At 32.0% G+C, this 57,671-nt stretch carries 52 protein-coding genes and 4 tRNA genes; 51 read left to right on the top strand and 5 right to left on the bottom strand.

Going from position 1 to position 57,671, the window contains the following annotated elements:
* The first annotated feature begins 457 nt into the window (after positions 1-457).
* The 3 genes from JOC47_RS06455 (at position 458) to JOC47_RS06445 (ending at position 3,905) form a co-directional block, all read left to right on the top strand.
* On the top strand, positions 458-1,120 hold the full coding sequence (locus JOC47_RS06455) for a transglycosylase SLT domain-containing protein (protein ID WP_204701236.1): 663 nt from the start codon (positions 458-460) through the stop codon (positions 1,118-1,120).
* A 153-nt stretch (positions 1,121-1,273) separates the two neighbouring features.
* The gene (locus JOC47_RS06450) at positions 1,274-2,602 is read left to right on the top strand and encodes a glutamate-cysteine ligase family protein (RefSeq protein ID WP_204701235.1); all 1,329 of its coding nucleotides are present in this window, start codon (positions 1,274-1,276) and stop codon (positions 2,600-2,602) included.
* A complete protein-coding gene (locus JOC47_RS06445) occupies positions 2,574-3,905 on the top strand; it encodes a circularly permuted type 2 ATP-grasp protein (protein ID WP_239550953.1) in 1,332 nt (443 codons plus the stop codon). Before JOC47_RS06450 ends, JOC47_RS06445 begins: the two co-directional genes overlap by 29 nt.
* A gap of 76 nt (positions 3,906-3,981) precedes the next feature.
* On the opposite strand, the gene JOC47_RS06440 is transcribed toward JOC47_RS06445, so the two are convergent.
* Positions 3,982-5,025 carry an HD-GYP domain-containing protein gene (locus JOC47_RS06440; protein ID WP_204701234.1) on the bottom strand — a complete coding sequence of 348 codons (1,044 nt, stop codon included), beginning with the start codon at positions 5,023-5,025 and terminating at the stop codon, positions 3,982-3,984.
* 139 nt (positions 5,026-5,164) lie between these two features.
* Here JOC47_RS06440 and JOC47_RS06435 point away from each other — a divergent pair, with 139 nt between their 5' ends.
* The 5 genes from JOC47_RS06435 (at position 5,165) to JOC47_RS06415 (ending at position 10,792) form a co-directional block, all read left to right on the top strand.
* Positions 5,165-7,207, top strand: a complete 2,043-nt coding sequence (locus JOC47_RS06435) for a thioredoxin domain-containing protein (RefSeq protein WP_204701233.1) — start codon at positions 5,165-5,167, stop codon at positions 7,205-7,207.
* Positions 7,208-7,295: 88 nt separating this feature from the next.
* Positions 7,296-8,276, top strand: a complete 981-nt coding sequence (locus tag JOC47_RS06430) for a glucosaminidase domain-containing protein (RefSeq protein ID WP_204701232.1) — start codon at positions 7,296-7,298, stop codon at positions 8,274-8,276.
* 97 nt (positions 8,277-8,373) lie between these two features.
* A complete protein-coding gene (locus JOC47_RS06425; protein ID WP_204701231.1) occupies positions 8,374-8,967 on the top strand; it encodes a DNA-3-methyladenine glycosylase in 594 nt (197 codons plus the stop codon).
* Positions 8,968-9,146: 179 nt separating this feature from the next.
* Positions 9,147-9,632 (top strand): Lrp/AsnC family transcriptional regulator, encoded by a 486-nt coding sequence (locus JOC47_RS06420; RefSeq protein ID WP_204701230.1) that lies wholly within the window; start codon positions 9,147-9,149, stop codon positions 9,630-9,632.
* Complete coding sequence (locus JOC47_RS06415) at positions 9,629-10,792, top strand: aminotransferase class I/II-fold pyridoxal phosphate-dependent enzyme (protein WP_204701229.1); 1,164 nt, start codon at positions 9,629-9,631, stop codon at positions 10,790-10,792. Before JOC47_RS06420 ends, JOC47_RS06415 begins: the two co-directional genes overlap by 4 nt.
* 112 nt (positions 10,793-10,904) lie before the next feature.
* On the opposite strand, the gene JOC47_RS06410 is transcribed toward JOC47_RS06415, so the two are convergent.
* Entirely contained in the window at positions 10,905-11,750 is an 846-nt protein-coding gene (locus tag JOC47_RS06410) for a DegV family protein (RefSeq protein ID WP_204701228.1), read from the bottom strand.
* Between the two features lie 198 nt (positions 11,751-11,948).
* Between JOC47_RS06410 and JOC47_RS06405 the strand changes: the two genes are divergently transcribed.
* From JOC47_RS06405 to JOC47_RS06310, 19 genes are all read left to right on the top strand, one after another.
* The gene (locus JOC47_RS06405) at positions 11,949-12,494 is read left to right on the top strand and encodes a manganese efflux pump (RefSeq protein ID WP_204701227.1); all 546 of its coding nucleotides are present in this window, start codon (positions 11,949-11,951) and stop codon (positions 12,492-12,494) included.
* A gap of 184 nt (positions 12,495-12,678) precedes the next feature.
* Positions 12,679-13,173 carry a helix-hairpin-helix domain-containing protein gene (locus JOC47_RS06400; protein ID WP_204701226.1) on the top strand — a complete coding sequence of 165 codons (495 nt, stop codon included), beginning with the start codon at positions 12,679-12,681 and terminating at the stop codon, positions 13,171-13,173.
* A 59-nt stretch (positions 13,174-13,232) separates the two neighbouring features.
* Positions 13,233-13,454 (top strand): NifU family protein, encoded by a 222-nt coding sequence (locus tag JOC47_RS06395; RefSeq protein ID WP_204701225.1) that lies wholly within the window; start codon positions 13,233-13,235, stop codon positions 13,452-13,454.
* A 129-nt stretch (positions 13,455-13,583) separates the two neighbouring features.
* The gene (locus tag JOC47_RS15410) at positions 13,584-14,219 is read left to right on the top strand and encodes a PilZ domain-containing protein (protein ID WP_204701224.1); all 636 of its coding nucleotides are present in this window, start codon (positions 13,584-13,586) and stop codon (positions 14,217-14,219) included.
* A gap of 76 nt (positions 14,220-14,295) precedes the next feature.
* Positions 14,296-14,577, top strand: a complete 282-nt coding sequence (locus tag JOC47_RS06385; RefSeq protein WP_204701223.1) for an acylphosphatase — start codon at positions 14,296-14,298, stop codon at positions 14,575-14,577.
* Positions 14,578-14,703: 126 nt separating this feature from the next.
* Positions 14,704-15,714, top strand: coding sequence for a magnesium/cobalt transporter CorA (gene corA, locus JOC47_RS06380; RefSeq protein ID WP_204701222.1), 1,011 nt, complete (start codon positions 14,704-14,706; stop codon positions 15,712-15,714).
* 12 nt (positions 15,715-15,726) lie between these two features.
* Positions 15,727-16,644: a rubredoxin gene (rd, locus tag JOC47_RS15960; RefSeq protein ID WP_369127962.1), complete on the top strand. Its 918-nt coding sequence runs from the start codon at positions 15,727-15,729 to the stop codon at positions 16,642-16,644.
* Positions 16,645-16,786: 142 nt separating this feature from the next.
* Positions 16,787-19,447 (top strand): calcium-transporting P-type ATPase, PMR1-type, encoded by a 2,661-nt coding sequence (locus JOC47_RS06365; protein WP_204701221.1) that lies wholly within the window; start codon positions 16,787-16,789, stop codon positions 19,445-19,447.
* Between the two features lie 62 nt (positions 19,448-19,509).
* Positions 19,510-19,586, top strand: a tRNA-Asp gene (locus tag JOC47_RS06360).
* A gap of 46 nt (positions 19,587-19,632) precedes the next feature.
* Positions 19,633-19,708: transfer RNA gene (locus JOC47_RS06355), tRNA-Ala, on the top strand.
* Positions 19,709-19,785: 77 nt separating this feature from the next.
* Positions 19,786-19,862: transfer RNA gene (locus JOC47_RS06350), tRNA-Gly, on the top strand.
* A gap of 9 nt (positions 19,863-19,871) precedes the next feature.
* A tRNA-Pro gene (locus tag JOC47_RS06345) sits at positions 19,872-19,948 on the top strand.
* Between the two features lie 252 nt (positions 19,949-20,200).
* Positions 20,201-20,485, top strand: coding sequence for a hypothetical protein (locus tag JOC47_RS06340; RefSeq protein ID WP_204701220.1), 285 nt, complete (start codon positions 20,201-20,203; stop codon positions 20,483-20,485).
* A gap of 313 nt (positions 20,486-20,798) precedes the next feature.
* Positions 20,799-21,575, top strand: a complete 777-nt coding sequence (locus JOC47_RS06335) for an ATP-dependent helicase (protein ID WP_204701219.1) — start codon at positions 20,799-20,801, stop codon at positions 21,573-21,575.
* A 589-nt stretch (positions 21,576-22,164) separates the two neighbouring features.
* Positions 22,165-24,021: a reverse transcriptase domain-containing protein gene (locus JOC47_RS06330; RefSeq protein ID WP_204701218.1), complete on the top strand. Its 1,857-nt coding sequence runs from the start codon at positions 22,165-22,167 to the stop codon at positions 24,019-24,021.
* Positions 24,022-24,157: 136 nt separating this feature from the next.
* Positions 24,158-25,378, top strand: coding sequence for an ATP-dependent helicase (locus JOC47_RS06325; protein ID WP_204701217.1), 1,221 nt, complete (start codon positions 24,158-24,160; stop codon positions 25,376-25,378).
* Positions 25,379-25,480: 102 nt separating this feature from the next.
* Positions 25,481-27,751, top strand: coding sequence for an AsmA family protein (locus JOC47_RS06320; RefSeq protein WP_204701216.1), 2,271 nt, complete (start codon positions 25,481-25,483; stop codon positions 27,749-27,751).
* Between the two features lie 467 nt (positions 27,752-28,218).
* A complete protein-coding gene (gene ndk / locus JOC47_RS06315) occupies positions 28,219-28,641 on the top strand; it encodes a nucleoside-diphosphate kinase (protein ID WP_204701215.1) in 423 nt (140 codons plus the stop codon).
* 140 nt (positions 28,642-28,781) lie between these two features.
* The gene (locus JOC47_RS06310) at positions 28,782-29,990 is read left to right on the top strand and encodes an NAD(P)-dependent malic enzyme (protein ID WP_204701214.1); all 1,209 of its coding nucleotides are present in this window, start codon (positions 28,782-28,784) and stop codon (positions 29,988-29,990) included.
* Between the two features lie 70 nt (positions 29,991-30,060).
* Here JOC47_RS06310 and rpmB read toward each other — a convergent pair whose 3' ends face one another.
* Positions 30,061-30,291 carry a 50S ribosomal protein L28 gene (gene rpmB, locus JOC47_RS06305; protein WP_204701213.1) on the bottom strand — a complete coding sequence of 77 codons (231 nt, stop codon included), beginning with the start codon at positions 30,289-30,291 and terminating at the stop codon, positions 30,061-30,063.
* A gap of 186 nt (positions 30,292-30,477) precedes the next feature.
* Between rpmB and JOC47_RS06300 the strand changes: the two genes are divergently transcribed.
* From JOC47_RS06300 to msrA, 8 genes are all read left to right on the top strand, one after another.
* Positions 30,478-30,675 (top strand): DUF1858 domain-containing protein, encoded by a 198-nt coding sequence (locus JOC47_RS06300; protein ID WP_204701212.1) that lies wholly within the window; start codon positions 30,478-30,480, stop codon positions 30,673-30,675.
* 22 nt (positions 30,676-30,697) lie between these two features.
* Entirely contained in the window at positions 30,698-31,066 is a 369-nt protein-coding gene (locus tag JOC47_RS06295) for an Asp23/Gls24 family envelope stress response protein (protein WP_204701211.1), read from the top strand.
* Positions 31,056-32,735, top strand: coding sequence for a DAK2 domain-containing protein (locus tag JOC47_RS06290; protein WP_204701210.1), 1,680 nt, complete (start codon positions 31,056-31,058; stop codon positions 32,733-32,735). The genes JOC47_RS06295 and JOC47_RS06290 overlap by 11 nt, the downstream gene beginning before the upstream one ends.
* A gap of 10 nt (positions 32,736-32,745) precedes the next feature.
* Positions 32,746-33,579, top strand: a complete 834-nt coding sequence (locus tag JOC47_RS06285) for a DegV family protein (RefSeq protein ID WP_204701209.1) — start codon at positions 32,746-32,748, stop codon at positions 33,577-33,579.
* A gap of 89 nt (positions 33,580-33,668) precedes the next feature.
* Positions 33,669-36,152, top strand: a complete 2,484-nt coding sequence (gene recG, locus JOC47_RS06280; protein ID WP_204701208.1) for an ATP-dependent DNA helicase RecG — start codon at positions 33,669-33,671, stop codon at positions 36,150-36,152.
* Positions 36,153-36,399: 247 nt separating this feature from the next.
* Positions 36,400-36,945 carry a 16S rRNA (guanine(966)-N(2))-methyltransferase RsmD gene (gene rsmD, locus JOC47_RS06275; RefSeq protein ID WP_204701207.1) on the top strand — a complete coding sequence of 182 codons (546 nt, stop codon included), beginning with the start codon at positions 36,400-36,402 and terminating at the stop codon, positions 36,943-36,945.
* Positions 36,946-36,947: 2 nt separating this feature from the next.
* Entirely contained in the window at positions 36,948-37,466 is a 519-nt protein-coding gene (coaD, locus tag JOC47_RS06270; protein ID WP_204701206.1) for a pantetheine-phosphate adenylyltransferase, read from the top strand.
* Positions 37,467-37,512: 46 nt separating this feature from the next.
* Positions 37,513-37,959: a peptide-methionine (S)-S-oxide reductase MsrA gene (gene msrA / locus JOC47_RS06265; RefSeq protein WP_204701205.1), complete on the top strand. Its 447-nt coding sequence runs from the start codon at positions 37,513-37,515 to the stop codon at positions 37,957-37,959.
* A gap of 199 nt (positions 37,960-38,158) precedes the next feature.
* On the opposite strand, the gene JOC47_RS06260 is transcribed toward msrA, so the two are convergent.
* On the bottom strand, positions 38,159-38,863 hold the full coding sequence (locus JOC47_RS06260; protein ID WP_204701204.1) for a hypothetical protein: 705 nt from the start codon (positions 38,861-38,863) through the stop codon (positions 38,159-38,161).
* A 178-nt stretch (positions 38,864-39,041) separates the two neighbouring features.
* Between JOC47_RS06260 and JOC47_RS06255 the strand changes: the two genes are divergently transcribed.
* Positions 39,042-39,950 carry a hypothetical protein gene (locus JOC47_RS06255; protein WP_204701203.1) on the top strand — a complete coding sequence of 303 codons (909 nt, stop codon included), beginning with the start codon at positions 39,042-39,044 and terminating at the stop codon, positions 39,948-39,950.
* A gap of 21 nt (positions 39,951-39,971) precedes the next feature.
* Here JOC47_RS06255 and spoVV read toward each other — a convergent pair whose 3' ends face one another.
* Positions 39,972-41,219: a dipicolinic acid transporter SpoVV gene (gene spoVV / locus JOC47_RS06250; RefSeq protein WP_204701202.1), complete on the bottom strand. Its 1,248-nt coding sequence runs from the start codon at positions 41,217-41,219 to the stop codon at positions 39,972-39,974.
* Between the two features lie 352 nt (positions 41,220-41,571).
* On the opposite strand from spoVV, the gene JOC47_RS06245 reads away from it, so the two are divergent.
* The 15 genes from JOC47_RS06245 (at position 41,572) to JOC47_RS06175 (ending at position 57,648) form a co-directional block, all read left to right on the top strand.
* Entirely contained in the window at positions 41,572-41,718 is a 147-nt protein-coding gene (locus JOC47_RS06245) for an aspartyl-phosphate phosphatase Spo0E family protein (protein WP_204701201.1), read from the top strand.
* A 155-nt stretch (positions 41,719-41,873) separates the two neighbouring features.
* The gene (locus tag JOC47_RS06240) at positions 41,874-43,790 is read left to right on the top strand and encodes a S8 family serine peptidase (protein WP_239550968.1); all 1,917 of its coding nucleotides are present in this window, start codon (positions 41,874-41,876) and stop codon (positions 43,788-43,790) included.
* Positions 43,791-43,834: 44 nt separating this feature from the next.
* The gene (locus JOC47_RS06235; protein WP_204701199.1) at positions 43,835-44,152 is read left to right on the top strand and encodes a hypothetical protein; all 318 of its coding nucleotides are present in this window, start codon (positions 43,835-43,837) and stop codon (positions 44,150-44,152) included.
* Between the two features lie 14 nt (positions 44,153-44,166).
* On the top strand, positions 44,167-45,258 hold the full coding sequence (locus JOC47_RS06230; protein ID WP_204701198.1) for a M48 family metallopeptidase: 1,092 nt from the start codon (positions 44,167-44,169) through the stop codon (positions 45,256-45,258).
* Positions 45,259-45,530: 272 nt separating this feature from the next.
* Positions 45,531-47,408 (top strand): C1 family peptidase, encoded by a 1,878-nt coding sequence (locus tag JOC47_RS06225; protein ID WP_204701197.1) that lies wholly within the window; start codon positions 45,531-45,533, stop codon positions 47,406-47,408.
* Between the two features lie 183 nt (positions 47,409-47,591).
* Positions 47,592-48,071: a sterol desaturase family protein gene (locus JOC47_RS06220; protein WP_204701196.1), complete on the top strand. Its 480-nt coding sequence runs from the start codon at positions 47,592-47,594 to the stop codon at positions 48,069-48,071.
* A gap of 104 nt (positions 48,072-48,175) precedes the next feature.
* The gene (locus tag JOC47_RS06215) at positions 48,176-48,724 is read left to right on the top strand and encodes a spore coat protein (RefSeq protein WP_204701195.1); all 549 of its coding nucleotides are present in this window, start codon (positions 48,176-48,178) and stop codon (positions 48,722-48,724) included.
* A gap of 287 nt (positions 48,725-49,011) precedes the next feature.
* A complete protein-coding gene (locus JOC47_RS06210; protein WP_204701194.1) occupies positions 49,012-49,989 on the top strand; it encodes a sulfurtransferase in 978 nt (325 codons plus the stop codon).
* Positions 49,990-50,061: 72 nt separating this feature from the next.
* Positions 50,062-50,973 (top strand): sulfurtransferase, encoded by a 912-nt coding sequence (locus tag JOC47_RS06205; RefSeq protein ID WP_204701193.1) that lies wholly within the window; start codon positions 50,062-50,064, stop codon positions 50,971-50,973.
* A gap of 152 nt (positions 50,974-51,125) precedes the next feature.
* Positions 51,126-52,019, top strand: a complete 894-nt coding sequence (locus JOC47_RS06200; RefSeq protein ID WP_239550951.1) for a nucleoside hydrolase — start codon at positions 51,126-51,128, stop codon at positions 52,017-52,019.
* Positions 52,020-52,046: 27 nt separating this feature from the next.
* Positions 52,047-53,327, top strand: coding sequence for a PucR family transcriptional regulator (locus JOC47_RS06195; protein WP_204701192.1), 1,281 nt, complete (start codon positions 52,047-52,049; stop codon positions 53,325-53,327).
* Between the two features lie 4 nt (positions 53,328-53,331).
* Positions 53,332-53,982 carry a YeeE/YedE thiosulfate transporter family protein gene (locus tag JOC47_RS06190; protein ID WP_338035328.1) on the top strand — a complete coding sequence of 217 codons (651 nt, stop codon included), beginning with the start codon at positions 53,332-53,334 and terminating at the stop codon, positions 53,980-53,982.
* Between the two features lie 27 nt (positions 53,983-54,009).
* Positions 54,010-54,231, top strand: coding sequence for a sulfurtransferase TusA family protein (locus JOC47_RS06185; protein WP_204701191.1), 222 nt, complete (start codon positions 54,010-54,012; stop codon positions 54,229-54,231).
* The gene (locus JOC47_RS06180; RefSeq protein ID WP_204701190.1) at positions 54,197-54,733 is read left to right on the top strand and encodes a YeeE/YedE thiosulfate transporter family protein; all 537 of its coding nucleotides are present in this window, start codon (positions 54,197-54,199) and stop codon (positions 54,731-54,733) included. Before JOC47_RS06185 ends, JOC47_RS06180 begins: the two co-directional genes overlap by 35 nt.
* Positions 54,734-55,116: 383 nt before the next feature.
* The gene (locus JOC47_RS06175; protein ID WP_204701189.1) at positions 55,117-57,648 is read left to right on the top strand and encodes an FAD-dependent oxidoreductase; all 2,532 of its coding nucleotides are present in this window, start codon (positions 55,117-55,119) and stop codon (positions 57,646-57,648) included.
* The last annotated feature ends 23 nt before the right edge of the window (positions 57,649-57,671 follow it).

Genomic DNA, 57,671 nt, shown 5'->3' with positions numbered 1-57,671 from the left:
CTCCTCACATAATAAATTTAGTTCTGAAATAAATTAGCATTTTGTAGTACTAAGGTTAACATAGTCAAGGTTAAAAATGAGTACGAATTTTAAAAGTTCAAATATATTCAAATTTAACTTTAGTATGTCTGAAACTATTAAATATTATTACATAATTAAATATTTAATTTTATAATAACTAGTATTAAACTTTATTTCTAATAACAATTGTTAATAAGGTACCAAAAAATTATAAATTAGGTTGTAATTATCTTTATATATTCTTTTAAACTAGTTTATCTAATTATAGATAACTCTTTTAAGGTTATAATAGATAAATTAAACTTTTAAGACCAGATATAAAAATTTAACTTGAAAAATTGGGTCAAATCATCTATAGTTAAAGATAGAAGGTGTTAATAAGAATAATTTTTATTAGTGGTTAGGATTTAGATAAGCTTATAAGGAGTGATCAATTATGAAACGAAATTATGGATTTATAATTTTATTGTTAGTTGGAATTTTAATGTTTGGAATAACTGGGACAGGACTTGCTTATGATCATCAAAATATGGAGAGTTACTTATCATATCGGATTAAATACATTCATGATATTGCCTATAATACTAATGCAAATCTAAGTAAGAAACGCGCTAAGGAATATGCAGATTCCATTTTATATTGGAGTGATTATTATTCTCGCGAATTAGAAGTAGATATTGACCCACTAGTTTTAACAGCAATTATTGAAGCAGAAACTAATTTCGTGTCTAAAGATAGTTATGATAATGGAGCTAGTATTGGAGTTTCTAGTATGAGGGTAACTACTGCTAAATGGATTGCTGATAGATTAGGGGTTGAATATAAGAAATGGCGAATGCTAGATGCTACTGATTTAGGGATTAGATTTACTGCTTATTATCTTGGTTTAGCCTATCAAAATTATAATAATGATGTGCATAAAGTAATTGTTTCTTATAACCAAGGATTTCATAAAACAGCTAAAAAAGATGTAGATCAATTTTATAATAATTATTTGTTCAAAGTTTTAGGTAGATATAATTATTATCAAAAACGTTTAAAATATTATGGACCCAATGGAGACGAATTCTTCAAGTATAAATTAGCACAATTGAATTAATAGTTAATAAAAGTCCCTTACTAAAAAAGTAAGGGACTTTTATTTTCAGTGACTTTATTATTTGAAGAGTAAATGATATAATCATAATAGTAATTAATATTGTTATCAAATTATATTAATTAGGTAAAGTAATTAAATATTGAGGTGAAAATAATGAAAAGAGAAGAACAGATTCAAAAGTTAAAATCTTTTTTTAATCAAGGAGAGCAGAGAGAAGAAACTATTGGTATGGAAGTGGAACATTTTGTTGTTAAAAAAGAAAATTTAGAGGCAGTAAATTATGATGATCAATTTGGAATTAGTGATATTTTAAAGAAATTTGACGGTCCTAATATAGAACAGCATCAAGAGGGTGAGCATTTATTAAAGTTAGTTGCTCCTAATTTTGATATTACTATTGAGCCAGGTGGACAATTAGAAGTAGGTATTCAACCACAGGCTAGTGTACGAGAACTTATGGAAGTATATTTTGATTTTTTGAATAAACTAGTGCCTATTTTAAATGAACAAAATTACTTATTAGTTACTTTTGGCTATCAACCTCAAAGTAAGATAGATGAAATCTCTTGGTTGCCTAAGAAACGCTATAAGATTATGGCTGATTACTTAGGAAAACAAGGAAAATATGCTCATAATATGATGAAAGGTACTGCAGCTTTTCAATTGGCATTGGATTATGAATCGGAAGAAGATTTCATCCGTAAATTTAGAGTAGCAACTGTACTTTCGCCAGTGTTAAGTATTTTATGCGATAATGCTCCTTTTTTTGAAGGAGAAATATTTTCTGAACAGGCTTTAAGGAATTTAATTTGGAATCATACTGATGATAGTCGGACTGGAATTATAGAAGAGGTCTTTGCTTCTGATTTTGGTTACCGCAAATATGCTGAATATATATTAAGTCGAGAACTTATTTTATTGAAAAGTGAAGGACAATATACTGCTACAAAAGAAAAAACCATCGAAGAAATTTTTAAGGATCGTGATTTAGGAAGTGAAGAATTAGAACATATTCTAACTATGGTGTTTCCTGATGTGCGGGCCAAACAATTTATTGAAATAAGAATGACAGATTCTGTTCCCCCCCAGTGCTTTTTAGCAGTTGTATCTTTTTGGAAAGGGCTTTTATATGATCAAGAAAATTTAGAGAGAGCAGTAGAATTTATTGAACAATTTAGTGTTGATGATATTATAAAGGCTAAAGAAGATATTATCGAAGAAGGATTAGACGCTCAATTAGGAGAGTATAATATTTTAGAAGTTGCTGATAAGCTTTTAACTTGGGCTCAAACTAGTCTTGGCCCTCAGGAAAAAATTTATTTAAAGCCATTAACAGAAATAATAAATAGAGAGACTACCTTAGCTCAACAGCTAAAAGAAAAAGTTGAAAAGTTTAATAAAAGAAAAGTTGTGCAGGATTATAGTTTAAATTCTTTAATAGGAGATGATGAAGTTGAAGGAACAAGCTTTTTCGGACTATAAAGAAATTATAGAGCAAGAAGCAATCAAGTATGAACGAGATTTTGAAAAGCTCTATCAACAGCTAGAAGGCTCATATGCTTACTATCAAGGCGAGGTTATTCCTTTTTTATATCAGCCGTTCTTTTTTAGTCAACAGGAAGAAGATTTCTTTGGGCAAACGTCTGAGCAATTAAGTTCAATTTTAGAGCAAGTAATTGAAGAGTACTTAACTAATGCAGAATTTAGATCTTATTTTAATTTTTCATCTGAGTTAGAAGAGCTGATTTTAGAAGATCCAGGGTATGAAGCTAACTTTCCTATGGCTCGCTTTGATATTTTTTATTATGGACCTGAAGAGCTTAAATTTTGTGAATTAAATACTGATGGTTCATCGGGAATGGTTAAAAGTAATATCTTAGAGGAATATTTTAAAGGTGCTGCTGCAATAAGTGAACTAGAGGAAAAATATAACTTAGAAAATTGGGATTTAGTGGACAGTTGGTTAGAAACTATGTTTGATGCCTATCAAGAATTTACAGTTAATGATCATCAACCTAATTTGGCCATTATGGATTTTGATAATTATGGAATGGTTGGTGAATTTGAATACTTTAAAGAACTATTAACTAACCGAGGTTATAATGTTAAAATAGTCGATCCTCGTGAATTAGAATATAAAAATAATAAGCTATATTGTGAGGATTTTGAAATAGATTTGATTTATAGAAGAGCTGTTACTACTGATTTAATGGAGCATTATTATGATTTAGAAGATTTATGGCAAGCTTATAAGAATCATGATGTTTGTTTAGTAGGTTCTTTTAGGTCACAAATTATTCATAATAAGATCATTTTTGCTATTCTACATGATCAAGAAAAGGTATCATTTTTATCTGAAGAGGAACGGAAGTTTATTAAGCAATATATTCCTTATACAGAATTGTTAGATACAGAAAATAGGGAACAATTAAATGAAATTATTGCTAAGCAAGAGCAATTAGTATTAAAACCTTTAGATGACTATGGAGCTAATGGAGTTTTAGTAGGGACAGACCTTGCGCAAGAAGTGTGGAAAAAAGAAGTGACTCAAATTTGGGAAGAGGGGCAAAATTATTTGGCCCAAGAATTTTGTTCACTGCCAGAAGAGGAGTTTGTAGAATTTAATGATGGGAATGTCAACTATAGTTCTTATAAGTATATTTTAGGTTTATTTGTCTATGACCAAGAATTTAAAGGTGTTTATACTAGAGCAGACCAACAGAATGTAATTGCTAGTTCTACTGGCTGCGTTACATTGCCTAATTTTAAGGTGAAAGAAAAGTAGTTTAATAATTACTAATATAACCAAAGGCCGACGTGATAATTATTACTTTGTCGGCTCTTGGTATATTACTTATTCATCATAAAATCTCTGAAATGAAGATGGTTTTTTCTGCTCCTAGATCAATTATTTTAGGCTCAATAGCCCGATTGACGTTATTATATTGGACTCTGACTACAGGACGTGGTCCTTTGTTTTTACGAACATTGACTACAACACCGACTTCATTGGTAGAAAGCCGGACTAATGTTCCTAAAGGATAAACTGCTAAATTATCTGTAAAGGCCTGTACTACTCTAGAATCAAATAAGATGTCTCCTCCGCCATATAAGTATTCTATTGCCTCATAACGGGGATAATCATTATATCTGATTAGAGTATCATATTGTTCACAAAATGCAATGATACGACCTCCTAGCGGTATTTCTTCGTGTTTTTGTTTATTCGGGAACCCACTGCCGTTCCAATTTTCGTGATGAGCTGTAATCATGTTACATACTTCGCGACCAATCCCTGCTTCTTTAGCTATATAATAGCCGTAAGTTGGATGCTGTTTCCATAATTCGTTTTTTGGCTCATTAGCTTCTCCTTTTTTAATTAAGAAAGGCATTTCTCCTAAGCCAATATCATGTAGTAGGGCCGCTTTAGCAATTTTTAGCATTTGCTCAGAATTCAAGCCCATAGCCCCTGCTACTAATATTGATAAAGCACAAGTTCTAACTGAATGTTTGAAGAATAATTCATTATCAATTATTTTCATGCGAGTGCATAATTTTAGAACTGTCTCATTATTAATTATATCATCTATTAAAAAACGAGCATTTTGAGAAATTTCGACCATTTTATTTGAAGTATTAGCTTCAGGTGTTTCAGGAGCTAAGTTTTTGATATTATCATTTAGTAGTTGCTTTAGTTGATTGTAAGTAGCAGTAGTAGCATCAATTAATAAAGTATAACGGTCTGCTACTGTTACTTCTTTTATTTTATGTTTTTTAATTGCTTGAATCATTTGTTGACTTACTTTAACTCCTTCTTTTAATAATAAATCTTTATTTTTTTGGGAATAAATAGATTTAGTTAGTACCATTCCTTCTAATAATTGTTTAGTTTTGATTTGAGGCAAAGTATCACTCCTTTTTAGGGACTCTTTATTATAATTTTCATATATTAATACTTCTATATTTTATATAATTTTCCTGCAAAGTAATGATAAAGTTTGTAAAAATAAAGAAAATATACTAAAAAAAGAGGGGGAATTGCAAATGCCAAAAGATTATAATCATTTGATTAGTGAAAAAAGCCCTTATTTGTTGCAGCATGCTCATAATCCAGTAGACTGGTATCCTTGGGGGAATAAAGCCTTTAATAAAGCTCAAACAGAGAAAAAACCGATATTTTTATCAATTGGTTATTCTACTTGTCATTGGTGTCATGTGATGGAAGAGGAATCTTTTAAAGATGAAGAAGTAGCGCAAATTCTTAATCAACATTTTGTTGCGATTAAGGTAGATAGGGAAGAACGACCAGATGTTGATAGTATTTATATGGAAGTTTGTCAGTGGTTGACTGGTCGCGGAGGATGGCCGTTGACAATAATTATGACTCCTGATAAAGAACCTTTTTTTGCAGGAACTTATTTTCCAAAAGAGAGTAAACAGGGAATGCCGGGTTTATTGAATATTTTGAGTAAAGTAGTACAAGAATGGGAAGAAAATAGAAATAAATTATTAGAAACTGGAGAGAAAATTGTAGAGAATTTAAAGCAGAAAGATATGGAACATTCAGCTACTGAAATAACAGAATCAGCAATAAAAGATTTGTTGACTGAGGGTTTTGAAAGTTTAAAACATAGATTTGATAAAGAATATGGAGGTTTTGGCACTGCTCCGAAATTTCCTCAACCTCATAACTTATTGTTTTTATTACGTTATGCTAAAACTAATAATAATCAGCCAGCTTTAAAAATGATAAGAAAAACTTTAGATAATATGTGGCGAGGTGGTATTTATGACCATTTAGGATATGGTTTTTCTAGATATTCTACTGATAGAAAATGGTTGCTACCTCACTTTGAAAAGATGTTATATGATAATGCATTGTTAACAATAACTTATTTAGAAGCTTATCAATTGATTGGTAAAGAAGATTATGCTGCTGTTAGCGAAGAAATTTTAAGCTACGTTCAGCGTGATATGACAGCACCTCAAGGAGGATTTTATTCGGCTGAAGATGCTGATTCAGAAGGAGAAGAGGGAAAATTTTATTTATGGTCTCAAGAAGAAATTAAGGATATATTAGGAGAAAAGAAAGGGCAGAAATTTTGTGATTATTATGATATTACTGTTACCGGTAATTTTGAGGGTGAAAATATTCCGAATTTAATTGGTCAAGATAAAAGTAAAATAGAATTAGATAATCAATTTGCTAGTGCTAAAGAAAAATTGTTTGCTCAGCGTGAAAAAAGAATTCATCCTGCTAAAGACGATAAGATATTAACTGCTTGGAATGGATTGATGATTGCTGCTTTTGCAAAAGCTTCTCGAGTATTAGGAAAAGAAATATATCAAGAGCAAGCAGAAAAAGCGGTAGAGTTCATTAAAGAAAATTTAATGAGAAATGATGGTCGATTGTTAGCTAGATATCGAGAAGGGGAAGCAGCTTATTTAGGATATATTGATGATTATGCTTTCTTGATTTGGGGATTGATTGAGTTATATCAAAGTAGTTTTAAATCTCAGTATTTGCAGTTAGCAATTAAATTAAATCAAGATTTGCTACATTATTTTTGGGACCAAAACGAAGGAGGACTTTATCTATATGGTAGTGATGGTGAAGAATTAATTACTAGACCAAAAAAGATTTATGATGGAGCTTTGCCTAGTGGCAATGCTATTGCTGCACTTAATTTTTGGCGCTTAGGGCAATTAACTGCTGATGAGAGTTTGTTTAATAAATTCGAAGAACAAATAAAAACTTTCTATCAGCAATTTAAAGCAAATCCGACATCTCATACAGCATCTTTACTATCATTATTTTCTTTTACAGATAAGGGAAGAGAAATTATAGTGACGGAAGATAGTTATAATAGTGCTGAAGATTTTTTAAAGATTATTAATGATAAGTACCTCCCCTTTAGTAATGTAATTTTAAATCTTCCTTCTACTGCTGCTAGTCTTGCTGATCTAAATCATTTATTTGAGCAACAGGAATTTGAAAATTGGGAACGAGGAGTACAAATTTGCCAAAATTATAGCTGTCAAACTCCAATTAGTACTCAGCAAGAATTAGATAATATTTTAAGTTAATTATTAATAATTTGAAATAGATTAAGTATATGGTATAATAAATTAAAAATAAATTGAAATAGTTAATTTAATTGGGGGTAATTTTAAATTGGACTTTAATTTAATGGAATCTGCTGAGAATTTAAGTATTGGACAAGCTAAAGTAATCTTAATTGTTTTTATTTTGACCATTCTTCTTTTGATAGTGGGATTAGAAGTTTTTGAGTCACGAAATCGATTAAGTGATGGTCAATTAAAATCTCGGCCAGAAGTTCAGATTAATTTACCTAAACCTGAATATAAAGAAGTAAACTATGAAAGTTATAAACAGTGGGAAAAGTTATTAGATAATTATAAAGTTGATCAAGCAGGTAGATTGCTAGAGATTCCTCCGGTGAAGATAGTTGAATTTCCGGAAAATATGGGCCAAATTGATAGTATTGATAAAAGAAAAAGGATCTTTTTTAACATTGTAGCAATTGGGGCTTATCATGCTAATAAAAGAATTTTACGACAAAGAGATAAGGTCACACAGCTATTTAATCAGTATTATGTTTTTGGTCATTTAGGTGAACAAGGTAAAGCTTGGCTAAAAGATAAATTTGAACAGTATGGAGTAAAGGAGAAAGGAGACTGGCAGACTCGAGTTAGCAGACTTAAGAAAAGATTAGATATTATTCCTTTATCTTTAATTTTAGCTCAAGCTGCCTCAGAATCAGGTTGGGGTACATCTCGTTTTGCTATTAAAGCGAATAATATATTTGGAGAATGGACTTTTGACCCTAATGAGCCAGGAATTATACCTAAACGAAGACCAACGGGCGCAACTTATAAAATTAGAAAATTTCCAAGTATAGAAGCAGCAATCAATAGTTATTTATTAAATCTAAATACTCATTTTGCTTATAATAGATTACGAGAAATCAGATCTGAGTTAAGAAAAGAAGAGAATAAATTAAATTCTCTTCAGCTATCAGCAGGGATAATTAAATACTCTGAGAAAAGAGAAGAATATGTAGAACAAATTAATAATATTATTAAATATAATAACTTACGTAAGTTCGATGAACTATTAAGAACTGATAAATAATTAATATTAAAGAGATATATTGAATATTAATATTTGGAAGGTATATCTAATTTAAAAGTGTTTATTTTAATAATTTATAATAGCAGGAGTGATTAGCTTGAAATTAGGATATAACTTCTACCAACAAGATGCATTAACTGTAGCTAAAGAGTTACTTGGCACTTTATTAGTTAGAGAACTAGAAGAAGAGAAGATAGTTTGCAAAATAGTTGAAACAGAGGCATATTTGGGCGCAGAAGATAAAGGTTGTCATGCTTATCAAAATAAAAGAACGGACCGAACAGAAGTAATGTTTAATTCTGGAGGGTGTGTCTATATTTATTTGATTTATGGGATTCATAATTTACTCAATGTAGTTGTTAATAGTAAAAATGTCCCGGAAGCGGTTCTTATTAGAGCTGTAGAACCTATTCGAGGGATTGAAATGATCAAGAAAAATAGAAATATAAAGAGTGATAAAAGGGAAAATTTAACTAATGGACCAGGTAAATTATCTCAAGCTTTGGATATTGATAGAGGATTAAATGGATATAACTTGGTGACTGGTGATAAATTGTATATAGAACAAGAAGAAACTGAAGAAAATTATGAATTAGTTTGTAGTAAAAGAATAAATATAGATTATGCTGAAGAGTATAAAGATAAGCTCTGGAGGTTTTATATTAAGAATAATTCATTTGTTTCAGCTTGAGTTAACTTAGGTAATTTATTATAATTACCTAAATCACTTGATTTGTACTCAATTAATTTGATATAGTGTGATTGTAGATAAGCAAGCTTAATCGTGATTGAATAAATGATGAATATAGATAATGTAGAAAAGTATGAAATAAAATAAATAAAAAGTAGTAGAGAGAAGGAGAGATGATAATGGAAAATGAGATTTTAGAGTTGTTGGAGAATAATAGTAATTTAGCTCCAGAGGATATAGCAACGATGATTGGAGCTTCAGTAGAGGAAGTTAAAGACAAAATAACTGAATTAGAAGCAGATAATGTTATTGTGAAGTATAATACTCTCATTGATTGGGATAAAACCAGTAGAGAAACTGTTACAGCATTTATTGATGTAAAAGTAACCCCAGAGCGAGATTTAGGTTTTGATGCTGTAGCAAAAAGAATTTATAAGTTCCCAGAAGTAAAATCAGTTTATCTAATGTCAGGTGGTTATGATTTGTCAGTCGAAGTAGAAGATAGAACAATGAAGGAAGTAGCATTGTTTGTAGCAGAAAAACTAGCTACAATTGATCATATTAATAGTACTTCTACTCACTTTATGCTTAAAACATATAAGAAGGATGGAGTAGTATTTAAAGGGGAACAACAAGAAAATGAAAGGCTAGCTGTTTCACCATGAATTGGGAGCAAGTAATTTCAAAAAAGGTACAAGATATTCCTCCGTCAGGAATCAGAAAATTTTTTGATTTAGTATCTGAGGTTGATGATGTAATTTCTTTAGGAGTAGGAGAGCCTGATCATGTTACCCCTTGGCATGTTCGTGAAGCGGCTTATTATTCTTTAGAAAAAGGTCACACGATGTATACTTCTAATTATGGTTTATTAGAATTAAGAGAAGAAATAAATAAATATTTAGAGTCTAGTTTTGGTGTTGATTATAATCCAGATGATCAAATTTTAGTAACAGTTGGGGTTAGTGAAGCGGTTGATTTAGCATTAAGAACATTATTAGAAGAAGGAGATGAACTTTTATTACCTGAGCCTAGTTATGTCTCTTATCAGCCAGCAGCTCAATTAACAGGTGCTGATGTGGTAAAAGTTCCTACTAAGCAGGAAAATAACTTTAAACTAGATCCAAAGGAACTGGAGAAAGCAATTACATCGCAGAGTAAAGTGTTAATTTTGTGTTATCCTAATAATCCTACTGGAGCAGTTATGTCTGAGGATGAATTAAAAGAGATTGCTGCTTTGGTTAAAAAGCATGATTTATTTGTTTTAGCTGATGAAATTTATGCGGAATTGACTTATGATGATTCCTATACTAGTTTTGCTAGTTTAGACGGAATGAAGGAAAGAACAGTATTGTTAAATGGTTTTTCTAAGGCTTATGCAATGACTGGTTGGAGAATTGGTTATGCTGCTGCTCCTGAGCCAATAATTAATGCAATGATGAAGATTCATCAATATACAATGTTATGTGCTCCTATTGTTAGCCAAAATGCAGCTTTAGAAGCATTAAGAAATGGTAATCAAGAAAAAGATAAGATGGTTAAATCATATAAGCAACGGCGTAATGTGATAGTTAAAGGTTTAAATGAGATTGGATTAGATTGCTTTAAACCTAAAGGGGCATTTTATGTATTTCCATCTATTAAATCGACGGGGTTGAGTTCAGAAGAATTTGCTCAGCGGTTGCTGCAAGAAGAAGGAGTTGTTGTAATTCCGGGAAATGTATTTGGTGAGAGTGGTGAAGGATTTATTCGCTGCTCCTATGCTTCTTCTTTAGAAAACATTTATGAAGCTCTTAATAGAATGGAAAGGTTCATTGAACAACTATAAATTTTAATCATAAGAAGAGACTAGGCAATATTGCCTAGTCTCTTCTTATGATTATTTATTCTATTTGTTTTTGATTCTAGCTCGGCGCTCAAAGTTCATAGTACACAGCTTTTTATTCTGGCGTAATAGCAACCCCAATTAACCCTGGACCAGCATGAACAATCATAGCAGGGCCAAGTTGACCAAGAAAAGTATCTTTTACATTACTTAAACTCTTAAATTTATTAACTAAATTTTCTGCTTCATCAATAGAACCACTATGCATAATATCTACTTTACTAAGTCCTTCTTTGATTTTACTTTTAGCAATATTATATAATTTATTGATTGATCTTTTACGACCTCGAGTTTTATCGTAGGTATAGTATTCTCCCACTGCATTAATTGAAATAATTGGTTTAATATTTAATAGTTCTCCAATTGTTCCTTTAACTTTTCCAATTCGTCCTCCCTCTTTAAGGTATTTTAAAGTTTTAACCACGAAGAAGACCTCAATAGAGTCAACTTTTGCTTTAACTTTATTAACTAATTCATCGAAAGTTAGTCCCTCTTGAATTAATTCTGAAGCATATAAGACTAAACGTCCTAATCCCATAGATAAACTTTTAGAATCAATGACCTCAACATTTAAATCATCAACTTGTTTACTAACCATCTGTACTAGGTTATAAGTGCCACTTAATCCACTAGAAATATGAATAGCTATCACATTATTGAATCCTTTTTCTTTGAGCTTTAATAAGGCTTGTTTAACTTCTTCTGGAGACGGCATAGAAGTTTTAGGGATTTCTGTTTCAAATTGTTCATAGATATCTTCTGGTTCAATATCGACCCGATCTTGATACTCTTTATCAGAATAAATAACTTTTAATGGTAAAATTTCAATTGGTAATTCTGTAAGTTTTCCTGGCGATAAATCACAAGTGCTGTCAGTTAAAATTGCAGTTTTGTTAGTCATATTATTTCACCTTCTTTGATTTATTTTCTGAATAATTAATTATATCATAATTAAAACAATTATAAAAGTAAAGGAAATTTGTTATTTTCATTGATAATTGTTTAATTTTAGGTATAATGTTAATGAAGTAAAGTACAATAATATCTATAGTTTTGGTAATAATAAGAATAAATTATAAATAAAATCAGGAGTGAAAATATGTTAAACATTATTTTTATTGCACTAGCTTTAGCTTTAGATGCTTTTGCAGTTGCTCTAGGAGTAGGATGTGGAACCCAGATGAAGCTTAGAGAAAAGTCAGGAATTGTTATTTCTTTTGCTTTCTTTCAATTTTTATTTGCTCTATTAGGGGCAGGATTAGGAAATTATATTGATAAAAATATTTTCAATATTACTGGTTATATTAGTGGGACAATGATTTTACTGATTGGGATGCTATTATTATGGGAAGGATATAAAGATGATGAGGCTTGTATGTATGCTAATCTAGAATTTTGGACTTATATCGTGTTGGGAATTAGTGTTAGTATTGATGCTTTAGGAGTTGGATTTTCTGCTTTATATAATTTTGATCTATCTTTAATTTTTGGTAATACATTAATTATTGGATTAATTACTGCTATTTTAACTGGAACTTCCTTTATTGTAGTCAAATATATCAAAAATTTCTTGATTGTAGAAAAATATGCTGATTATATCGGGGGGGTTGTATTAATTATATTTGGATTAAAGATGATAATTTAAAACTTTAGACATCTGGAGTATTTTATGATAAAATTATAATGTGGTATTTTACTATGACTATTATCTTTCACTAGTGATAAAGTAAATAAAAATTTAATATAGCTTTAGAAAAATATTACAATAAATTTGAAGTAAAAATTATTAAGTAGTAAGTTAATTCAAAAAGTTAAAAGGAGGAATAAAGATGAAAGATCTTAATTCTGTTGATATTAAAGAATTACAACAAATAAAAGGTATTGGTAAAGTTACTGCTCAAAATATAGTTCAGTATCGAGAAGAAAATGGTGGCTTTGATTCTTTAGATGAGCTAAAGAATGTATCTGGAGTTGGGGCCAAAAGTTTCGCTAATTTAAAAGAAGAAATAACTCTTGGTGAAACTAGTGATAATGATGAAAATAATATTTCAGTAGAAGAGGCTGAAGAAGATTTAGTTAGAATTGAGTTTAATCCGGCTGATTATGAGATTGCTGAAGTTAATGAGGTTCATTTAGTAGGAGATATGAATAATTGGGATCCGAGTGATAAAACATATTCTTTAGAACCAGAAGAATCTGGTATTTGGGCTAATTCTTTTGCTTTGGAAGAAGGGTTAGAGTATAAAGTAATGTATGATTCAACAAGTTGGGAAGAAGATAAACATGTAGGGTTTTATGGCGACAACTTAAAAGTTGGACAATAAAATAAAACACTGCTGTTTAATATTAATCAAATTATTTTATTAAAAAGGAGATGTTATTAGTGGAAGAAGAAGTTAAAGAAGTTCTTAAAGAGGTTAAGCCATCCTTGCAAGCTGATGGTGGAGATGTAGAATTAGTTGAAGTTACTGAGGAAGGTATTGTTAAAGTAGAATTACAAGGGGCTTGTGCTGGATGTCCAATGTCACAGCTTACTTTAAAGAACGGTATTGAGAAAAAATTAAAGGAAGAAATTCCAGAAGTTAAAGAAGTACAAGCAGTATAGTAGATCAAATAAGAGGGTGGTTACCATCCTCTTATTTTTTTATTTAAAATCATTAATTCTAATTTTTAAATTAAGAGGTTCACTGACTACTATAACTTATGTCTTTTATAAAGGAGTGAACTTAAACTAGTGAATAATTTTAATTTATATTTAGGCCAAGATGTTAAATTAACTCCTAATGAAAAGTCTGATACAGAATATGAAGCAGAAGTAATTGCTAAAGATAAAACAGGGATTGATTTAAAAGTTTTAAATTGTGAACCAGAATCAACTTCAATATTTGAAGAAGTTAGAGAGTGGATACTTTGTTTTGAAGGAAGTAATAGTCTGAATCAATTAGATGTTGAAATTAAAAATATTAGTACTAGATTTAATTTAGTACTCTTAGTAAATCCAATTGGAGAAGTAAGAAAAATTGAGAGAAGAAGATATAATCGGGTGCAAATTTCTACTGCTATTCGTTATCGTAATTTGAAGCAGCAAGAATCTAAAACAGCTCATTTAATTGACGTTAGTGCTAGTGGTATTAAGATGGAAGTAGAGTCTATAATAGATTTGCAAGTAGAAAAGAAAATTATAATTGATTTTACTACTTTAGATGAATTTCCTATATCTAAAATCAAAGCTAGAATTTTGCGGATTAAAGTTAATCAAAATTCTCGAGGAAAAGTAAGGAGATATTATATTGGCTTAGAATTTGTTTCTGTAACTAAAGAGCAAAGAGAAGAAATGATTGAGTGGGTACAGCAGCAGAAAAATAGTTGATTTAATTTTTTTTGCTAAAGTTGCAGGAAAAAATGGTATTTTATTTAAATTTAAAACTAAAGAAAGGAGTGATATCATGGCTGGGAAAATCCGTAAGCATGTGTATATAAGTGGTAGAGTGCAAGGGGTTGGTTTTCGTGCTTTTACAACCCGAACCGCGCATAGTTTGGGAGTTGCTGGGTGGGTTAAAAATTTAGCAGATGGTAGAGTAGAAGCGATCTTTTCAGGTTCTCAAGAACAAGTAGATAAAATATTAGAAGAAGTCAAAGAAGGACCTTCTTTTGCTAATGTAGAGGATATAGAAATCATTGATGAGAATTATAAGGGACAGTATGATGGTTTTGAAGTTAGATATTAATAATGATTATTTTTTGTAATTAATAGTAGGAATTTGAGTATTAAACTTGAATTATATATATGAGATTTAATTTTCGCATCTGAATTTGTATTTTGGATGTGTTTTTTTGTTATAGAGGAGGGGGGATTGGGTCTGACTTCAAAACAGCTTAGTGAAAAGAAAACTACTAGTGATTTTTTTATAACTTATTATGATAGGCAAGGGTATGAAGAAGAGAAAATAACAGAGATTAGTAATTTAGCTCAAAAGAATAAAGTTACTTGGATTAATGTAGTAGGATTGGGTTCAGAAGAAAAAATTAAAGAATTAGGAACTGAGTTTGATTTACATCCTTTGGTAGTTGAAGATGTTTTAAACCCAGCTCAGCGTCCTAAATTTGAAGTTTATGATGATTATATTCTATTTGTAGTTAAAGATTTTAATTATTATCCGAAAAATCAAGAAATAAAAAAAGAACAGTTGAGTATTATTTTAGGTCCTGACTTTATAATTTCTTTACAAGAACAAAGAACTAACACTTTTGATTTTATTAACAAAAGTTTAGCTAAAGAAAATAGTCAATTACGCCACAGAGGGGCAGATTACTTAGCTTATCGAATGATTGATACTGTAGTTGATAACTATTTTGTAGTTGTCGAAGAATTAGGGAACTTCATCTTTAATCTAGAAGAACAGTTAATTGAAGATTCTTCTTCCGAAATATTAGGTGAATTACAGCAATTGAAACGTGAAATCATCTCTTTTCATCGCTTAGTGTCTCCATTACGAGGGTTAATTTATAGTTCTAATTTTAAAGACAATCAATTATTTACCGATGAAACTTTTGTTTATTGGCGTGATGTAGATGATCATTTATCTACTGTTTTAGATAAAATTCAAATGTTTAGAGATATTGTGAATGGGATGGTAGATACTTATTTATCTAATGTGAATGATAATATGAATCAAGTAATGCAGGTTTTAACTGTAATTTCAACTATCTTTATTCCTTTATCATTTTTAACTGGTTTGTATGGTATGAATTTTCAGTATATGCCTGAATTGGGATATCAGTATTCCTATCCTATTCTACTAGGAGTTATGGGATTAATTGTCGTGACAATGCTAGTCTATTTCAAAAAAAATAATTGGTTATAAGGAGTGGAAAAAATGCAAGAGATTAATATTCAGTCATTAATGGATGTTACTTATGGATTATATATTATTAGTTCTAAATCAGGAGATAAGCTAAATGGTTGTATTGGGAATGCTGTAACACAGACTAGTGCTGAGCCTCCTACTATTGCTGTCTGTGTTAATCAAAAACATTTAACTAATCAGTACATTAAAGAGAGTGGTGTCTTTAGTATTTCTATTTTATCTAAAGATTTACCACGTAAGACTTTAGGTGATTTTGGTTTTAAGTCAGGACGAGATATAGATAAATTTGCAGAGACAGATTATATGTTAGGAGAAACTGGAGCGCCAATTTTGACAGAGTATACTTTAAGTTATATTGAGGCTGAAGTAATAGAGCAAGTAGAAGTTGAAACTCATACCATGTTTATTGGTAAAATAGTGAAATCGGATTATGTTGATCAAGATAAAGAGCCCTTAACTTATGATTATTACCATAATGTAATGAAAGGTAAATCTCCTGAAGGAGCTCCTACCTATTCGGGTGGAGAAGAAGAGAAATCACAGAAAGAAGAACAAAGTGAGCAGCAGAAATATAAGTGCGAAGTATGTGGTTATGTCTATGACCCAGCTAAAGGAGATCCTGATAATGGTGTAGAAGCGGGAACAGCTTGGGAAGATTTGCCGCATGGTTGGAAGTGCCCAGTCTGTGGTGTTGATAAAGATCAGTTCTTTCCATTAGAGGCTAAAGTAACTTCTGAGGAAGAAGATAAAGCTGGTAGTGATTTAGCTAAATATGAATGTGATGTTTGTGGTTATGTTTATGACCCTGCTGAAGGAGATCCGGATTCAGGAATTGAAGCAGGAACTGCTTTTGAAGACCTACCTGAAGACTGGGTTTGTCCTATTTGTGGGGTAGGCAAAGATCAATTTACTAAAATTGAGGACTAAAAATAAAAAAGAGGTTCTTTTTTATCTCTTCTCTGAATAATGATGTAATAGTTTAAGATGGATACCTCAGCTAATTGTTTTAACTATTAGAGCTATTAATGATGGTATCTAGATTATGTATTTTCAGAGGAGGGGTCAAGTCATGGATAATAAAATTTATAATTACTCTATTGTAGAGTTATTAGATAAATTAAAAGTAGATTTAAAGCGGGGATTAACTCCAAATCAAGTTAATCGCCGCTTAAATGATTTTGGGGCTAATCAATTACCACAGAAAAAAGAAAACTCAATTTTAGATTTATGGTTAGCTCATTTTAAAGACTTTATGGTTTTGGTTTTAGTAGTTGCAGTAATTGTTTCAGGAGCCCTTGGTGAATTAGCAGATGCGGCTGCAATTTTTGCAATTGTAATTTTGAATGCAGTAATGGGATTTGTGCAGGAATTTAGAGCTGAAAAGTCTTTACAGGCTTTAAAAAAGTTATCTGCTCCTCAAGCTAAAGTGAAACGAGATGGTCAAATTCAAGAAATCCCAGCGCAAGATGTTGTTCCAGGGGATTTAGTCATAGTAGAATTAGGAGATAAAATCCCGGCTGATGCCCGAGTTGTAGAGAGCAATAATTTAAAAGTGAATGAAGCTTCGTTAACTGGTGAATCAACTGCTGTACTAAAAAAGGATATAACCCTTGCGGGTGAAGTTTCTTTAGGAGATCGCAGTAATATGCTGCATTTAGGAACTACAGTGGTTGAAGGTCGTGGTAAGGCAGTAGTGACAGATACAGGTATAGCTACTGAGATGGGACAAATAGCAGATTTGCTACAACAAGAGGGGAAGAAGTTAACTCCATTACAAAGACGTTTGAAAACTTTGAGTAAATGGATTGTTTTTTCTTGTTTATTAGCTTGTTTAGCTGTAATGGGCTTAGGAGTTTTGCGTGGAGAATCAATTTACCGCATGTTTTTATCAGGAGTTAGTCTTGCTGTGGCTGCTATTCCTGAAGGTCTGCCGGCTATTGTAACTTTAGTTTTAGCCTTAGGAGTGCAGCGATTAATTAAATGTAATGCAGTAGTAAGAAAGTTACCAGCGGTAGAAACTTTAGGTTGTGCAACTGTGATTTGTTCTGATAAAACAGGTACTTTAACTACTAATGAAATGGTAGTAGAACAGATATATGTTAATAATAAAATTTATTATGGGCAGGCAGAAGGGTTTTCTAATCCGGCTCTAAAAAAAATATTAGAAATTAGTGCTCTCTGTAATAATGCTGAGATAGAGAGAAAAAGAAGTAAAGATAAAATAATTGGTGATCCAACAGAAGGGGCATTATTATTAGCAGCCCAAGAAGCAGGAATTAATCGCGAAAAATTGGCTCAAAAGTATCAACAACTTTTAGAAATACCTTTTAGTTCTAAGCGGAAAAGAATGTCTGTAATTGCTCAAGGACAGAATAAAGCAGAATTGTTGATTAAAGGAGCACCAGAAGTTATTTTAGAGAGAAGTCAGTATTATTATCAGCGAGGCAAAGTTAAGAAATTAACTGCTAAAAAGAAAGGTGAAATTTTAGAGCAAAATCAATCTTTTGCTGAACAGGCTTTAAGGGTTTTAGGAGTTGGATATAGAGAGTTGTCTGGTGTATTAGAAGAAGATGATTTAGCTCAATATGAAGAAGAAATTATTTTTGTAGGTTTGATGGGGTTAATTGATCCCCCCCGTCCTGAAACTAAAAAGGCCATTTTAGAATGTAAGAAAGCAGGAATTAAAGCGAAAATGATTACGGGAGATCATAAAGAAACTGCTGTAGCAATAGCTAAAAAACTAAATTTAAAGGTTCAAGCAGATAGAGTGATTACTGGTGATGAATTGCAGGAACTAAGTGAGCAAGAGTTGGTAGAGCGGATTGCTGATTTGACTGTCTTGGCCCGAGTTTCGCCTGAAGATAAGTTGCGGATAGTTAAAGCATTACAGAAGAAAGAACATATAGTAGCTATGACTGGTGATGGAGTTAATGATGCCCCGGCCATTAAAGAAGCTGATATTGGGATTGCTATGGGACAAAAAGGAACTGATGTTACTAAAGAAGCTTCATCATTGATTTTAGCTGATGATAATTTTGCTACAATTGTGGCTGCAGTAGCAGAGGGGCGAGGAATTTATAATAATATTAGAAAGTTTATTCGTTATTTATTATCTTGTAATGTAGGAGAAATTTTGACTATGTTTTTTTCATCATTATTAGCTTTGCCATTACCACTAGTGGCAATTCAAATTTTATGGGTTAATTTAGTAACTGATGGATTGCCTGCTTTAGCCTTAGGAGTTGATCCTGCTGATGATGATATTATGGAGCAACCTCCTCGGAGTCCACAGGAAAGTATTTTTTCTGGGGGATTACAGTGGAAGATATTAGGACAGGGATTATTAATTGGGCTTAGTACTTTATTTGTATTTTTATTAGGGCTGCGCTATGGTTCTGATTTAGCTACAGCACGGACAATGGCTTTTACTAATTTAGTTACAGCACAGCTTTTTTTCGTCTTTAGTTGTCGCTCAGAACAGTTGAGTCTGTTTAGAATTAATCCTTTTAGTAATGTATATCTTATTTTAGCAGTCTTCTTTTCTTTTGCTATGCATTATTTAGTGCTTTATATTCCAGTTTTACAGCAGTTATTTAAAACTACCCCGTTAACTACAGGTGAGTGGGCTTTAATAGTGATTATAGCTAGTAGTTCTACTTTTATTGTTGAAGTAGCACAGTTTATAATTAATTTCTGCCAAGAGAAATTATTTTTTGTGATTTCAGAATAGTTCTTGACAGACCCGTATCTATTTGTTAATATAGTAAATGTCGCTTGAGAGAAAGCAGACAAGGGGACGTGGTGTAGCTGGTTAACACGCCGGCCTGTCACGCCGGAGATCGCGAGTTCGACTCTCGTCGTCCCCGCCATTTATTTAAATTTTTCTTTATTCCCTGTTAAATTATCATTTTTCAAGGGGATATAGCTCAGTTGGGAGAGCGCTTGTCTGGCAGACAAGAGGTCACCGGTTCGAACCCGGTTATCTCCACCAGCACAAATTATAGATAATCATTGACAGTTATTGCTGAATGATATATAATAGTAATTGTCGATAAAAAATAGTGACATGCGGGAGTAGCTCAGTTGGCTAGAGCACCAGCCTTCCAAGCTGGGTGTCGCCGGTTCGAGTCCGGTTTCCCGCTCCACTTAATTATCGGAGCATGGCTCAGTTTGGCAGAGCACCTGGTTTGGGACCAGGGGGTCGCAGGTTCAAATCCTGCTGCTCCGACCAATTAATTTATTGTTTAAGCCCTAGACAGGGCTTTTTTATTTTTTTTTGTAATTATACCGTAATTTTACTCTGCACCTACTTATTGTTTGAGTAGGATTTTTTTATTTTTTGCAGGTGATTTCTTTTCGGTATAGAAATATAAAATTAAATAAGCATTATGCATTGTTTTTGATATTTATGCATAGGATTAATATTCAACTAAAAATATGAATATAGATTTATTAATCTTTCTATAGGCAAGGGGGGTTAAAATTGAATTATTATATTTATGCAACTGACCATGCGATTAAACGCTATCAACAGCGGCAGAAGGCTATTAGTCGGCAAAAGGCTATTCATAATATAGTGGAAGGAGTTAAGAGAAGTAGACTAATTGGCTTTGCTAAAGGTAAAAGAGAAGTTCGAGAACATCGTGGAGTAATATTTGTTTGTGAATTAGATGGTCGAAAGATGAATGTAATAACTGTATTAAATAGTAAGGCAGAATTGAGATTCCTTGATGATGATGAAAAGAAAGAATACTGTTTTAATGAATAATATTAAAGTAGTTTTAAATCTCATATTAAGAAGGAGCTGTTTAAGTTGTTAAATGAAAAAATTATAAAAATAAATGAGTACTGATGACTAGGAAAAAATTAAGTAATAGTTGAGCATTATTAAGTTTGTAATAATATAATATTTTATAAGCTGGCTAATCTTTTTAGATTAGCCTTTATATATTTTTTGCTAGGTTTAAATTTTGTTTAGTAAAAAAATTAACAGGTATTTTTTCTTGTCCGGTAGTAGATTTTATTATATAATAAATAACTGCTCTTTCAGAAATTTTTGATTATTAATTAGGAGGAAAAATATGGATTTAGAAACTATGTTAAATGAGAAACAACAGCAAGCAGTAGAAACTACTGAAGGTCCAGTTTTGGTATTAGCTGGAGCAGGTAGTGGAAAGACTAGAACTTTAACTTATCGAGTTGCTTATTTAATAGAACAAGGAGTTAGCCCTTATAATATTCTAACTTTAACCTTTACTAATAAAGCAGCAGAAGATATGAAAGGAAAAGTAGAAAAATTAATTGGAGACTTACCAAGTGATTTGTGGCTAGGAACCTTCCATGGGATTTGTGTTCGGATTTTAAGTCGACATCTAGAAGAATTAGGCTATAATTCTAATTTTGTAATTTATGACCGAACTGAAAGTGAAACTTTAGTTGAAGATATAATTTTGAGTTTCAATTTAGATAAAGAAAAATATGAGGTCAAGAAGGTATATGGAATAATCAATAAAGCTAAACGAAAGTTGTGGTCTAAAGCAGAACTTATAGAGCATTATCAAGATGGAGAACAAGAGGGAGATTTTTATCAAAATATAGCTGATGTTTATGCTAAGTATAATGAAGTATTAAAGGATAACAATGCTTTTGACTTTAATGATTTATTGGGAAAAACTATTGAACTTTTTGAAGAAAAACCAGAAATTTTAGCAGATTATCAAGATCGTTTTGAGTATATCTTGATCGACGAATATCAAGACACCTCGCCGGCACAATACCGCTTAGCTCGGTTATTAGCTGAAAAACATAATAATATTTTTGTAGTTGGAGATGATTACCAAAGTATCGTGCGCCAGTAAGGGTTTGTTAGTGTTGGATTTAGAAGTTCCAAGGCAAGGTATCTGCCTTGATGTCAAGTAGCTTATCTGAGGGGAAATCCTATAGGAGAGTGTAGCATGCTACTAAAGTCACAAGTCAACTAGTCGACAAGTTGCGACTGAGTGGCGAGACATAAAATGTGATGAAAGGATGAAGACTATACTGTTTGAAGAATAGACTAAGTGGAATTATGGTATTCTATCAGGGAAGTCGTGCTATAAACCTGATACTAGCCTTGACTGTAAGGAATAGATTGAGCCTAACAGTCAACGTGCTAAGGAATAGATGCTATCTTAGTACTAGAGATACTATTCGATATAAGGGCTAGCACACTCATGGTAATGAGTAAAGGTCAAAAGTTCCATCCGACAATCACATGTACTAGACTAACTAATCTAAACTGGGAAGACCTGTTCAGGAATGCTGTAGAGCTATGTTAGGAAGATGCGACTGAATATCCTGTATGGTCTCGCAACCATCGTAGTAGTCCGAGGCAAGTAATGCTTACCACATGGCGAAGGATGGTAGTCGATGGTCGTATAAAATAAATAGGAAGGAGCGCGAGGCTCTATGAGAAATCCTAAAGTAGTTTTATACAATTTAGCAAAACAAGCAAAGAAAGAGGACTATAAATTCAGAAGAATTTATAGAAATCTTTACAATCCCAAATTTTACCTAAAAGCATATGATAATATTTATGCTAATAGTGGTAGTGCAACAGCAGGAATAGATAATGAAACTGCTGATGCATTTAGTATGGATAAAATAGAAAAAATAATTAAACAACTTAAGAAAGAGAAATATCAACCTAAACCTGTTAGAAGAGAATATATTGATAAAGACCCTAATGGAAACAAACAAAGACCTCTAGGTATTCCAACTTTTAGAGATAGAATAGTTCAAGAAGTAGTTAGAATGATTTTAGAAGCAATATATGAAGAAAACTTCTCTGAACATTCTCATGGTTTTAGACCCGATAGAAGTTGTCATACAGCATTAACTGAAATTAAAAGAACATTTGCAGGGGTTAACTGGTTTATTGAATGTGATATTAAGAGCTATTTTGATACAATTGACCATCATATCTTAGTAAATATTCTGCGAAGAAGAATTGAAGATGAAAAATTCATCAGATTAATTTGGAAATTCCTTGGAGCAGGATATATGGAGAATTGGAAATACTATGGAACTTATTCTGGAACGCCGCAAGGAGGAATAGTTAGCCCTATACTAGCTAATATATACCTGAATGAATTAGATGAATATATGGAAGAATTCAGGGAAGAGTTTCGTCAAGGAAAGCCTAGTGATAAAAAACGTAATAGCGAATACAGAAAATATGCTGCAAGAATTAGGAGACTAAAGAAGAAATATGAACCAGTCTGGGATGAAATAAGTGATGAGAGAAAAGAAGAAGTGATTAGAAAGAAAAGAAAGTGGGAAGAAAAGAAGAGGAATTTACCTTATTATGACCCAGACCAAAGTGATAGCGAGTATAGGGATGTCAAATATCTAAGATATGCGGATGATTTTATAATAGGGGTACATGGTAGTAAACAAGATTGTAGAGAAGTTAGAGAGAGTCTGAGCGACTTTCTTGCAGAAAAATTAAATCTACAATTATCTACTGAGAAAACTGTTATTACGCACAGCTCAGATAGAGCTAGATTTTTGGGATATGATATCACATCACCTACTAGTTCAACGCTTACTAAAGATAAGAGAGGTTATAAAGTAAGAAGAAATAGTAATAGAATTTCTTTGTATATGCCAGAGAATAAAATCAGAGATTATATTAATGAACAAGACTTAGTTAAGAATGTTGATGCCGAAGAGTGGCGTATGAAACATCGACCTAAGTTGATAAATAATCCTGAACTAGAAATTGTAGCACATTATAATGCAGAAATTAGAGGTTTATATAATTACTACAAACTTGCAGAAAATGTGTCAACTTATATGTGGCAATTAAGACATGTTATGGAATATAGTTGTTTAGCCACATTAGCCAATAAAAGAAAGAGTACAATTTCTAAAGTAAAAGATGATTTGTCTAATGGAAAGCATTGGGGTATCTGGTATGAAACTAAGGATGGAGAGAAATTTATGCCATTCTATAACAAAGGGTTTAGTAAAGTAAAGAACAGTGATATGGTTGATATAGATGAAAAAAAGGTTGATAGGTTACCAAACCTATATCCATACTATAATAATACCACTAGTCTGGTTGATAGAATATTAGCGAGTAAATGTGAGTACTGTGGTAGGGATGATAGTGATGCCACTTATGAAGTACATCATGTTAATAAGCTAAAAAAATTAAAAGGTAAAAGAGAATGGGAGAAAGTAATGATTGCTAAAAATCGAAAGACCTTGATAATGTGTAAAGAATGTCATACTAAATTACACCAAGGGAATCTCGATTAGCTAAATATACCATTGATGGAGAGCCACATACTTTGAGAGGAGTACGTGTGGTTCGGGGGGGAGTTCTTGGAAACCTGCTTTAGGGATAAAGTAAGGCGCTGGGTTCTTACCCTACTATAAATTTCGTGGTGCTGATATGGAGAATATACTTAATTTTAATCAAGATTTTAAAGATGCGACAGTTATTAAATTAGAACAAAATTATCGCTGTAAAGGAAATATTATTCAAGCTTCTAATGCTGTAATTGCTAATAATTACAGTCAATTTGAAAAGGAAGCTTGGACAGAGCGCAATAGTGGTAAACCAGTTACTATTTGTGAAGCAGAAGATGAATATAGTGAAGCTCAATATATAGTGCGAGAGATAGATAATTTAGTTAAGTTTGGGCAACATAGTTATAATGATGTAGCTATTCTTTATCGTTCTAATCATCAATCACGAGTCTTAGAGGATGAATTTATTAGAAATCAAATACCTTACTATATTGTAGGGGGACTGGGGTTCTATGACCGCAAAGAGATTAAAGATATTATTAGTTATTTAAAAGTAGCTATTAATCCTCAAGATACAATTGCTTTAAAACGAATAGTTAGTACCCCAAAACGTGGTTTAGGCCCTAAAACTATAGAAAAAATGATTACTCATGCCCAGGAACATGTGCCGGATTTTAATTTATTAACTTTTGGAGAAGATGACCAATCTTTAGGTTTGTTTGATGTTATGGAAGATGCAACTGAGGTAGATGGTATTGGGAAAAAGACAGCCCGTAAAATAAAGAGATTTCATGATGAGATAGAAGAATTTACTGCTATTGCTAATTCAGATTTATCTATTCCCCAGCAGGTGAATAGGATTTTGAAGAAGAGTGGTTATTGGGCTATGTTAGAACTTGAAGATTCTGATACAGCTAGAAATCGAATGGAAAATTTAGATGAATTTTTAAGTTTGAGTAAAAATTATTATGAGAAAGATAAAAGTAGAGGTTTAGAGGATTTCTTAAGAGATCTACGATTATTATCAGACCAAGATGATATGGATGAAAATAATCAAGTTAAGATGATGACGGTTCATGCTGCTAAAGGTTTGGAGTTTCCAGCAGTATTTGTAGCAGGGGTGGAAGAAGAGATTTTTCCTCATTATCGGAACATGATTAGTGGTGATATAGAGGATATTGAAGAAGAAAGAAGGCTGTTTTATGTTGCCATGACAAGGGCTAGTGAGCGTTTGTTTTTAACTTATTCAAAACAGAGAAAAAAGTTTGGAGAAATTAAAGAGATGATGGGGTCTAGGTTTTTGGATGAGATTCCAATTGAATGTGCTATAGAGAAGATTCATGATGGAATTAGATATAAGTAGTCTAAAATGGGCTTGCGCCCATTTTTTTATTTTTAAAAAGGAAATATTGTTTTAAAGTAGAAATTAGTTAATGCAAGTAATTTCTATAGGGGGGATTCAAGAATGGAAGCTAAAGCTAAAGAGCAAAAGATAAATTTTAAAAAGATTGCATTGTATATATTAATAGCTATTATAATTATTATAACTGTTGCGGTTTTTTCATTGAAGATATATTTTAATAGTCAACGATTACAGAAATTAGTTCTTCCCCGATTAGAAAAGACTATTGGTCGTGATATAAGTATTGAAAATATAAATTTAAAGTTTTGGCCTCAATTAGGGGTGTCGATTGCTGAAATGAAGGTGGCTAATCCTGATGGCTTTTCTGAGGAACATTTGGCTCAATTAGATTCTTTCATTCTATCAGTAGAGTTATTACCCTTATTACAAAAGGAAGTACAAATTAAGGAAGTAACTATTAATAATTTAGAACTGGACTTAATTAAAAAGAAAGATGGTAGTACAAATTATCAATTACAAAGTACAAAAGAACAGTCTAATACAGACAAAGAAAAAGATAAGCCGGATACAAGTAATCAACCTTCTAACTTCATCTTGGATTTAGATGATTTAACGCTTAAAAATGGAAGAGTTAGTTACAATGATTTAAGTAAAAAGGGAAACATTAAAATGAATGGTATTAATAGCAATAATAAATTAAACATAGTAGGTAAGAATAAAAAAATAACAACTGAAGGTAAATTAGAAATTGAAGCGATTGAATTGCCTGATAAAGAATTATTAGATTTAAAACAAGAAAATTTAAGTTTGACTGTGGATCATCAACTTAGTTTTAATGGGCAAGAAAATATTTTAACAGCAGATAAGTTTGATGTGGTAATTAATGAATTTGATTTAGATAATAAATTTAAAGTTAAATTTTCAGAAAAGGGTTTTCAATTTGAGGAGTTGATTACTAAAAGTGGTGATTCGAGCTTAGATATTAAAGTATTAACTAAGTCAGGGTCTAAATTGTATTTTGCTCTGCATAGTACAATGAATTTAACAGAATTATGGGAGGAGAAGCCAATAGAATCTGATTATAGTGTCCAAGGGAAACTTAATTCTGATTTAACAGGACAATTTGATATTAAGCAGGTGCCAAAAAACTTAAGTAGTTTAGAGTTGCTAGGAAAAATTAAATGTGCTGATTTTTCTTTTGCAGGAGAATCTCTCTCTGATAAAATAACTGACACTAGAACTGAAATTAGTGTTGATTCAAAAAAGATTAAAGTAAACTCGCTGCAGACTAAATTTTTAGACAGTAATTTTTCAGGTAGTGCTGATATTGAAGCTTGGCGTGATTTTGTGGAAGCAATAATTAATGAGGAGCAAAAGATACCAGGGGCAATTAATTTTGCGTTAGAAAGTGATAGAATCAATTTAAATCAGTGGCAGAAAAACTTTGCAGCTCAAAGTACTAGTGAAGAAGAAAATGAGCAGAAAAATTTAGCAGAAACTACTCCTGATTGGCCAGTTAGAGGAAAATTAAAAGTAGGGGAATTGAAGTATCAAAATATAGCAGTAACAGATTTTGAAACTGAAATAAAATCTGCTAATGATTTAATTGAATTATTAAATTTAAAATTTAATTTAGCTGGAGGAGAGATTAATGGAGCTGGAAATTTAAATTTGCGGGAAGATACTCCTAGTTATAATGGTAATTTGAACATAAGCAAAATGGAAGTTAATCAACTATTAAGTACTCTTACTAAGTTCCAAGATAAACTATATGGAGGTATTAACTTAGATTTAGATTTTTCAGGAACTGGATTGGGAGTGGAAGATATTTTAAATTCCTTAACTATGCAGGGGGATGTACTTCTTGATAATACTAAATTAAGCGCCCGAAAAATGATAGAGCAATTGAATAGTTATTTTCAGATAATTGATAAGTCAGAGTTGAAATTAGGAAAATTAAAAGGACGCGTTAAATTAGATGATGGGAAATTGAAGGTTAATAAAGTTAAAACAGTAACTAATGGTGATCAAATTACTCTTGATGGTTATTCAACTATAGATGGGAAGTTAAATTTTAAAGTTGATTATTTATTATCAGTTGAAAGATCTAAAAAAATGGATTTAAAGCATAAAGAATTACTTTATGCACCTGATACTAAGCGAGTTCAAGTTGCTCTTGATTTAACTGGAACAACTACTAAGCCAAAAATCAAGTGGGATAAATCAAAATTAGAGCAAAGAATAAAAGAAGAAGCTAAAGAGAAAGTAAAAGAAGAAGCTAAAGAAGAAAAAAAGAAGGCTGAGGATAAAGCTAAGCAGAAGATAGAAGAAAAGAAGGAAGAACTAAAGGATAAGTTTAAGAGTTTATTCTAGCCAGTAGTGAAATCAGGGAAAATCTCTGCATATAGATTGTGCAGTTAATAAGCAGAAAAGTAGAGAGAACAGGGCTGCACGGAGTGTTTTCTGATTTTTGAAAACACGGAGGGCAATAAGAACAGTATTAGTAAACAGTAATGAGTAAAGAGAATAAGAACAGTAAAACAGTTAAGCAGTAGCCAGTAGTGAAACTAGGGTAAATCCCTGCATATAGCCTGCGGAAACATAGTAATTTGCAAAATGCCTTGTATGTTTATTGCGTAGAATGATTAGCATTAAATTTAAGCGCTGTGGGCTACACGGAGAGTTTTGTATGTTTAAAACTCGTAGGCAGTTAATAAGCAGAAAAGTAGAGAGAACAGTGAGACAGTGAAGATCCAAGAAAAAGAATGTAGAGACTTAGCACCGCTAAGTCTGTGTAATAAAACAATTATCAATCAATAACGAATAAGGAGTGTTTAAATATGGAACAATCTTTAGTGTTAATTAAGCCGGATGGTGTGAAGCATAGTAATATTGGGGATATTATTACTCGTTTTGAGCGTAAGGGATTAAAAATTGAAGCAATTAAGATGTTATGGATGGATGAAGAGTTAGCAAGAGAACATTATGGTGAACATGCAGGTAAAGATTTTTTTCCTAATTTAATAGATTATATTACTGCTGGTCCTATAGTAGCATTAGTAATTGGAGGCCAGGAAGCTATTAGAGTTATCCGTAATATGGCTGGTGCCACAGATCCTATTGAAGCTAGACCGGGAACTATTAGAGGTGATTTAGCAGCTGATTTAGAGCATGGTAATGTAATTCATGCTTCTGATTCACCAGCAAGTGCTCAAAAAGAAATTGAATTATTCTTTACTGCTGATGAAATTTTTTCCTATTAACCTAAGGAAATAGGCTTTCTACTTTACTTTTGTCTGAGAAAGTTTTATACTTATATATGAAAATAAATTTATATTTATAAATCTAAAAACTAATAATAAAATACATAAAAGCAAGTGGTTTAGAATTGAGGAGGAAAATTATGAATTTAAAAGAGGAAGCATTAAAATTACACAAAGAAAACCAAGGTAAAATTGAAGTAACTAGTAAGGTCAAAGTAGAGGATGAAAAAGATTTAACTCTAGCTTATACGCCGGGGGTAGCTGAACCTTGTCGTGAGATTGAAGAGGAAGAAGATAAGGTTTATGAATATACTGCTAAAGGAAATTTAGTAGCTGTAGTATCTGATGGAACTGCTGTATTAGGTTTAGGGGACATTGACCCTGAAGCCTCTCTGCCAGTAATGGAAGGAAAAGCGGTATTGTTTAAGAGATTTGCTGATGTTGATGCCTTTCCTATTTGTTTAGATACTAAAGACCCAGATGAAATTGTAGAGACAGTTAAACGGATGGAGCCTACTTTTGGTGGGGTTAATTTAGAAGATATTTCAGCACCACGCTGTATAGAGATTGAAGATAGATTAAGGGAAGAACTTGATATTCCAGTGTTTCATGATGATCAACATGGAACAGCAATTGTAGTATTAGCAGGATTAATCAATGCAGCTAAATACGCTGAAAAAGACTTAGATGAATTAGAAATTGTAATTAATGGTGCAGGAGCTGCTGGCTTGGCAATTACTAATTTATTGTTAGAAGTAGGTGTAGGTGATGTTGTTTTAGTGGATAAATGTGGGGCAATCACTCCTGAAACTGAAGGTATTAATTGGGCTCAACAGGAAATGGCTGAAAGAACAAATAAAGAAAGTCAAACAGGTAGTTTAGAAGAAGTAATTAAAGATAGAGATGTATTTATTGGAGTTTCAGCTCCTGACTTAGTTTCTCAAGAGATGGTAGAGAGTATGGCAGATGATCCAATTATATTTGCTTTAGCTAATCCAGTGCCTGAGATAAAACCGCCTGAGGCTAAGAAAGGTGGCGCTAAAGTAGTTGCTACGGGAAGGTCTGATTATCCTAATCAAGTTAATAATTTGCTTGCTTTTCCTGGGATTTTCAAGGGAGCACTAAAAGTGCGAGCTACTAAGATTACTGATAAGATGAAGACTACGGCTGCTTTTGCTGTAGCAGATTTGATTGCAGATGAAGAATTAGCTGAGGATTATATTATTCCAGCTTCCTTTAATAAACAAGTAGTTAATAAAGTAGCATTAGCTGTAGCTAAAGAAGCTGTAGCATCAGATTTGGCTAAAAGAGAAATATCAGTTTTAGAGTTAGAAAAAGAATTTGCCTAAAGAACTTTGACAATATAAAAAGTAGCAAGGACAGTTTGTCCTTGCTACTTTATTATTTAAAATAATGAATTTAATATGCTCGTTCAACTTTGCCTGCTTTAAGACAGGAAGTACAAACATTAATTCTTTTTTTAGAGCCGTCAACAACAGCCTTAACTTTTTGTAAGTTAGGTTTTTGTTTTCTTTTAGAACGATTAGTTACGTTTCGGCCAACTCCGCCTTTTTTCTTAGCTTTACCACGGCGGTTAACAGAATTAACTCTATTAGAACCTTTACCACAGATTTCACAATGTTTTCCCATTTGCATCCACCTCCTTGATTAAATAAATAACAAGGTTAATTAGTTATTAATTTGTTGCACCTAATTATTGTAACACAAAAAGTAACTAACTAGCAAGGGAAAATTACTATTTTAATGGTAAAGGAGGAATTTAATTAGTTGTATTGAATAACATTGAAAGTAAGAGGATAAAATAGGAGGAAAAATATGAAAGTTACTAAAGAAACTATTATGTTGGATGTATTAAAGAAGTATCCTCAAGCTAGTAAAGTGTTAGTTAAATATAATCTAGGTTGTTCGACTTGTTTTGGAGCAGTATTTGAAGATATTGAAACTATTGCTCGAGCTAATGGGATTGAAGTAGATGATTTAGTAGCAGAATTAAATAAATTAACTGATCAATAATCTAAATAAAGGGGGAACTGTCATGAATACAGGCCAAAAATTAGATAATGATTTAGGAACAGTTAACATCTCAGAGGAAGTTATTTCTATTATGGCAGGGTTAACTGCTATTGAATGTTATGGTTTGGTAGGAATGGCTAGCCAAGGTATTCAAGATGGGATATCTAGATTATTAGGGAGAGAAAATTTAAACAAAGGTATTGAGGTGCACAAGGTTGAAGATGGAATTGTAGTAGAACTATATATTATTGTAGAATATGGGACTAAAATATCAGAAGTAGCTAGTAATGTAATGAATCGAGTTCGTTATACTTTGGAAGATTTGGCAGGTATAAATGTAGTAGCTGTCAACATTAATGTTCAAGGAGTGAGGGTGGATAATGTTAATTGATCAAATTGATCAAGAAATCAAACAATTAAATACAGCTGAATTTAAGCAGATGCTAATTGTAGCAACTAAAAAATTAAAAGAAGCCGAAGAAGAAGTTAATGATTTAAATATTTATCCAGTACCTGATGGTGATACTGGTTCTAACATGTATTTAACTTTATCTAATGCAGTAGAAGAAGTGAAAAAGACTAACTCTAATACTGTTGGAGATTTAGCCGACAAGCTATCAATGGGAGCTTTAATGGGGGCTAGAGGTAATTCAGGTGTAATCCTATCTCAACTATTAAAAGGTTTAGCCAATGGAATGGAAGACTCCGACGTATTAACTGTTGATAATTTGTCGGCTGGATTGCAGCAAGCTGCAGATATTGCTTATCAAGCTGTAATGAAACCAGTAGAGGGTACTATTTTAACGGTAGCGCGAGAAATAGCAGAAAAGGCTGAAGAACTATCTGATGTTCATGATTTAACTGAGTTTATGTACAAGATAGTTAAACAAGCTCGAGAAAGTGTAGCTAAAACTCCTCAGTTATTAGAAGTGTTAGATGAAGCAGGTGTAGTTGATGCTGGAGGAAAAGGTTATGAAATCTTTTTAAGAGGTTTATTAGAAGGAATGTTAGCTGAAGAGGAAGAATTTGAAGAGATTTTTGCCGGCTCATTTGCTTTAGGTCATACTAAAGAGGAACAAGAATCAGAAGAAAAGTTTGGTTATTGTACTGAATTTATTGTTAAAGGTGCTGAAGTAGAAGTTGATGAGTTTAGAGAGAAAATTTCTGCACTTGGTGATTCTTTAGTAGTAGTTAAGACTCAAGATTTATTGAAAGTTCATATTCATACAGATCATCCTGGGGAAGCATTAGAATTTGGGATTGAATATGGTGATTTAACTAATATAAAAATAGATAATATGTCAGAACAACATCATGAACGAATTAGACAAGAGGCAGAACGAGATGCTCAAGAACAAGCAACTAAAGAAGATCCTAAAGACGGAGAGATTGACACTTCTGCTGATGAATTAGCAGTCCTAGCAGTTACAGTAGGTGATGGTCTACAGGATATATTTGACCAGATTGGAGCTCATTATGTTTTAAAAGGTGGACAGTCTTTCAATCCTAGTACAAAAGACTTATTGAATGGAATTGAAAAGATCGATGCTTCTGATATTATCATTTTGCCTAATAATAAGAATGTTATTTCAACGGCTAAACAAGTTAAAGATTTGACAGAAAAAAATATTGAAATTGTTCCTACTAAGACAGTACCACAAGGTATTGCAGCAATGATGATGTTTAATCCTCAAGGCGAGCTAAGTGCTGTGAGTGATGACATGAAAGAGGAATTGGAATATGTTAAGACTGGAGAAATAACTTATGCTGTTAGAGATACTGAGATAAGTGATATGAAGATTGAAAAAGGTGATATTTTAGGATTACAAGATGGAGATATTGAAGTTGTAACAGGAAATTATAATCAAGCGGCATTAAATTTGATTGATCATATGGTAGAAGACTTAGATTCGTTAATTACTATTTATGTAGGTGAAGAAACTACTGCTGAGAAAAAAGAAGAATTAATTGATAAGTTAGAAGAGAAGTACCCCGATTTTGACCTTGAAGTTCATACAGGGGGACAACCAATTTATTATTATATTATTTCAGTAGAATAGGGGGAAAAGGATGGAAGTTGCAATTGTAACTGACAGTACAGCAGATTTGCCGCTAAATAAGTTAGAAGAGTATAATATAACTAGGATTCCTTTAAAAGTCTCTATAGGAGGAGAAGAATATTTAGATCAAATTGATTTAACAAAAAAAGAATTTTTAAAGAAGTTGGAGTCAACGGAAGAACTACCAACTACTTCTCAGCCGGCTTTGGGTCAATTTATTGATGCTTATGAAAGATTAGCAGAGGATTATGATTATATTTTATCAATCCATATATCAGAAAAATTCAGTGGAACTATAAAAACTGCTCATACTGCTAGTAATATGATTGAAGGAGCTAAAATTGAAGTGGTTGATTCAGAAACTGTGACAGCTCCGTTGGGAGTTATTGTGACAGAAGTTGCTAAGGCAGCACATCAAGGTCAAAGTATGGAAGATTTATTGAATTTAATAGATCAATTAAAAGAACAAATTAATTTATACTTTACAGTTGATGAATTAGATTATTTGGAAAAGGGCGGTCGGATTGGTAAGGCGGCAGCTTTTTTGGGTAATTTATTTAAAATTCGTCCTTTATTAACAGTTGAAGATGGAGAAGTTAGTCCATATAAAAAAATTAGAGGAAAAAGAAGATTATATAATGAATTTTTAAATTTAGCTTCTGAGCTTAGAGTTGACGGAACTAATAATTTAATTATTTTACATGGGCTTTATCCGGATAAGGCCTATACTTTAAAAGAAAAATTAACTACTGAGTATGATTGGGAAACAATAGAAGTGCAAGAATTTGGTTCAGTAGTAGGAGCACATGTAGGTCCTACTCCATTTGGAATGGTAATTTGCTAAAAGTATTATAATAATTATAAAATTCCTAATACTAATTTGTGTTAGGAATTTTTTATTGCAATTAATAAAGATTCGAGGTGCTGAATAATATGAATAAAATTAAAGAAATATTTAATAAATTAATCAAACCATTACCGATAGAATTTAAGTTAAAAGGTTTGAACACTTCTGTATTTGGTGGATTTGATAGTTATGTCTTGAAGTTAAGTCAGAAATTAAAAACAGAAGCTGATACTAATGAGACAGTAGAATTAATAGAAAAATTGGAAGACTTGTTTAGTGACTATGAAGATGTAACTTTGGATGAAAGATATGAAAAATTAGAAGATGCTGTAGAAATAATTAATCAATTAGGGCAAAAAATCCACCGCCAAAAAATATTTAAACTTAAAAATAATAAGTTAGAAAAGATTGAAAAAAAGAAAAAACAGTCTAAACAATCTAAAACTAAAGCTAGTAATAATCAAAAGATTAAATCTGAGGTAAAAGAGGGACAAAAATTGCCTGAATTTTGGCAGCAAGAAGTTCGTTATGTTAAAGGGGTGGGTGAATATTGGGCGGAAAGATTGAAGAAATTAGAGATAGAAGAAGTAAGTGATTTACTCTACTATTTTCCCAGAGACTATAATGACTGGAGCAAACGTTCTAAAATAGCTAATGTAACTGCTGAAGAAGAAGTTACTGTCCAAGGAAAAGTAGTTAATGTAAATCAAATTAAGCCGCGCCAAGGTCTTAAAATTATTAAAGTAGGTATTAATGATGGGACTGGAACTTTATATGGTGTGTGGTTTAATCAAGCTTATCGAATGAAGTATTTTAGAGATAAACAAGGTGAGATTTTTCTCTTTAGTGGTGAAGTAAAACATAATTACGGGCGTTTAGAGATTAATAATCCTCATTATGAAGAACTAGGAGGGGAACATTTACATACTGCAAGGATCGTACCGGTATATCCGACTACCAAGGGTATTAATCAGAAGAAATTACGGACTATTATTAATAATACTTTAGATAAATATAGTACTGAAATTCCGGAGTTTTTACCTACTTTTGTTTTGGATAAGTATAATTTTCCTGATTTAGCATCAGCTTTGCAAGATATTCATTTTCCTGATGACCAACAGAGTTTAAAATTGGCCCGGAAACGTTTTGCTTACGAAGAATTATTTATTCTACAGTTGGGCTTAGCTTTGAAGAAAGAAGGAGTTAAAGAAGAAACTCCAGGTACTAAACATTCAGGAGGACAAGAATTAGTAGCACAGTATTTTGAGAAACTACCTTTTGATTTAACTTCGGCCCAAGAAAAAGTTTGGCAGGAGATTAAAGAAGATATGGCTGCTTCTAATCAAATGAATCGCTTGTTACAAGGTGATGTAGGAGCAGGTAAAACTGTAGTAGCTACTTTAGCGTTGCTGCGAGCAGTAGGCTCTGGATTTCAAGGAGCACTAATGGCGCCTACAGAAATTTTAGCTGAGCAGCATTACTTAGGTTTAAAAGAAGAGTTAGCTCCATTAGGTATTGAAGTTGGATTATTAGTAGGAAGTTTGAGTAATAGCGAAAAAGAAGAAGTAGTTAAGCAAATGGAAGCGGGAAAAATTGATATAATTATTGGGACCCATGCATTGATTCAAGAAGAGATTAATTTTGATCATTTAGGTTTAGCTATTGTAGATGAACAGCATCGTTTTGGAGTGAGACAAAGAGCTACCCTACAGGAAAAAGGAGATATTCCTGATGTATTAGTGATGACTGCGACCCCTATTCCTCGGACTTTAGCTTTAACTGTTTATGGTGATTTAGATGTGTCAGTAATTGATGAACTACCGCCAGGAAGAAAAGCAGTAGTAACTGAATGGCGGACTCAACAAGCCCGGTCTAAGATTTATTCTTTTATTGAAGAAAAAGTAGAAGATGGTCAGCAGGCTTATGTTGTCTGTCCATTAGTAGAGGAATCAGAAAGTTTAGATGTAGAATCAGCGACGGAAGTTTTTCTGAGGTTTAAAGAAGAAATCTTTCCTGATTTAAATTTAGGATTATTACATGGGCAGTTGAAATCATCAGAAAAAGAAGACGTAATGGAAGAGTTTAGAAAGGGTAAGATTGATGTATTAGTATCTACTACAGTGATTGAAGTAGGGGTTGATGTGCCTAATGCTACAATTATGGTCATTGAAGATGCGCAACGTTTTGGTTTAGCTCAGTTACATCAATTGCGAGGACGAGTCGGACGAAGTAGCTATCAATCCTATTGTATTCTTGTTTCTGACCCTAAGACAGATGAGGGTAAGGAAAGAATGAAAATTATGGCTCGCTCTAATGATGGTTTTGAAATTGCTGAAGAAGATTTAAAATTGCGAGGGCCAGGTGAATTTTTTGGTACAAGACAACATGGAATGCCGGATTTAAAGGTAGCAGATATTATTCGCGATCAAAAAGTACTGGAAAAAGCCCGAGAAGATGCTTTTGAAGTAGTACGGAGCGATCCTCAATTGAATAATCAGCAGCATCAAATTTTAAAGAAATTCTTAAGTAAAAGTTTTGATTATGATTTTGAATTAATAGATATATCATAAGAACATTGAAACAGTAATGAGTAAAGAGTAATGAGAAATGAGAAAAAAAGCAGTGAAAAGAAGTAAAGAGTAAAAGCAGTGAAAAGAGTAGAGACTTGGCACTGCCAAGTCTAAATAATAACGAACAGTAAGAATAAAAAAATAAATGTAGAGACTTGACATTGTCAAGTCTAATCTTTATAGTAGTGAATAGTATATTGAGCAATATCAGATTTTAATTGTGTAATTGTGAAAGGAGATTATAAATATGAGAATAATTGCTGGAAAAGATAAAGGAAGAAGATTAAATCGTCGTGATGGTCAAGATGTCCGACCAACTAGTGATCGGACTAAAGAAGCGTTATTTAATATTTTAGGTTCAGAAATAGTAGGAGTTAGATTTTTAGATTTATTTGCTGGATTTGGTGGGATTGGTTTAGAAGCTTTGAGTCGTGGTGCTTATGAAACTGTATTTGTAGATAAGTCAGAAGAAAATATAAAAATCGTTGAAGAAAATATAGAAATGTTAGGTTATGAGGATAAAAGTAAAGTTGTGACAGCAGATGTATTAGAATCTTTAGGTTTGCTGCGCGGTAATTTTGATTTAATTTTTATGGATCCACCATATAAACAAGAACATTTATATCAGGCAACTTTAAAAGAGATTGAAAAGTATAAATTATTACATCCTACAGGCATTATAATCATGGAACATCATTCTGAAGCTGAGCTAGACTTAGCATCAGAATATGATATAATAAAAGAAAGAGATTATGGTAATGCAGCTTTAACATTAGTTAAAAGGAGCGAATAATTATGGCTAAAGTAGCGGTTTATCCAGGTAGTTTTGATCCGGTGACAAGTGGTCATTTAGATATTATTAAGAGAGCTAATAATATTTTTGACAAAGTAATTGTAGCTGTCTTCAATAATGCTAATAAAGAACATTTGTTTACTAAAGAAGAAAGAGTAGAGATGTTAGAAGAAGTTTTAGATGATAAGCCAGAGATTGAAGTGGATAGTTTTACGGGCTTATTAATTGACTATATAGAACAGCATCATGGTGAAGTGATTATTAGAGGGTTGAGAGCAGTTTCAGATTTTGAATCAGAATTTCAAATGGCTTCTTTAAATAAAAAGTTGGCTCCAGAAATCGAAACTTTATTTATGATGACTAATACAGAATATGCTTATTTGAGTTCTAGCGCTGTTAAGGAAGTAGCTAGTTTTGGTGGATGTGTAGAAGAATTAGTTCCAGATTATATCATAGATAGATTAATGACGAAGATGGAGGAAGAAGATAAAATCATTACAGAATCAGAAGATTCTAAATGAAAAAAGTACATAACTAATTTTTGTAATTGCAAAGGAGAGGTTAATTATGGACCGAGCTATTTTTGCAGCTGGTTGTTTTTGGGGAGTAGAGTCTAAGTTTAAAGAAGTTGCAGGAGTAACAGAAACTACAGTAGGTTATACAGGTGGTAGTACTGTAGAACCTAGTTATGAAGAGGTATGTAATGGAGACACTGGTCATGCTGAAGCAGTAGAAGTGATTTATGATGAAGAAGAAGTTCCATATCAAGAGTTGTTAGACCTGTTTTGGGAATGTCATAATCCAACGACTTTAAATCGGGAAGGTCCTGATGTAGGAAGGCAATACCGTTCAGCTATATTCTATACAAGCGAAGAACAAAAGAAATTGGCCCAGCAGTCAAAAGAAGATTTGAATAATAGTGTTACTTATGATGACCCGATTGTGACTGAAATTGAAGAAGCAGGGCCGTTTTATGAAGCGGAAGAGTATCATCAAGATTATTTAGATAAATAATTGTCTGTAAAATAAAAATCAATCCGACTTTTTTTCGAGGTTATATTTATAGTTAAAGCATTGAACATCAAGAACTATCATTAGTACGAGAAATTGTTGAAATCAAAAGAGATGGTCTAGGGAGGGTGATAAAAACTGTAGGTGGTCGTTTCTGGAAAGAATAATAAAGCACAAATAAACTCATACCTGAATTGAAAAGTTAAGATTTAGGTATGAGTTTTGCTTTGCGTTCTGCTTGGGCTTGGTCAATAAAAATAACATAGTGATTATCTTTTAGATAAATTGCTTCGGCATCTTTAATTTTTGCAATCTTCTGTTGCTCTAATTCTTGGTAGTCGAGGTTAAGAGTAAAGATCTTTTCTTCGGTTAAAACATAATAGCGCTCTTTTTTTCTCACCATATCAGTTGGCTTGCAGTCATTTTTATTCTCTTCTTTTCCAATTCTAGCTCTGGTATTAATCAACTTATTATTAGCAGAATTATACTCATAAATAATACCTGAGCCTAAATTGAAGTTATCTTTTTTACGGCGGTCAATTAAAACAAATGATTTTTTGTAAGGATTATATTCTAAGGATTCAACTTTCTTTTTTTCTCTAAAAGGAACTTCGTGTTTTTGGCTGCAGTTGGGCTTAAGATTAAACTTTTGTTGATCTATACTTAATTGAATAATAGTGATGATACTATCACCATAGATAGCAATTTTGCCTTTGTTTTTATCTTGTCCCATCATACAAATCGCCTCTGGATCCTGCAGTCCCCCTGGAATTTTGATATTTTGCTGCAGTTCCTGTTTTTGATAAATATAAAGTTGATTAGAGTCATCTCCAATTAAAATTTCTGCGCTTTGAAAATAGATTGCTCCTGAAATCTCAGCAACTGCTTCTAAATCTTTCTCTGCCATTGAAATCACTTCCCTAATAATTATAGTTAATATTATGTTAAAAAACGATAATTTTTATAACTAAACAAGGACTAAAAAGGATTTTATTCAATAATAATAATATGTATACCTTTATAAAATCTAATTTATTTTATAATATAGTAATTAATATAATAGTAGAAGAAAGAGGGGATTAAAAGTGGCTGACGACAAAGTTACAGGAGAAGATTTGGAGTTAAATGAATCAAATGATAATTATAGAATAATTAAGGGTAAATTTAAATATGGCAAATTTGAAGATGAAGTAGGAATGTTTATGGCAATTATTGGCTCAGAAGAATTGAAAAGTTGGAATCTAATCATGACTGATAATCCTGAAGCGCAATTAACTCCTGTGGATGGAGACTATATAATTTTTAAAAGAATTTTTGATGGAAATACGATTAAGGAGAAAAAGAGAAGTTATAATTTTAAATATGAATTAAAAGATAAATTAGAAGATTCGGTGGAAAGATTAACTACAGCCACTAAACAAGAGATTGAAAAGTTCTTTGACCGAGAATTACATATATTAGCTAAAGAAAGAATAAAGTTAGATTTAGCAACTGAAGAAATAAGTGCTGAAAAATTAGAAAATGATATGCCCCAGATGTTTCATAATGAAGAGGATCAAGAATTAGAAGAAGAAGTTGAAGATGAAAGTACAGTAGTTCAGTGTTCTGTTATAATTGCTCCAATTAATGGTCAGAAAATAGCTAATATTAATATTGGTGATGAAATATTATTAGAGTTTTCAGGAGCACAGTATGAAAAATATAAAGAGGATTTAGCGGAAGTAATAGAAGAAGAAAATAAAGTGGTGGGAACTTTAGAAGAAGTTAATTATGACCAGGAAGAAGATTCCTATATACTTTTAGTTCATTTTACTTCAGAAATTTATGGTAAAACTAGTATGGATGCGAATAATAATATGAAATTAAAGGTACCTTATCAGCAGGAAGAAGTTGAGATCGAGCAATACAAAGATGTACCTGATTTAATGATTAGTTTGATGTTAGCGGCATTAGCGATTCTGGTCATAATTTTACTCTTGATGAAACTATTCTAAGAAGAAAGACTCTAAAATTAATTAACCAAAGTAATGGAAAGAGATGACTGTAATTCTTTTTATTAAATGCATTATTAAAGATAATAAAATAGAAGCAGTTAAGATAATTAAAATGCCAAAGCTAATTTGAGAAATATACCCTAAGTAATTTATTTTGACATTTAGATATTGGGGACTAAAAGTAACTGGTTGTAATAACTGGCTGCCTAATATATTAGCAGGGCCAACTAATAAATAGGTGATTATACTTGCTAAAAAACCATGAAGAACTCGCGCCCATAAATAAGGTTTAATACGTAAATCTGTGCCATTAATCATAGTCATTACTTGAGCATGAACTGATAAACCGCTCCAAGCAATCACTCCACTAGTAATAACTAATTGCTGATTGAGAGGTGCAGCAGCTTGGCTAGCTAGATTTGAACCATTAGTTATCTCAAATAATCCGCCTACTAATGGTAAAATCATTGTTTTTTTAATGCCTAACGGTTTTAAAATAATGGATAATAAGATTGATAATAATTTGGTAAATCCTATGTCAGCTAGAATTTGGGTTAAGACAGAAAAGAAGATAATAAAGCCCCCAATTAATAATAAAGTGTTGACCGCTTCTTTGATTGCATCCCCTAATAATTGTCCAAAAGAACGACCATCTTCGCGTTGAGCTTGATAAAGTTTTTTAAAGGCGCGATTGATAATATTTGATGCGGTGTTATTTTCTTGTGCAACAGTAGTTTGGTCATTAGTGCTAGGATTATAAAATCTCATTATAAATCCTACTGCTAAGCAAGATAGATAATGGGCCAAGGCTAAAACCAGACCTAGTTCTGGGCGAGCGAACATTCCGACAGCAACAGCCCCTACCATAAACAGCGGGTCGGCTGTATTTGTAAATGAAATCAAACGTTCTCCTTCAGCTTGTGTACATAATTGTTCTCTGCGCAACTGCGCAGTTATTTTGGCCCCGATAGGATAACCCGAAGCAAGTCCCATCGCTAGAGCAAAAGCACCTACTCCTGGTACTTTAAAGAGAGGTTTCATCAATGGTTCTAATAGCACACCTAAAAAATGTACTACTCCTAACCCCATTAATATTTCTGCAATAATGAAAAAAGGTAATAAAGCTGGAAATACTATTTTCCACCAGGTATCTAATCCTTCCACAGCAGCAGAAAATCCTGATTCTGAAAAAAGAATTAGGGAAATAGTAAAGGCTACTGCAACTAAGGCTTTAAAATTTATAATGCTTTTACTAATTTTTTCTGTCATTTTGATTCCTCCTTACTCGAGTCCTATTTCAATAATATTGATGTCTAAGAATAAATATTACTTTTAAAATAAAATTAACAGTTTTATAAAATGTCATAAAATAACATTTTATAATAATTTTGAAAAATACTTTAAATTTTAGAAATAGATGATATAATATAATCAATCCTAAGATTTTTAGTAAAGAGAATAAATTAAATTTAATGGACTCTGTTTAATGAGAGCGAGGTTAAATGACTACAATTAATAGTATAAAAATACTATTATGTAATATTTTTCAAAAAACTCTTTATTTTTTTCTTTGGATTTGATATAATATGATTAATAATAATTATATAAAGGGTGATTTTAGATGCCAATTGAAATAGAAAGTTTGAGAGAAGAATTAAAAAACAGAGTTGAAATAGTAGAAAAAGACTTTTTGCATGGTTCTGTCCTAAAGTTAAGTCGTAAATTGGATAAATTAATAATTCAAAAAATGAAAAGTGTTAAAAATTAAATTAATTATTAATATATCTCCTGCTGTGGGAGATTTTTATTTTTAGAGATAAAAAAAGGCTTTATTCAATAAATATAGAAGATATTTAATACTACTAAAAATAAGGAGTGGTTAAGATTAAAAGGAATTATTTAATTAGCAGCTTATTAGTAGTGATGTTGTTGTTAACAGCTTGTAGTGGTGAGGAATCAACTACTACTCATTATAATTTAACGATTACTACTGAAGGGCAAGGTAGTGTTTCACCTAGTTCAGGGTCATACAAAGAAAATGAAGCATTAAACTTAGAGCCTGACCCAGATTCTGGTTGGTTTTTTAAAGAGTGGCAAGGTAGTATTAGTGGTGATCGAAATCCTTATCCTTTAGTAATGGATGCAAACTATACTATTACAGCTGTATTTGAAGAGATAGATCAGTTATCATTAACAGGAGAAGTGAGAGTAAGTAATAAAACTGCCGAATCAGCATCAGAATCGATTACTATTAGACAAACAGATATTAAATTTAATTCTCAACCTAAAGTAAAGTCTAAAATAAATTCTATAGCGAATACTAGGGAGCAAGAACAATATAAAAAAGAAGAGATTATTATTAAATATAAAGCAACTACTTCTTTGCAATCTATAAAGCGGTTAGAGCAAAAAAATAATTTAAGAAAGATATCTAAAATATCTAATGAGTCAGAAAAAATAATTCATTATCAACTACCTAAAGATTTGGATGTGAAGAAAGCAGTTAAGAAGTATAAACAATTAGAGCAAGTAGAGTATGCACAGCCTAATTACATTTATTATGCTACTAAAATACCTAATGACGAAGATTATGAAAATTATACTCAAAATTCTTCAACTCAGCTTAACTTAGAAGCTGCTTGGGACCAACAGACAGGTGATTCTAAAGAAATTACAGTAGCTGTAGTTGATACTGGAATTATACCAAATCATCCTGATTTACAGGGACGAATTAGTTCGGCTGGTTATGATTTTGTGGATGGTGATAGTAAACCTTATGATTTAAGTGCTAATAGTCATGGGACTCATGTAGCAGGGATTATTGGGGCAGTTGCGAATAATGAAATTGGAGTAACAGGTACTAATTGGAATATTAATATTGTACCAATTAGAGTTTTAGGAACAGATGGTAAAGGTAGTGGTAATATTGTTAAAGGAATTAAATTTGCTGCTGGATTAGCAGTAGAAAATAATACTGGAAAAGAAATAACAATTGATGAAGAAGTAGATATTATTAACTTAAGTTTAGGAGGGAATATTTCTGGTAGTGATAAAGATAAAACAATGAGAGATGCTATCAATGAAGCTACTAGTAAAGGGATATTGGTTTTTGCTGCTTCTGGAAATGGTGTTTATAATGAAGATACTAATAGATATGAAGGTATCTCTGATGTTTTAGAACCAGCAAGTTATGATAGTACAATGGCAGTGGGTGCTGTAAATTCAGATAATTCATTGGGGTCTTACTCTAATTATGGACCTGCTTTAGATTTAGTTGCTCCTGGGACTGGTATTTATAATACAACAGGCTATTATGACTCAAATAATGATAGTTTTATTCCTATTTATGATACTATGACAGGTACTTCAATGGCCACACCTTATGTCAGTGGAGTAGCTAGTTTATTATTAGCCGATGGAGTTAGTCCTAGTGAAGTTGAAGAGAGATTAAAAGATACAGCAGTTGACTTAGGAGAAGAAGGAAAAGATGAAAAATATGGTTATGGCTTAGTAGATGCTTATGGAGCATTATTAAATAGAAAGTTAGGCCCACCTAAAGTATTTGCAGCAACTAAAAGTGGTGATGATTTGACTGTAGTGAGTGAAGTGCGAGAATTTGCTAATAATACTACTTATGGTTTGGATCAAATTGATGCTGATGAAGTATACATTATCGGCTGGCGTGATGTAAATAATAGTGGTCGAGTCGATCAAGGTGATTATTATGGTCAAATTGGTCCGATAACAGTTAATGATTATAGTCAAAATAATGATTTATATCTAAATTATATTGGCCCAACTACGCGTGATGTACCTATTACAGTTAATGGTTTAAATTAATAATATAAAATAATGTCACTTGATTAAATTGAGGTGATAAAAAAATGAAAGCAAGATTTTATTTAGTTGTAGTTTTAGTCAGTTTAGTTTTACTTCTAACTGCTTGTAATGGAGTTGGTAATTTAAGAGTCAATGTCTATAATCAACAACAGTCATTGATGAATGATGTCTATGTAGGGTTATATACTGCAAATTTTAAAAGAAGAATAGATTTTCAATATACTACACGAGGAGAAGTACGATTTAAAGCTTTAGAACCAGGAAGTTATGGTCTGAAAATAATAAAACACAATGCTAAGAAACAACTACGTGTACAGGTGCAAAGTGATCAAAACAATTATCTTAAAGTTGATTTGTATTGATGGGGGGGAGATTAATGTCACGAAAATATAAATATTGTTTAACGTTAGTAGTACTTATAACCCTACTATTGACTTTAAGTTATTCTACTGTGGCAGTTTCTGATTTAGAGAAGAAAATTTCTAAACAAAATATGAAATTGTATATTGAAAAATATGGAGTTGCAGACTTAAAACAAGAAGAAAAAGAAGAAATAGATAATCTCTTCCATAACTTAAGTTCTGAAGCCAAAAAAGATGCTCCAGAACTTAAGTTTCAGTATCGAGTTATTGATGCTCCAGTTATGAATGCTGCTTATTTAGGTGATGGCAGAATGATATTATTTAAAGGATTAATTGAAGAAACGGAAAATAATAATCAATTAGCAGCAATTATAGCCCATGAATTAGGTCATGGTGTTAATGGAGATATTGAAGAAAAATTAGAATGGATTCAAACAATCCAACTAGGAACGTTATTAGCAGATTTAGCAGGTGATGGAGAAATAAATGAGGATCAATCTAGTCAGATTGCATCTATAGCTTTAAATCTTTTACAGAAGGGATATAGTCGAACCCAAGAAAAAGATGCAGATTATTATTCGGTCTTTTTAACTAAAAGAGCAGGATATGATCATTATGGAGCAGTAGGAGTGATGAAACTACTGAAAAGAAAGAGTGAAGCACCTACAGATTCAGAGTTATTAGAAATATTTTCTGAACATCCTAATTTAGATAAAAGAATTAACTATTTAACGGAATTAGCTACTAAAGTAGAGGCAGCAGATAAATATTATTATTCTCCAATTGCTACTGCTAGAAGATTTACTAAAGGGCTATTAAAAGAAGATTTTCAAGAGGTATATGCTACTTATAGTTCTCGGGTCCAAAAGCAATTATCTTTAGCTCAATTTAAAGAACAAAAAAAGTTCAAAACAGTTCAGCAAAAAATGAATGCTGTAAATAATAATAATACAACTTATCAAATTGATTTGCGGAATCAAGTAGAAGATACAGCACGAGTAGCAGTTTTGTTTAACAAAAATAATAACTCAACATTAGGATTAGCATTGGATTTGAAGAAAAGTAATTATGGATGGAAAATTTCTAATGGTCCTACCTTTTATTAAAACAAAACATTAAGTTCTAAAACTCTCCTTCGGGAGAGTTTTTTTATTTAGCCCTTAACTTTTGTGGAAAAAAATGGTATAATAGCACTAACAATATTTCCATATATTGTAATTAATGTATTTAATTTTTTGGATCAAGAAAGAATATTTTGTTTTTATTATAGCGTAGAATAAAAATTATTCTACCTAATTTTAAATTTTGCTATAAGAATATCTACATGTAGATATATTAGTTTATAATCTTTCTATTAAAAAAAGGAAGGTGTTAAATTATGTTTTTATTATCCAAAAAGAAGTGTTGCTTAATTTTTGTTCTGGTTTTAATTGTAGTGTTAACGGGATGTTCTAGTGATGAAGACGTGAGTAAAAATCAGAAATTAGTTCTGCAGTCGGTAGAAGTAAGGGATGAAAATAATTTAGAGGCTACTTTTAGTAATGGTCAGGTTAAGACGATTAGAGATTTTGCTCTCCAACCTTTAGAAGAAGGAAGGCATAAAGTTGAATTCACTTATAATGGGGTGAAGTATCAGCAGCAGGTGGATTATAATCCTTCTAAGTGGCAGTGGGAGAAAGTAGCAGTAACTGAAGTAGAAGGCCTTAGTGTTTTAGAAGTTATCTCTGAGTCAGAAACAGTATATTTAGACAAATTATTAGTAACTGATGATTTAGATTATGTCCCTAGTAAAGATGATAAAGGTTTAAATGCTAATTCCTTTGATAATCATTTTTATTTTGAAGCCGAAGAAGCTAGCCGTCAAGAAGATTTCACTTTAGAGATAGAAAAAAGTAATCAAGCTTCACAAAAGAAGTATGTTGTAGTGGCAGAAAAAGGCGATAAGAATCAGTTGAAATACAAATTTAATTTATCAGCAGAAGTAGCGGTCTGGCTTAGAGTATCTAAAGCAAATACACTTAGTGTTAGTCTAAGCAAGGAAAATCTACCTCAAGCTAAAGAGTTTGAGACTGGTAATCAGAAATATAAGTTAGGTCTAAGCTTAATGAAAGAAGAGGAGTATAATGAGTTACCAAAATTAAAAACTTTATCTAATGTAACTGCTCCTTCTCAAGTTGATTTATCAAATGATATGCCGCCAGTTGGTAATCAAGGATCGCAAGGTAGTTGTGTGGGTTGGGCAACTGCTTATGCTTATAAAACTTATCAAGAAAAACAGGATCATAATTGGAATGTCAATAGTAGGGACAATCAATTTAGCCCAGCTTATGTTTATAATCAAATTAACGGTGGTCAAGATAGAGGGTCACATGTTAATGATGCATTGAACTTAATTAAAAATCAAGGAGTTTGTCCATTGTCAGTAATGCCTTATGATGATAATGACTATTGGACTCAACCTAATTCTCGCCAACGTCAAGTAGCTAGTAAATATAAAGCAAAAAGCTGGGGTACTTTAGCGGCAGGAAATGTTAGTGCTATGAAAAATCATCTAGCAGCAGGAGATGTAATTACTGTAGCCATTCCAGTTTATCAAGATTTTAATGTCTCTAATTCTAATCCGATTTATGATAATACTTATGGTAATTTATCAGGTTGGCATGCGATAACTTTTGTAGGTTATAGTGATAGTAAAAGAGCTTTTAAGTTGATTAATTCTTGGGGTTCTCGATGGGGTTTTAATGGCTATGGTTGGATGTCTTATGATTTGGTAAATAGGCTAGATATAAGAGGTTACATCATGACTGACCAACAAACAAATGACAATAACGATAATGATGATAACGACGATAATGAACCAGAACCTAATCCAGAGCCAAGTAATAATCTCGCTTTAAATAAATCTCTAAGAGTATCAGGATATTATTCAAATTACTATCCTGCGAATATAGTTGATGGTGATAATTCTAGCTTTTGGGCAGTGAGATCTTATAATAATGCTTGGGTTTATGTTAATTTAGGTAGTAGAAGAGATATTTCAAATATGAAAATCAAATGGAGTAAAAGAAATTATCCTCAACAATATTATGTTCAAAGATGGAACGGTAGAAGTTGGGAAACAGTCAAGACAATTAGAAGTAATGGAGATTGGGATGAATTTAATAGTTCGTTTTCAGCCCAATATGTCCGAATTTACTGTACAAACAATAATTCATATTACTATACTATGTATGAATGGAAAATATTTGGTAATTAAATAAATGATGTACAGGTAAAAGGCTTCCGTGAGGAAGTCTTTTATTATTAAAAATATAAAAAATAATAATCTTCAACAATAATTATAAAAATACTAAATTGTTTTTAAAAAAGGAAAGGTAGTTATAATCTAGAAACTATTATATAAACAATAGATTGAATTATCTAAAATGAGGTGGAAATAATGGGAAGGTTAATGATTATTATTATAGCTTATTTATATGCTACCTTCATTGAATACTGTGTTCATCGATTTTATATACATGATTTGATTAGTCACCAGCATTCAGAAGAACATCATCAAGAATTTGATTCTAATAAAATTAGATTTAGAGATAATGAAGCTAATCCCGAAGATGTTTTAGCAACTTTTGATTATTTAATATTGCAAGTCATTTGTGCTAGTCCCGGTATAATTTTATTGTGGTGGACTAATCGTTTTAATGCTTTATTAGTTTTAGCAGTTATTTTAATTTATATCGTGTGGACTGAGATAATACATCTTCATTTTCATTGGCCTACTCAAGCAATAATTGAGAAAAATAATTTATTTAAGACATTACAATGGCATCATAAAATTCATCATCGCAATCAAAAAAATAATTTTGGTATTGGTTCTGAATTATGGGACTATTTATTTTCTACTAAACAGACTCGTAATTAAATAGTGAATTTTATAAATGGAATAAATTAGTTACAATTATAATAAATATTTTTTGCCTCTTTGTTTATACTAGTTATGACCGATTAAAACAGAGGGGGAAAAAAATGCAAATAACTAGTAAAGAAAAAACTTTAATTTCTGACACATTAACTGCAGAGGAAATCTGTAATCAAAAGTACAAATATTATGCTTCTAATGCTAGCGACCAAGAGGTGAGAGATTTATTTTCTGATTTAGTAAAGCAAGAAGATCAGCACGTACAAATGTTAAATGATGCTTTAAATGGGAACTTTGATATTGAAGCAGCTCAGGAAAGAAGTGGTGATTTCCGCCAGAAGAGTAAGAAGCAAAGTGGTAAATCTAATATTAAAATGACTGATAAAAAAGCTGATATGGAAATTGCAAAGACTTCTATGTCTGCTAAAAATACTGAGGATGTAGAAGGGTTAGATGATCGTCAAATATTACAAGATGCCTTAATGACGGTCAAACATCTTTCAGGGAATTATGATATTTCTATTTTAGAAGCTGCTAATAATGAAGTTTTCCAGACTTTAGAACAGATACAACATGATAAACATCTTCATAAACAAGAGATATTTCAATTAATGAATCAAAAAGGTTGGTACTCTATAAATCCTGCTCAATCATAATTAAAAAAATAAGACCGGCTTTTTCAAAAGTCGGTCTTATGATCATTTAGTCTAAAAAGGATATAATTGTTAATTATGGTTTTTTAATAAAGATAAGATGACTTAATTAAGTAAATTGCATCTATTTTTCTGTCTAATTGTAGAAAGTTACAAAAATCACAATTATAAATTGTTTTTTATTACTAATGACAAAAGCTGATAAAATGGATATGATTATTAGTGTTAAGGATATATTTTTTATTTACTTTGTGAAAAAATATTCAAATCAAAAAAGTGGAGGGGATAAGATGTCGAAAAAAGCAATTGCAGGAATCGTGGTAGTATTAATATTAGCTGTTGGTGGATTTGTAGCATTCGATAAGTTAAATACGAAAGGAAATGTAAGTGAAAATTATGTTCCAATTGAAGAAAGAGGTTATGCTCATCCAGAATCTTTAATTAGTGCCAAAAGATTAAAAGAGATTAAAGGACAAGATGATGTAAAAGTTTTTGACTTTAGACATCCGGCTAAGTATAAGTTAGGACATGTACCAGGAGCAATTCAAATTTATCGTAGTGATGAAGAAAATCCTAATGCTGAATATGGTGGTATGAGAGCTACACCAGAGCAGATGGAAAAGATGCTGCAGGAAAAAGGAGTTAATAATGGAGATTTAATTGTTATTTATGATGATCGTGCTGACTATGATGCATCTAGAATGTGGTGGATCTTAACTATGTATGGTTATGATAATGTTAAGTTATTAGATGGTGGAATTGTGCGCTGGAAAGGTTTAGGCTATGAAACTTCTACTAGTGCTCCAGACTTAGCAAAAGGTAACTTTACATTTGATAGAGACGAAATGGAAATTGATAAATGGTTAGCTACTGACCAAGAAGTACAAAAGGCTATTGATGATGAAAGTATTGTAGCTTTAGATACTCGTTCTGAGAAAGAATATATGGGTAGAAGTGATAGAGGAGATAGATCTGGTCGTATTCCAAGCTGTACTTGGATTGAATGGAAGGAAGCAGTTAATGGAGGTAAATCTGAAGGACCTCGTACTTTCAAAACGGCTGCAGAATTAAAAGAGGTATATCAATCTAAAGGAGTTACTCCAGATAAGACAATTATGCCTTATTGTCAATCTGCTGTAAGATCTTCTCATACAACTTTTGTGTTAACTCAATTATTAGGTTATGAAGATGTACAAAACTATGATGGATCTTGGATTGAATGGAGTGCTAAAAAAGATTTACCAGTTACTGATCCGACTGAAGAGTAATTGGCTTTTAATAAGTCCTGCTTTGCTGCAGGACTTATTCTAATTAAAACTTTAAAACTGGAGGGGTTAAAAATGAAAAAAATTATGCTGATGATGTTAGTGGCTGTTTTAGTTGCAGGTTTTAGTCTTTCAGGGGTTGCTGCTGATAGAGGCTATGCTAATCCAGAGATGGTAATTTCAGCTGAAGAACTGCATTCAGATTTAGAGTCTGGAGAAGATATTGCCATTTTAGATGTTACAAATAAAATGAACTATACTAAAGCACATATTCCTGGTGCAGTTAGTATTTGGGGCGGAGAAATGGCTACAACTAATCAAGTTAAAGGTGAAGATGTAAAAGGATTAATTTTACCACCGCAAGAATTTGAAGATGTAATGGAGGAAAAAGGGATTAGTAATAATACTCGCGTAGTTGTTTATGACCATAGTGGAGGTTTATGGGCAACAAGAGTCTGGTGGATGCTACAGGTATATAACCATCAAGGACAAGTACAACTGCTAGATGGCGGGATCAAAGCTTGGCAGAATAAAGATTATGATGTCAATCATTTACCTGAAGGAGCAGATGAAGGTAGTTATACAGTGAATAAAGTTAATGAAGATATGATCATTTCTACTTCTGAATTAAATAATAACTTAGGTCAATCAGATTTTGCAGTAATTGATACTAGAAGTGCTGCTGAATATAAGGGAGAAAAAGCTTTAGGTGGCGCTAATAGAGCTGGTCGCATTCCAGGAGCAATTCATATCGAATGGACTGAAAATTCGGATGAAAATGGTTTATTAAAACCTGCATCAGAATTGAAAAAGTTATATCAAAACCATGGTGTGACTCCAGATAAAGAAATAGCAATGTATTGTCATACATCTGTAAGAGCTACTTATAATTATTTTGCTTTAAAATTAATTGGGTATCCAAACCTTAAGATCTATGATGCAGCATGGGTCGGTTGGGCTAATGATCCATCTTTAGAAATTGAATAGAAAAAATATGACTTAAACCTGTTGCTATTTATCGGCAACAGGTTTTTTTATGAGAATTTATCAACCAGAAATTAATTAGTTATTGACTTATAAAAAAGGAAAATAGTATTTTATGTAGAAAATAAAAATATAGTCAATTAAAATTTGGAGGGATGATTGTGGAAAAGGTTTTATTTGATTGCGATAATACAATGGGGTTAGCTGAAAAAGATGTAGATGATGGAATAACATTATTATATTTATTAGGTCGTAATGATGTTGATTTAGTAGGGATTACTAGTACTTTTGGTAATGGAAGTGTAAAAGAAGTAAATAAAGTAATTACGAGAATGCGTGAAGAATTAAATATAAAAGATGTTCCTTTTGCTAAAGGTGCTGGTGATGCTGGTGATTTTAATACTGCAGCAGCTGAGTTTTTAGTAGAAGAAGCTAAAAAGAATAAAGGAGAGGTAACTCTGCTAGCTACAGGTGCTTTAACAAATTTGAAAGCTGCTTGCCAATTAGATCCTCAGTTTTTTAGTTATTTAAAGGAAATTAAAGTTATGGGTGGGATTACAGAAAAATTGTCTTTTGGTGAAAAAGAGATTGGTGAACTTAATTTTTCTTGTGACCCTGAAGCTGCTAAGTTGGTATTAGAAGCACCTGTACCTGTAATGGTTGCTACAGGTAATATGTGTTTGAATGCTTTCTTTAATTCAGATGACTGGCAGTGGTTACAAAATCAAGAGGAAGAAAGCTATCAATACATTGCGAAGCACATAGAGCAGTGGTATTATTATGGACAACAATTAGTGGGGGAAGTAGGATTTCACTTATGGGATTTAGTACCAGCAGTACATATTACTCATCCTGATTTATATACTAAACAGTATTATCAGCTTCATTCTGATGTAGAATATTTAACTACTGGGCAATTAAAATTAGAAAAGGTTGCAAATAAAAAAGATAAAATAAAGGAACCGGGAATTATAAATATTCCGACTGAAATTAAAGACCTAGATCAATTTAAAGAATTGATTTTTACAGCATGGAGTGCTATAAAATAAGATTGGGAGATGAAGGGGTTTAAAGATATGAGTGAATTAAATGAAGTATTGAAATTACAAGATAAGTATCATGATATTTTAATTAAAGATGCAGGATTAAGAACACTTTGCGATTTATTGACTGAAGAAATTAATAATTCAGTTTTTATTTTTGATAAATTTAAAGAAAATGTGCTTTATTTAGCTCGAGAATTGCGTGATAAAGATAGTGATTTTTATTCTTATTTAGATCAGAAAGAGTTTGAAAAGAAGGAAGTTGTAAAAAATAAATATGATATTGATTTAGAAAGAGTAGTTTATAAATGGAAGATAGAAGAGGTAGAAGAATTGCAAATTAAGTTAGAAAGTGAAGAAGAAACTTTTGGTTATTTAGTTATTTTGGAAGAAAACAAATTACAGGAACAGGATTTTTTAGCTATTAGGCAAGCAGTTTATGCCTTAACTTTAAAATTGCACCAAAATAATTTGATTCAAAATTTAGCTCGTAAATGTAGTAATGAATTGATAGAAGATTTATTACAGGGGAAAATTAAAGACAAAAATGAAATTATTAAGCGGGGAGAATTAGCTGGTTGGGATTTAACTGTACCTTATCAAATGTTCATTATTAGTTTTAAATCAGATGCAACTTTGACTAAAGAAAATGGTGAACGTTCACTTTATAAATATGAATTAGAAGAAAAAGTGATTCATAGTCTGCATCGGATTATTAGAACTACTTTGTCAACAAAATATATTACTTTTTCTTATGATGACGATATTTTATTATTAATTCATTACCAAGAACAAAGTGATGAGATTAAATCTGATATTAAGAACATTTCTGAACAATTAAGTAATAAGTTTAATCAACTTAAGTTTTCTATTGGTGCGGGATGTTTTATTGAGGACTGCTCACAAATCTCGAAAAGTTATCAACAAGGTCTTTATACTTTAGATTTTTTAGCTGCAACTAATCAAGAACAACGTGTTTTCTTTTATAAAGAATTAGGGGTTTTACGATTATTGTGGCAACTAGATAAAGAACAATTAGCTGATTTTGTTGATGAATTTTTAGCAGATTTACTTGATTATGATCAAAATAACAACACAAATTGGATTGAAACGTTAGGGGTTTATCTTAAAACTGGTGGGAGCATTCAACAATCAGCTAATTTATTGCCGATTCATCCTAATACAATGCGTTATCGTATTAACCGGATTCAAGAAATTTTGGGTGTGGACTTGCATGATTTTGAAGTGAGAAGTAATTTAGCAATTGCTTATAAAATTAATAAATTTATTACTAGAATCGGGGAAGGAGAGTAACTTTGTGGCAGATAAAAAAAGATTGAATTCCAGTGGATTAGGAATACAGAGAAAAGTAGGAGGGGGATTTTTATTAATTGCATTAGTAATTTATATTGTTTTATATTTGTTTTTGCCTCCTCTTTTTGCTTATTCTTGGTTGCTTGGATTAGCATTGGGATTTATTTTACAGCGTTCAAGAATTTGTTTTACTGCTGCAATTAGAGATCCTTTATTATTTGGAATGACAGAATTGAGTCGGGGATTGATATTATCTTTAATGATTAGTAGTCTTGGTTTTGCTGCATTGCAGTACTATCGTTTAAGTCAAGGGTTATCACTAATTGGTAGGTTTGTACCTTTAGGCTGGCATATTCCAATTGGAGCCTTTATTTTTGGTTTAGGCGCTGCTATTAGTGGAGGTTGTGCTTCTGGAACTTTGATGCGGATTGGTGAAGGATTTCAAATGCAGTTAATAGTTTTAATTGGATTTGTTTTGGGTTCTACGCATGGTGCTTATGATGCAGGTTGGTGGTATCAATTAATTGGTGAGCAAGAAGTAACACACTTACCTACCATATTAAACTGGCCAAAAGCTTTATTGTTACAATTGGGATTATTAATAATGTTATATTTATTTGCTTATTGGTGGGAAAAGTATCAATTTAGAAGTTAGGTTTTAAAGAAGGGGGTTAATTTGAGGATGAATAAGTTAGACTGTATCGGTGAGCCATGTCCTCTGCCGTTAATGAAAGTAGAGAAAAAAATTGAGCAATTAGAAAAAGGAGAGGAGTTAAAAATAGAAGTTGACCATACTTGTGCAATGACTAATGTTCCTGAGTGGGCCCGCAAAAGGGGCTATAAAGTGAAGAGTGAAGAGGTGAGTTTTGGTGAATGGGAAATTACGATTACCAAAACAGATTAAAAAAATACTAACAAAAATTTTTGTAAGACCCTGGCCTTATTGGGTTGGTGGATTATTAATAGCTATAGCTAATATTATTTATTTAGCAGTAACTAATAAATACTGGGCGATTACTACAGGTTTTGCTCGCTTTGGCGCTTGGTTATTAGAAATTGTAGGTATTGAAGTACAGACCTGGGCTGTTTGGGACTATTATGAATATTTACGGCCCTGGAAAGATAGATATACTTTTTCTAATTTAGGAATTATTATTGGAGCTTTAATTGCTATTTTGTTAGCTGGACAGTTCAAATGGAAAAAACTAAAGAATAAAAAACAATTTTTCTTAGCTTTAGGCGGTGGCTGGTTGATGGGCTATGGAGCTCGAATTGCTATTGGCTGCAATATTGGGGGATTGTATAGTGCGATTTCTTCTTTAGCCTTGAACGGTTGGTTATATCTACCTTTTATTGTGCTCGGAATTTTAATAGGCAGTAAATTACTGCAGAAGTGGCTGGTGTGAATGATCTTTTAGCTATAAGCAAAAGTAATATAAGCGGTGAGTATTGAGTTATGGAGTGTGAGCTAGTCAAAGTCAAAAGAAAAGTTAAAAAAGTTTGGAGCTAGCTGTTGTGGACTATGGGCAGCAAAAAGAATTTGTGGCCCGATGGCTCGTGTTTTAGTTCCTGAACTACAAATCAATTTTTAAAAGAGGGTTAAATTATATAAAATAACGCTATTTTTAGTTGTTTTTGTGGAAAAACTACAAAAAAGGTGTCAAAAATTAGCTTAATATTATAAAGACAAATATTGTTTTAAGAGTTATAATTAATAGTAGAATAATGAATAAAAATTTTAAATTCACTTGTGAAAAATATATTTTATGAAAGTGGGAGGGGATTTCCTTTGTTATCTGAACAACTTGTTGACAAAATGAATGAAGTAGTAGAAGATTGTATGGGGGATGCTCCAGCAGCATGTGTAGCTACTTGTCCGCTGCATATTGATGCTAAGGGGTATATTGATTTAATTAAAGACGGAAAACCAAAAGAAGCATTAGAATTAATTCGAGAGACTACGCCTTTTCCAGGGATTTTAGGTAGAGTTTGTGCGCATCCTTGTGAAGAAAAGTGCAAAAGGAATGATGTTGAAGAAGCATTATCAATTAAGAATTTAAAACGTTATGCAGCTAAGTTTGATGATCCTTCTGATTGGGATTTAAGTACTGAGCCTGACACTGGTAAAGAGATTGCTATTATAGGATCTGGTCCAGCAGGGGCAACAGCGGCTTATGATTTAGTAAAAGAAGGTCATGATGTGACTATTTATGAGAAATTACCAGTAGTAGGTGGTATGCTGCGAGTAGGAATTCCAGCTTATCGTCTACCTCATGATGTAATTGATGAAGAATATAGTATCTTAGAAAAATTAGGAGTTGAAATTAAGCTAAATACAGAGATTGGCGAAGATATTCCATTTGAAAAACTAGAGAATGACTATGATGCAGTATTTGTAGCTCATGGTGCTCATGAGAGTGTTATGCTGCCAATTGATGGCTCTGATTTAGAAGGTGTTAAGCCTGGTGTTGATATTTTACGTAAAGCAGGTTTAGAAAATTATGATGAAATAGATATTGGTGAAGATGTAGTAGTAGTTGGTGGCGGTAATGTAGCTATGGATGTAGCTCGAACTGTGTTAAGAGTTGGAGCTGAGAATGTAGATATTGCTTGTCTTGAAGATAGAGAAGATATGCCGGCTCATGAATGGGAAGTTGTCGATGCTGAAGAAGAAGGAGTGGAAGTTCACAACGGTTGGGGCCCACTAAAAATTGAAGGTGAAGATGCAGTAGAAAAGATGACTTTCAAGAAATGTACTAAAGTATTTGATGAAGGTGGAGACTTTAACCCTGAATATGATGTTTGTGAATTGAAGGAACTTGATTGTGATACAGTAATCTTTGCTATTGGTCAGAGTGCTCAATCTGAATTTTTAGAAGATCATTCAGGAGTTGAGTTAAATAAAGGTGGTAAAGTAGATTCTGACGATCTAACCTTACAAACTGATAAAGAACATGTATTTAGTGGTGGAGATGTAGCAGGGCGACCATTATTAGCAGTAGAAGCTATGGCTCATGGACGTAAAGCTGCTACTTCTATTGACCGTTATTTAAATAATGAAGATATGACTGTTGATCGTGAACATGAAGGTTCTTATGAAACATGGTTAGATAAAGATGTTGATGAGCCGCGTAAAGAACGGGTAGATATGGAAATGATGCCAGTAGAAGAAAGATTAGATAACTTTGATGAAGTAGAATTAGGCTTTAATGAAGAAGATGCTTTAGAAGAAGCCGATCGTTGTTTACAGTGTGAATGTAAAGATTGTGTTGGAGAATGTGAATTCTTAGATGAATACTGTGAACATCCAAAAGAATTGATGGAGAAGTTATTAGAAGATCCATCTGATGTGGATAATTTAGCGATGTCCTACTTCTGTAACTTATGTGATACATGTACAGTTTATTGTCCAAATGATTTTGAATTGGCTGATATATTCTTGGAAATCAGAGAAGAATTAGTAGATGAGGGAGAAGGTCCATTAAAAGGACATAATCCAGTGACTAAGTTCCATCAACCACTTGGTTTTTCTAGTCTGTTTACTACTAAGCTAGGTGATAAACAAGCTGGAGAGACAAAACGTGTCTTCTTCCCAGGCTGTAGTTTATCTTCTTATGCACCTGAGGTTGTGGCTAAGACTTATGATTATCTACAACAGAACCTACCAGGTACAGGATTTATCTTGAAGTGTTGTGGAGCACCGACTCATATGGTTGGTCAACATGAAAAATTTGATGAACGTTTTGATAGTTTAATTCAAGATGTACGTGATTTAGGAGCAACTGAAATCATTACTGCTTGTCCTGATTGTACTCACAATATTATGGATAATGCACCTGATGATATTGAGGTTACTACTTTATATGAAGTATTAGATGAGATTGGCGTTCCTGAAGATAGAAAGGGAGTTGCTAACGGAAAGACTATTTCTATTCATGACTCTTGTCAGACACGTGACTTTACTGAAGTACATGATAGTGTGCGTCATATAGCTGAAGAATTAGGCTTAGAGGTTGATGAATTTGAGCACAGCCGTGAAGATACACGTTGTTGTGGATTTGGTGGTATGGTGCTATTAGCTAATGAAGACCTATCTACTGATGTAATGGCAAGAAGAGCAAATCAAACTGATAAAGATGTAGTCACTTATTGTGCTGCTTGTCGTGAATCAATGACCATGGTTGATAAGTCTTCTTATCACTTATTAGAATTCTTATTTAGTGATGACTGGAAAGAAGGAGCACATGGACTTGATAATCCATTGAAGCAGTGGTATAAGCGTTGGAAGACTAAAAGAGAAGCTAAAAAGGTTTCTAAATAATTCTATCCTAAGGGGAGGATATT

The organism is Halanaerobacter jeridensis (genome assembly GCF_016908315.1).
Taxonomy (GTDB): domain Bacteria; phylum Bacillota; class Halanaerobiia; order Halobacteroidales; family Halobacteroidaceae; genus Halanaerobacter; species Halanaerobacter jeridensis.
Note: the sequence above shows the minus strand (reverse complement) of the source record. Positions and strands in the feature narration are given on the sequence as shown.

What these genes read in the sequence shown, in the direction of transcription:
- JOC47_RS06455 (WP_204701236.1), top strand. Translation starts at nt 458, where the DNA reads ATGAAACGAAATTATGGATTTATAATTTTATTGTTAGTTGGAATTTTA.
- JOC47_RS06450 (WP_204701235.1), top strand. Translation starts at nt 1,274, where the DNA reads ATGAAAAGAGAAGAACAGATTCAAAAGTTAAAATCTTTTTTTAATCAA.
- JOC47_RS06435 (WP_204701233.1), top strand. Translation starts at nt 5,165, where the DNA reads ATGCCAAAAGATTATAATCATTTGATTAGTGAAAAAAGCCCTTATTTG.
- JOC47_RS06420 (WP_204701230.1), top strand. Translation starts at nt 9,147, where the DNA reads ATGGAAAATGAGATTTTAGAGTTGTTGGAGAATAATAGTAATTTAGCT.
- JOC47_RS06415 (WP_204701229.1), top strand. Translation starts at nt 9,629, where the DNA reads ATGAATTGGGAGCAAGTAATTTCAAAAAAGGTACAAGATATTCCTCCG.
- JOC47_RS06410 (WP_204701228.1), bottom strand. Translation starts at nt 11,750, where the DNA reads ATGACTAACAAAACTGCAATTTTAACTGACAGCACTTGTGATTTATCG.
- JOC47_RS06405 (WP_204701227.1), top strand. Translation starts at nt 11,949, where the DNA reads ATGTTAAACATTATTTTTATTGCACTAGCTTTAGCTTTAGATGCTTTT.
- JOC47_RS06400 (WP_204701226.1), top strand. Translation starts at nt 12,679, where the DNA reads ATGAAAGATCTTAATTCTGTTGATATTAAAGAATTACAACAAATAAAA.
- JOC47_RS06385 (WP_204701223.1), top strand. Translation starts at nt 14,296, where the DNA reads ATGGCTGGGAAAATCCGTAAGCATGTGTATATAAGTGGTAGAGTGCAA.
- rd (WP_369127962.1), top strand. Translation starts at nt 15,727, where the DNA reads ATGCAAGAGATTAATATTCAGTCATTAATGGATGTTACTTATGGATTA.
- JOC47_RS06365 (WP_204701221.1), top strand. Translation starts at nt 16,787, where the DNA reads ATGGATAATAAAATTTATAATTACTCTATTGTAGAGTTATTAGATAAA.
- JOC47_RS06335 (WP_204701219.1), top strand. Translation starts at nt 20,799, where the DNA reads ATGGATTTAGAAACTATGTTAAATGAGAAACAACAGCAAGCAGTAGAA.
- JOC47_RS06330 (WP_204701218.1), top strand. Translation starts at nt 22,165, where the DNA reads ATGAGAAATCCTAAAGTAGTTTTATACAATTTAGCAAAACAAGCAAAG.
- JOC47_RS06325 (WP_204701217.1), top strand. Translation starts at nt 24,158, where the DNA reads ATGGAGAATATACTTAATTTTAATCAAGATTTTAAAGATGCGACAGTT.
- JOC47_RS06320 (WP_204701216.1), top strand. Translation starts at nt 25,481, where the DNA reads ATGGAAGCTAAAGCTAAAGAGCAAAAGATAAATTTTAAAAAGATTGCA.
- ndk (WP_204701215.1), top strand. Translation starts at nt 28,219, where the DNA reads ATGGAACAATCTTTAGTGTTAATTAAGCCGGATGGTGTGAAGCATAGT.
- JOC47_RS06310 (WP_204701214.1), top strand. Translation starts at nt 28,782, where the DNA reads ATGAATTTAAAAGAGGAAGCATTAAAATTACACAAAGAAAACCAAGGT.
- rpmB (WP_204701213.1), bottom strand. Translation starts at nt 30,291, where the DNA reads ATGGGAAAACATTGTGAAATCTGTGGTAAAGGTTCTAATAGAGTTAAT.
- JOC47_RS06300 (WP_204701212.1), top strand. Translation starts at nt 30,478, where the DNA reads ATGAAAGTTACTAAAGAAACTATTATGTTGGATGTATTAAAGAAGTAT.
- JOC47_RS06295 (WP_204701211.1), top strand. Translation starts at nt 30,698, where the DNA reads ATGAATACAGGCCAAAAATTAGATAATGATTTAGGAACAGTTAACATC.
- JOC47_RS06290 (WP_204701210.1), top strand. Translation starts at nt 31,056, where the DNA reads ATGTTAATTGATCAAATTGATCAAGAAATCAAACAATTAAATACAGCT.
- JOC47_RS06285 (WP_204701209.1), top strand. Translation starts at nt 32,746, where the DNA reads ATGGAAGTTGCAATTGTAACTGACAGTACAGCAGATTTGCCGCTAAAT.
- recG (WP_204701208.1), top strand. Translation starts at nt 33,669, where the DNA reads ATGAATAAAATTAAAGAAATATTTAATAAATTAATCAAACCATTACCG.
- rsmD (WP_204701207.1), top strand. Translation starts at nt 36,400, where the DNA reads ATGAGAATAATTGCTGGAAAAGATAAAGGAAGAAGATTAAATCGTCGT.
- coaD (WP_204701206.1), top strand. Translation starts at nt 36,948, where the DNA reads ATGGCTAAAGTAGCGGTTTATCCAGGTAGTTTTGATCCGGTGACAAGT.
- msrA (WP_204701205.1), top strand. Translation starts at nt 37,513, where the DNA reads ATGGACCGAGCTATTTTTGCAGCTGGTTGTTTTTGGGGAGTAGAGTCT.
- JOC47_RS06260 (WP_204701204.1), bottom strand. Translation starts at nt 38,863, where the DNA reads ATGGCAGAGAAAGATTTAGAAGCAGTTGCTGAGATTTCAGGAGCAATC.
- spoVV (WP_204701202.1), bottom strand. Translation starts at nt 41,219, where the DNA reads ATGACAGAAAAAATTAGTAAAAGCATTATAAATTTTAAAGCCTTAGTT.
- JOC47_RS06245 (WP_204701201.1), top strand. Translation starts at nt 41,572, where the DNA reads ATGCCAATTGAAATAGAAAGTTTGAGAGAAGAATTAAAAAACAGAGTT.
- JOC47_RS06240 (WP_239550968.1), top strand. Translation starts at nt 41,874, where the DNA reads ATGTTGTTGTTAACAGCTTGTAGTGGTGAGGAATCAACTACTACTCAT.
- JOC47_RS06235 (WP_204701199.1), top strand. Translation starts at nt 43,835, where the DNA reads ATGAAAGCAAGATTTTATTTAGTTGTAGTTTTAGTCAGTTTAGTTTTA.
- JOC47_RS06230 (WP_204701198.1), top strand. Translation starts at nt 44,167, where the DNA reads ATGTCACGAAAATATAAATATTGTTTAACGTTAGTAGTACTTATAACC.
- JOC47_RS06225 (WP_204701197.1), top strand. Translation starts at nt 45,531, where the DNA reads ATGTTTTTATTATCCAAAAAGAAGTGTTGCTTAATTTTTGTTCTGGTT.
- JOC47_RS06220 (WP_204701196.1), top strand. Translation starts at nt 47,592, where the DNA reads ATGGGAAGGTTAATGATTATTATTATAGCTTATTTATATGCTACCTTC.
- JOC47_RS06215 (WP_204701195.1), top strand. Translation starts at nt 48,176, where the DNA reads ATGCAAATAACTAGTAAAGAAAAAACTTTAATTTCTGACACATTAACT.
- JOC47_RS06210 (WP_204701194.1), top strand. Translation starts at nt 49,012, where the DNA reads ATGTCGAAAAAAGCAATTGCAGGAATCGTGGTAGTATTAATATTAGCT.
- JOC47_RS06205 (WP_204701193.1), top strand. Translation starts at nt 50,062, where the DNA reads ATGAAAAAAATTATGCTGATGATGTTAGTGGCTGTTTTAGTTGCAGGT.
- JOC47_RS06200 (WP_239550951.1), top strand. Translation starts at nt 51,126, where the DNA reads ATGATTGTGGAAAAGGTTTTATTTGATTGCGATAATACAATGGGGTTA.
- JOC47_RS06195 (WP_204701192.1), top strand. Translation starts at nt 52,047, where the DNA reads ATGAGTGAATTAAATGAAGTATTGAAATTACAAGATAAGTATCATGAT.
- JOC47_RS06185 (WP_204701191.1), top strand. Translation starts at nt 54,010, where the DNA reads ATGAATAAGTTAGACTGTATCGGTGAGCCATGTCCTCTGCCGTTAATG.